The 56,090-nt window shown below is 70.9% G+C and carries 52 protein-coding genes, 1 pseudogene and 1 riboswitch (1 of these 54 running past the window's edge); of the genes and pseudogenes, 17 read left to right on the forward strand and 36 right to left on the reverse strand.

The window, feature by feature from the left end:
- Positions 1-105 precede the first annotated feature (105 nt).
- From gatB to ACH4RC_RS38000, 9 genes are all read right to left on the reverse strand, one after another.
- Positions 106-1,626: an Asp-tRNA(Asn)/Glu-tRNA(Gln) amidotransferase subunit GatB gene (gene gatB / locus ACH4RC_RS37960; protein ID WP_398208966.1), complete on the reverse strand. Its 1,521-nt coding sequence runs from the start codon at positions 1,624-1,626 to the stop codon at positions 106-108.
- Positions 1,627-1,644: 18 nt separating this feature from the next.
- Positions 1,645-1,884: a hypothetical protein gene (locus tag ACH4RC_RS37965; RefSeq protein ID WP_398208968.1), complete on the reverse strand. Its 240-nt coding sequence runs from the start codon at positions 1,882-1,884 to the stop codon at positions 1,645-1,647.
- A complete protein-coding gene (gene gatA / locus ACH4RC_RS37970) occupies positions 1,881-3,374 on the reverse strand; it encodes an Asp-tRNA(Asn)/Glu-tRNA(Gln) amidotransferase subunit GatA (RefSeq protein WP_398208970.1) in 1,494 nt (497 codons plus the stop codon). Before gatA ends, ACH4RC_RS37965 begins: the two co-directional genes overlap by 4 nt.
- A gap of 5 nt (positions 3,375-3,379) precedes the next feature.
- Positions 3,380-3,676, reverse strand: a complete 297-nt coding sequence (gene gatC / locus ACH4RC_RS37975) for an Asp-tRNA(Asn)/Glu-tRNA(Gln) amidotransferase subunit GatC (RefSeq protein WP_007505297.1) — start codon at positions 3,674-3,676, stop codon at positions 3,380-3,382.
- 166 nt (positions 3,677-3,842) lie between these two features.
- Complete coding sequence (locus ACH4RC_RS37980; protein WP_398208972.1) at positions 3,843-6,368, reverse strand: putative bifunctional diguanylate cyclase/phosphodiesterase; 2,526 nt, start codon at positions 6,366-6,368, stop codon at positions 3,843-3,845.
- A 233-nt stretch (positions 6,369-6,601) separates the two neighbouring features.
- Complete coding sequence (gene ligA, locus ACH4RC_RS37985) at positions 6,602-8,800, reverse strand: NAD-dependent DNA ligase LigA (RefSeq protein WP_398209069.1); 2,199 nt, start codon at positions 8,798-8,800, stop codon at positions 6,602-6,604.
- A gap of 95 nt (positions 8,801-8,895) precedes the next feature.
- Positions 8,896-9,915: a methionine synthase gene (locus tag ACH4RC_RS37990; RefSeq protein WP_398208974.1), complete on the reverse strand. Its 1,020-nt coding sequence runs from the start codon at positions 9,913-9,915 to the stop codon at positions 8,896-8,898.
- A gap of 43 nt (positions 9,916-9,958) precedes the next feature.
- On the reverse strand, positions 9,959-10,657 hold the full coding sequence (locus tag ACH4RC_RS37995) for an SDR family oxidoreductase (protein WP_398208976.1): 699 nt from the start codon (positions 10,655-10,657) through the stop codon (positions 9,959-9,961).
- A gap of 24 nt (positions 10,658-10,681) precedes the next feature.
- Positions 10,682-11,227, reverse strand: a complete 546-nt coding sequence (locus ACH4RC_RS38000) for a TIGR00730 family Rossman fold protein (RefSeq protein WP_398208977.1) — start codon at positions 11,225-11,227, stop codon at positions 10,682-10,684.
- Between the two features lie 63 nt (positions 11,228-11,290).
- Here ACH4RC_RS38000 and ACH4RC_RS38005 point away from each other — a divergent pair, with 63 nt between their 5' ends.
- The 5 genes from ACH4RC_RS38005 to ACH4RC_RS38025 all read left to right on the forward strand — a co-directional run bounded on the left by ACH4RC_RS38005 (position 11,291) and on the right by ACH4RC_RS38025 (position 13,980).
- Positions 11,291-11,626, forward strand: a complete 336-nt coding sequence (locus ACH4RC_RS38005) for a DUF427 domain-containing protein (protein ID WP_398208979.1) — start codon at positions 11,291-11,293, stop codon at positions 11,624-11,626.
- Positions 11,627-11,666: 40 nt separating this feature from the next.
- A complete protein-coding gene (locus ACH4RC_RS38010) occupies positions 11,667-12,032 on the forward strand; it encodes a hypothetical protein (protein WP_398208980.1) in 366 nt (121 codons plus the stop codon).
- A gap of 204 nt (positions 12,033-12,236) precedes the next feature.
- Positions 12,237-12,560, forward strand: coding sequence for a hypothetical protein (locus tag ACH4RC_RS38015; protein WP_398208982.1), 324 nt, complete (start codon positions 12,237-12,239; stop codon positions 12,558-12,560).
- Positions 12,557-13,675 (forward strand): hypothetical protein, encoded by a 1,119-nt coding sequence (locus ACH4RC_RS38020; RefSeq protein ID WP_398208983.1) that lies wholly within the window; start codon positions 12,557-12,559, stop codon positions 13,673-13,675. The genes ACH4RC_RS38015 and ACH4RC_RS38020 overlap by 4 nt, the downstream gene beginning before the upstream one ends.
- 26 nt (positions 13,676-13,701) lie before the next feature.
- Complete coding sequence (locus tag ACH4RC_RS38025) at positions 13,702-13,980, forward strand: hypothetical protein (protein ID WP_398208985.1); 279 nt, start codon at positions 13,702-13,704, stop codon at positions 13,978-13,980.
- Between the two features lie 90 nt (positions 13,981-14,070).
- Here the strand turns inward: ACH4RC_RS38025 and mnmA are convergent, their stop codons facing one another.
- Positions 14,071-15,222 (reverse strand): tRNA 2-thiouridine(34) synthase MnmA, encoded by a 1,152-nt coding sequence (gene mnmA, locus ACH4RC_RS38030; protein ID WP_398208987.1) that lies wholly within the window; start codon positions 15,220-15,222, stop codon positions 14,071-14,073.
- A gap of 101 nt (positions 15,223-15,323) precedes the next feature.
- Here mnmA and ACH4RC_RS38035 point away from each other — a divergent pair, with 101 nt between their 5' ends.
- Positions 15,324-15,998 (forward strand): N-acetylmuramoyl-L-alanine amidase, encoded by a 675-nt coding sequence (locus ACH4RC_RS38035; protein ID WP_398208989.1) that lies wholly within the window; start codon positions 15,324-15,326, stop codon positions 15,996-15,998.
- A 6-nt stretch (positions 15,999-16,004) separates the two neighbouring features.
- On the opposite strand, the gene ACH4RC_RS38040 is transcribed toward ACH4RC_RS38035, so the two are convergent.
- The 3 genes from ACH4RC_RS38040 to ACH4RC_RS38050 form a co-directional block, all read right to left on the reverse strand.
- Positions 16,005-17,174: a cysteine desulfurase family protein gene (locus ACH4RC_RS38040; protein ID WP_398208991.1), complete on the reverse strand. Its 1,170-nt coding sequence runs from the start codon at positions 17,172-17,174 to the stop codon at positions 16,005-16,007.
- A gap of 55 nt (positions 17,175-17,229) precedes the next feature.
- Positions 17,230-17,448, reverse strand: coding sequence for a DUF4190 domain-containing protein (locus ACH4RC_RS38045; protein WP_398209071.1), 219 nt, complete (start codon positions 17,446-17,448; stop codon positions 17,230-17,232).
- A 232-nt stretch (positions 17,449-17,680) separates the two neighbouring features.
- Positions 17,681-17,839 (reverse strand): hypothetical protein, encoded by a 159-nt coding sequence (locus ACH4RC_RS38050; RefSeq protein ID WP_398208993.1) that lies wholly within the window; start codon positions 17,837-17,839, stop codon positions 17,681-17,683.
- Positions 17,840-17,963: 124 nt separating this feature from the next.
- On the opposite strand from ACH4RC_RS38050, the gene ACH4RC_RS38055 reads away from it, so the two are divergent.
- Complete coding sequence (locus tag ACH4RC_RS38055; RefSeq protein WP_398208995.1) at positions 17,964-18,587, forward strand: TetR family transcriptional regulator; 624 nt, start codon at positions 17,964-17,966, stop codon at positions 18,585-18,587.
- Positions 18,588-18,686: 99 nt separating this feature from the next.
- Complete coding sequence (locus ACH4RC_RS38060; protein WP_398208997.1) at positions 18,687-19,538, forward strand: alpha/beta fold hydrolase; 852 nt, start codon at positions 18,687-18,689, stop codon at positions 19,536-19,538.
- Here the strand turns inward: ACH4RC_RS38060 and ACH4RC_RS38065 are convergent.
- The 12 genes from ACH4RC_RS38065 to ACH4RC_RS38120 all read right to left on the reverse strand — a co-directional run bounded on the left by ACH4RC_RS38065 (position 19,510) and on the right by ACH4RC_RS38120 (position 33,584).
- Positions 19,510-20,475, reverse strand: a complete 966-nt coding sequence (locus ACH4RC_RS38065; RefSeq protein WP_398208998.1) for a helix-turn-helix transcriptional regulator — start codon at positions 20,473-20,475, stop codon at positions 19,510-19,512. The two genes, ACH4RC_RS38060 and ACH4RC_RS38065, sit on opposite strands and share 29 nt — an antisense overlap.
- A gap of 138 nt (positions 20,476-20,613) precedes the next feature.
- Complete coding sequence (locus ACH4RC_RS38070) at positions 20,614-21,483, reverse strand: thioesterase family protein (protein ID WP_398208999.1); 870 nt, start codon at positions 21,481-21,483, stop codon at positions 20,614-20,616.
- Positions 21,484-21,542: 59 nt separating this feature from the next.
- Entirely contained in the window at positions 21,543-22,214 is a 672-nt protein-coding gene (locus ACH4RC_RS38075) for a trimeric intracellular cation channel family protein (protein WP_398209001.1), read from the reverse strand.
- Between the two features lie 59 nt (positions 22,215-22,273).
- Positions 22,274-23,668, reverse strand: a complete 1,395-nt coding sequence (locus ACH4RC_RS38080; RefSeq protein ID WP_398209002.1) for a M1 family metallopeptidase — start codon at positions 23,666-23,668, stop codon at positions 22,274-22,276.
- Positions 23,669-24,244: 576 nt separating this feature from the next.
- Entirely contained in the window at positions 24,245-25,759 is a 1,515-nt protein-coding gene (locus ACH4RC_RS38085) for a dipeptide ABC transporter ATP-binding protein (protein ID WP_398209003.1), read from the reverse strand.
- Positions 25,760-25,779: 20 nt separating this feature from the next.
- On the reverse strand, positions 25,780-26,883 hold the full coding sequence (locus tag ACH4RC_RS38090) for an ABC transporter ATP-binding protein (protein ID WP_398209004.1): 1,104 nt from the start codon (positions 26,881-26,883) through the stop codon (positions 25,780-25,782).
- Positions 26,880-27,881, reverse strand: a complete 1,002-nt coding sequence (locus ACH4RC_RS38095; protein WP_398209006.1) for an ABC transporter permease — start codon at positions 27,879-27,881, stop codon at positions 26,880-26,882. Before ACH4RC_RS38095 ends, ACH4RC_RS38090 begins: the two co-directional genes overlap by 4 nt.
- Before the next feature lie 148 nt (positions 27,882-28,029).
- Positions 28,030-29,799, reverse strand: coding sequence for an ABC transporter substrate-binding protein (locus ACH4RC_RS38100; protein WP_398209007.1), 1,770 nt, complete (start codon positions 29,797-29,799; stop codon positions 28,030-28,032).
- A gap of 113 nt (positions 29,800-29,912) precedes the next feature.
- Positions 29,913-30,917 (reverse strand): ABC transporter permease, encoded by a 1,005-nt coding sequence (locus tag ACH4RC_RS38105; RefSeq protein WP_398209009.1) that lies wholly within the window; start codon positions 30,915-30,917, stop codon positions 29,913-29,915.
- Positions 30,918-31,217: 300 nt separating this feature from the next.
- Positions 31,218-32,018 carry an enhanced serine sensitivity protein SseB C-terminal domain-containing protein gene (locus ACH4RC_RS38110; RefSeq protein WP_398209010.1) on the reverse strand — a complete coding sequence of 267 codons (801 nt, stop codon included), beginning with the start codon at positions 32,016-32,018 and terminating at the stop codon, positions 31,218-31,220.
- Positions 32,019-32,137: 119 nt separating this feature from the next.
- Positions 32,138-32,938, reverse strand: a complete 801-nt coding sequence (locus tag ACH4RC_RS38115) for an enhanced serine sensitivity protein SseB (RefSeq protein WP_398209012.1) — start codon at positions 32,936-32,938, stop codon at positions 32,138-32,140.
- A 49-nt stretch (positions 32,939-32,987) separates the two neighbouring features.
- A complete protein-coding gene (locus tag ACH4RC_RS38120; protein ID WP_398209013.1) occupies positions 32,988-33,584 on the reverse strand; it encodes an AAA family ATPase in 597 nt (198 codons plus the stop codon).
- A 140-nt stretch (positions 33,585-33,724) separates the two neighbouring features.
- Positions 33,725-33,832, forward strand: a riboswitch (glycine riboswitch).
- Between the two features lie 174 nt (positions 33,833-34,006).
- Between ACH4RC_RS38120 and gcvT the strand changes: the two genes are divergently transcribed.
- The 4 genes from gcvT to ACH4RC_RS38140 all read left to right on the forward strand — a co-directional run bounded on the left by gcvT (position 34,007) and on the right by ACH4RC_RS38140 (position 38,409).
- Positions 34,007-35,131, forward strand: coding sequence for a glycine cleavage system aminomethyltransferase GcvT (gene gcvT, locus ACH4RC_RS38125; protein ID WP_398209015.1), 1,125 nt, complete (start codon positions 34,007-34,009; stop codon positions 35,129-35,131).
- A 77-nt stretch (positions 35,132-35,208) separates the two neighbouring features.
- Positions 35,209-35,589, forward strand: coding sequence for a glycine cleavage system protein GcvH (gene gcvH, locus ACH4RC_RS38130; protein WP_398209016.1), 381 nt, complete (start codon positions 35,209-35,211; stop codon positions 35,587-35,589).
- Between the two features lie 6 nt (positions 35,590-35,595).
- The gene (glyA, locus tag ACH4RC_RS38135) at positions 35,596-36,879 is read left to right on the forward strand and encodes a serine hydroxymethyltransferase (protein WP_398209018.1); all 1,284 of its coding nucleotides are present in this window, start codon (positions 35,596-35,598) and stop codon (positions 36,877-36,879) included.
- Between the two features lie 147 nt (positions 36,880-37,026).
- Complete coding sequence (locus ACH4RC_RS38140) at positions 37,027-38,409, forward strand: L-serine ammonia-lyase (protein WP_398209020.1); 1,383 nt, start codon at positions 37,027-37,029, stop codon at positions 38,407-38,409.
- 24 nt (positions 38,410-38,433) lie between these two features.
- Here ACH4RC_RS38140 and ACH4RC_RS38145 read toward each other — a convergent pair whose 3' ends face one another.
- The gene (locus tag ACH4RC_RS38145; protein WP_398209022.1) at positions 38,434-39,435 is read right to left on the reverse strand and encodes an Ig-like domain-containing protein; all 1,002 of its coding nucleotides are present in this window, start codon (positions 39,433-39,435) and stop codon (positions 38,434-38,436) included.
- A 253-nt stretch (positions 39,436-39,688) separates the two neighbouring features.
- Between ACH4RC_RS38145 and ACH4RC_RS38150 the strand changes: the two genes are divergently transcribed.
- Positions 39,689-40,240 (forward strand): glycoside hydrolase family 25 protein, encoded by a 552-nt coding sequence (locus tag ACH4RC_RS38150; protein WP_398209024.1) that lies wholly within the window; start codon positions 39,689-39,691, stop codon positions 40,238-40,240.
- A 43-nt stretch (positions 40,241-40,283) separates the two neighbouring features.
- On the opposite strand, the gene ACH4RC_RS38155 is transcribed toward ACH4RC_RS38150, so the two are convergent.
- From ACH4RC_RS38155 to ACH4RC_RS38165, 3 genes are all read right to left on the reverse strand, one after another.
- Complete coding sequence (locus ACH4RC_RS38155; protein ID WP_398209025.1) at positions 40,284-40,970, reverse strand: NADPH-dependent F420 reductase; 687 nt, start codon at positions 40,968-40,970, stop codon at positions 40,284-40,286.
- A 166-nt stretch (positions 40,971-41,136) separates the two neighbouring features.
- Positions 41,137-41,352: an EF-hand domain-containing protein gene (locus ACH4RC_RS38160; RefSeq protein ID WP_398209027.1), complete on the reverse strand. Its 216-nt coding sequence runs from the start codon at positions 41,350-41,352 to the stop codon at positions 41,137-41,139.
- 59 nt (positions 41,353-41,411) lie between these two features.
- Positions 41,412-42,326 carry a MerR family transcriptional regulator gene (locus tag ACH4RC_RS38165; RefSeq protein WP_398209029.1) on the reverse strand — a complete coding sequence of 305 codons (915 nt, stop codon included), beginning with the start codon at positions 42,324-42,326 and terminating at the stop codon, positions 41,412-41,414.
- A 52-nt stretch (positions 42,327-42,378) separates the two neighbouring features.
- On the opposite strand from ACH4RC_RS38165, the gene ACH4RC_RS38170 reads away from it, so the two are divergent.
- On the forward strand, positions 42,379-43,017 hold the full coding sequence (locus ACH4RC_RS38170; RefSeq protein WP_398209031.1) for a GNAT family N-acetyltransferase: 639 nt from the start codon (positions 42,379-42,381) through the stop codon (positions 43,015-43,017).
- 9 nt (positions 43,018-43,026) lie between these two features.
- Here ACH4RC_RS38170 and ACH4RC_RS38175 read toward each other — a convergent pair whose 3' ends face one another.
- From ACH4RC_RS38175 to ACH4RC_RS38200, 6 genes are all read right to left on the reverse strand, one after another.
- Positions 43,027-44,256, reverse strand: a complete 1,230-nt coding sequence (locus ACH4RC_RS38175; RefSeq protein ID WP_398209032.1) for a hypothetical protein — start codon at positions 44,254-44,256, stop codon at positions 43,027-43,029.
- Complete coding sequence (locus tag ACH4RC_RS38180; RefSeq protein ID WP_398209034.1) at positions 44,253-45,029, reverse strand: polysaccharide deacetylase family protein; 777 nt, start codon at positions 45,027-45,029, stop codon at positions 44,253-44,255. Before ACH4RC_RS38180 ends, ACH4RC_RS38175 begins: the two co-directional genes overlap by 4 nt.
- 323 nt (positions 45,030-45,352) lie before the next feature.
- On the reverse strand, positions 45,353-45,856 hold the full coding sequence (locus ACH4RC_RS38185) for an ATP-binding protein (RefSeq protein WP_398209036.1): 504 nt from the start codon (positions 45,854-45,856) through the stop codon (positions 45,353-45,355).
- Between the two features lie 310 nt (positions 45,857-46,166).
- Complete coding sequence (locus ACH4RC_RS38190) at positions 46,167-46,934, reverse strand: enoyl-CoA hydratase/isomerase family protein (RefSeq protein ID WP_398209038.1); 768 nt, start codon at positions 46,932-46,934, stop codon at positions 46,167-46,169.
- A gap of 43 nt (positions 46,935-46,977) precedes the next feature.
- Entirely contained in the window at positions 46,978-48,168 is a 1,191-nt protein-coding gene (locus tag ACH4RC_RS38195; protein WP_398209039.1) for an Ig-like domain-containing protein, read from the reverse strand.
- Positions 48,169-48,333: 165 nt separating this feature from the next.
- Entirely contained in the window at positions 48,334-49,554 is a 1,221-nt protein-coding gene (locus ACH4RC_RS38200; protein WP_398209040.1) for an Ig-like domain-containing protein, read from the reverse strand.
- A 151-nt stretch (positions 49,555-49,705) separates the two neighbouring features.
- Here ACH4RC_RS38200 and glgX point away from each other — a divergent pair, with 151 nt between their 5' ends.
- A complete protein-coding gene (glgX, locus tag ACH4RC_RS38205; RefSeq protein ID WP_398209042.1) occupies positions 49,706-52,027 on the forward strand; it encodes a glycogen debranching protein GlgX in 2,322 nt (773 codons plus the stop codon).
- 134 nt (positions 52,028-52,161) lie between these two features.
- Here the strand turns inward: glgX and ACH4RC_RS38210 are convergent.
- A pseudogene (locus ACH4RC_RS38210) lies at positions 52,162-52,329 on the reverse strand (ATP-binding cassette domain-containing protein); the annotation flags it as partial.
- Positions 52,330-52,466: 137 nt separating this feature from the next.
- Here ACH4RC_RS38210 and ACH4RC_RS38215 point away from each other — a divergent pair.
- Both ACH4RC_RS38215 and ACH4RC_RS38220 read left to right on the forward strand, forming a co-directional pair.
- Complete coding sequence (locus ACH4RC_RS38215; RefSeq protein ID WP_398209044.1) at positions 52,467-54,329, forward strand: ABC transporter ATP-binding protein; 1,863 nt, start codon at positions 52,467-52,469, stop codon at positions 54,327-54,329.
- On the forward strand, positions 54,326-56,090 hold the 5' portion of the coding sequence (locus tag ACH4RC_RS38220; protein WP_398209046.1) for an ABC transporter ATP-binding protein. The gene runs 122 nt beyond the window's last position; only the first 1,765 of its 1,887 coding nucleotides appear in the window; it begins with the start codon at positions 54,326-54,328; the stop codon falls past the right edge of the window. The genes ACH4RC_RS38215 and ACH4RC_RS38220 overlap by 4 nt, the downstream gene beginning before the upstream one ends.

A 56,090-nucleotide genomic window follows, 5' to 3' on the forward strand; every position in this document is an offset into this window, starting at 1 on the left:
GCCTTGCGGACCCGAGCCTCCGGGGGCGGGGGGGCCCCCCCCTCCCAGCCAAACCCGGGGGGGGGGCCCCCCGGGGACCGGGGTCCGCGGCCGCCCAGATCTGGCTCAGCCGTCGGAGACGCCCAGCTTCTCCAGGATCAGCTCCTTGACGCGAGCCGCGTCCGCCTGACCCCGGGTCGCCTTCATCACGGCCCCCACCAGGGCACCGGCGGCGGCGACCTTGCCGGACTGGATCTTCGCGACGATCCCCGCGTTGGCGGCGATGGCCTCGTCCACGGCGGTGGAGAGCGCGCCCTCGTCGGAGACGACCTTCAGGCCGCGCTTGTCGACGACCTCGTCGGGCGTGCCCTCGCCCTTGAGGACACCGTCGATGACCTGACGGGCGAGCTTGTCGTTGAGGTCGCCCTTGGCGACGAGCTCGGAGACGCGCGCCACGTGCTCGGGCGTGATGGGCAGCTCACCCAGGTCGACGCCGCGCTCGTTGGCGTTGCGGGCCAGCTCGCCCATCCACCACTTACGGGCGGAGGCGGCGTCCGCACCGGCGTTGATCGTGGCGACGATCGGGCCGATGGCACCGGCGTTGCGGATCGACTGCATGTCGTGGGCGCTGACGCCCCACTCCTCGATCAGCCGGTTGCGCTGAGCGAGCGGCAGCTCGGGGAGTTCGGCGCGCAGCGCCTCGACCCACTCGCGGGACGGGGCGACGGGGACGAGGTCGGGCTCCGGGAAGTACCGGTAGTCCTCAGCGTTGTCCTTGATCCGGCCCGACGTGGTGGAGCCGTCCTCCTCGTGGAAGTGACGGGTCTCCTGCACGATGGTGCCGCCCGACGACAGAACGGCGGCGTGGCGCTGGATCTCGTAGCGCGCGGCACGCTCGACGGAACGCAGGGAGTTCACGTTCTTCGTCTCGGAGCGCGTGCCGAACTCCTCGCGGCCGTGCGGCCGCAGGGAGAGGTTGACGTCGCAGCGCATCTGGCCCTTGTCCATGCGGGCCTCGGAGACGTCGAGCGCCTTGATGACCTCGCGCAGCTCGGCGACGTACGCCTTCGCGACCTCGGGGGCCCGCTCGCCCGCGCCCTCGATCGGCTTGGTGACGATCTCGATGAGCGGGATGCCGGCGCGGTTGTAGTCGAGGAGCGAGTGCGAGGCGCCGTGGATGCGGCCGGTGGCACCGCCGACGTGCGTCGACTTGCCGGTGTCCTCCTCCATGTGGGCGCGCTCGATCTCCACGCGGAAGACCTCGCCGTCCTCCAGCTGCACGTCGAGGTAGCCGTTGAAGGCGATGGGCTCGTCGTACTGGGAGGTCTGGAAGTTCTTCGGCATGTCCGGATAGAAGTAGTTCTTCCGGGCGAAACGGCACCATTCGGCGATCTCGCAGTTCAGCGCGAGGCCGATCTTGATGGCGGACTCGACGCCGATCTCGTTGACCACCGGCAGCGCGCCGGGCAGGCCGAGACAGGTGGGGCACGTCTGGCTGTTGGCGTCCTGCTTCAGCTCGGTGGAGCAGCCGCAGAACATCTTCGTCTTGGTGCCGAGCTCGACATGGACCTCAAGGCCCATGACCGGGTCGTACGACGCGAGCGCGTCCTCGTACGAGAGCAGCTCGGGAGTGGTCGTGGCAGTCACGGTGTTGGTACTTCCCTCTCAGCCCAGCAGGACGTCGTCGTCGCCGATGCGCTTGAGCTCGCGCAGCAGCAGGGCGAGGCCGGTGGCGATGGCGGCGGCGGAGACGACGGCGTCGACGAGCCGGAGCGTGTCGTTCTCCGTACGCGCCTTCTTGGCCTGCTTCACGACGCTGAGCGCGCCGAAAGCGGTCGTCCCGATCGACAGGTACGTGCCGGACTTGGACTTCTTGAAGCCCTTGGCCTTACCGAATGCACTCACAGCGACGGAGCCTCCTCGAGCAGCGGGTGCCCCCACTTTTCCACGAAGGCGGCCTCGACGGCGGCACCCACCTTGTAAAGGCGGTCGTCCTTCATGGCGGGAGCGATGATCTGCAGGCCGACCGGCAGGCCGTCCTCGGGCGCCAGGCCGCAGGGCAGCGACATGGCGGCGTTGCCGGCCAGGTTGGTCGGGATGGTGCACAGGTCCGCGAGGTACATCGCCATCGGGTCGTCGGCGCGCTCGCCGATCGGGAAGGCGGTGGTCGGCGTCGTCGGCGACACGATGACGTCCACCGACTCGAAGGCGGCCTCGAACTCGCGGGTGATCAGGGTGCGGACCTTCTGGGCGCTGCCGTAGTACGCGTCGTAGTAGCCGGAGCTGAGCGCGTACGTGCCCAGGATGACGCGGCGCTTGACCTCGTCGCCGAACCCGGCCTCACGGGTGAGGGCGGTGACCTCCTCGGCGGAGTGCGTGCCGTCGTCGCCGACGCGCAGGCCGTAGCGCATGGCGTCGAACCGGGCGAGGTTCGAGGAGCACTCGGAGGGCGCGATCAGGTAGTACGCGGACAGCCCCAGGTCGAACGTCGGGCAGTCCAGCTCGACGATCTCGGCGCCGAGCGACTTCAGCAGCTCGACGGACTCGTCGAAGCGCTGCATGACACCGGCCTGGTAGTGCTCGCCGCGGAACTGCTTGACGACGCCGACGCGCATGCCCTGCACGCTGCCGTTGCGCGCGGCCTCGACGACCGGCGGGACCGGCGCGTCGATGGAGGTCGAGTCGAGCGGGTCGTGCCCGGCGATGACCTCGTGAAGGAGCGCCGCGTCCAGGACCGTACGGGCGCAGGGCCCGCCCTGGTCGAGCGAGCTGGAGAACGCGACCATGCCGTACCGCGACACCCCGCCGTACGTGGGCTTGACGCCGACGGTGCCGGTGACGGCGGCGGGCTGGCGGATCGATCCGCCGGTGTCTGTGCCGATGGCGAGCGGGGCCTCGTAGGCGGCGAGCGCGGCGGAGGAGCCGCCGCCGGAGCCGCCGGGGATGCGGGTGAGGTCCCAGGGGTTGCCGGTCGGGCCGTAGGCGCTGTTCTCGGTGGAGGACCCCATGGCGAACTCGTCCATGTTGGTCTTGCCGAGGATGACGACGCCGGCCGCCTTCAGCTTCTTGGTGACCGTCGCGTCGTACGGCGGGATCCAGCCTTCGAGGATCTTGGAGCCGACGGTGGTCGGCACGCCCTCGGTGGTGAAGATGTCCTTCAGCGCGAGCGGGACGCCGGCCAGCGGGCCGAGCTTCTCGCCCCTGGCGCGCTGCTCGTCGACGGCGCGGGCCTGCGCGAGCGCGCCCTCGCGGTCGACGTGCAGGAAGGCGTGCACCTTCTCGTCGACGGCCTCGATCCGGGCCAGGTGGGCCTCGGTGACCTCGACGGCCGTCAGCTCGCCGGAAGCGATCTTCGCGGCGGTCTCGGCGGCGGTGAGCTTGATGATGTCCGTCATGGTGATTAGTCCTCCCCCAGGATCTGCGGCACCTTGAAACGCCGCTGCTCCTGGGCCGGGGCGCCGGAGAGCGCCTGCTCGGGGGTGAGCGACGGACGGACCTCGTCCGCGCGCATGACGTTGGTCAGCGGCAGCGGGTGGGAGGTCGGCGGTACGTCTTGGTCGGCGACCTCGCTGACGCGGGCGACCGCGCCGATGATGTCGTCGAGCTGGCCGGCGAAGTGGTCGAGCTCTTCGGGCTTCAGCTCCAGACGCGCCAGCCGGGCGAGGTGGGCGACCTCCTCGCGCGTGATGCCAGGCATGCAGCGATCCTCAGGGTGGGAGTGTGTGGTTTGGCCCCAATCCTATGGGGCCCGGCCCCGTGCCCGTACCCGCCCTCGGCCGTGATGCTCTTCAGCGGCCCTCAGGAGCGCGCATCCTCACCCCGGAGGGGCCCACAGGAGCACGCTTCCTAGCCCTGGAGGGGCCTCAGGAGCGCGGATCGTCCCCCTGGACCGCCGGGAGCGCCGCCGGCGTCCGCTGCCAGCCGCGGGACCCTCGCGCGCGTAGCCAGGCCGTCGTCTCGTCCGGCGGCATGGCGGCGGCGACGAGCCAGCCCTGCACCGCGTCGCAGCCGAGGTCGCGCAAGCGCTCCCACGTCTCGTCGTCCTCGACGCCCTCCGCGACGACGAGCAGGCCGAGGGAGTGGGCCAGGTCCACGGTGCAGCGGACGATCTCCGCGTCCTCGTTGTCCACGGCGAGCCGGGCGACGAACGAGCGGTCGATCTTCAGCTCGCTCACCGGGAGTCTGCGCAGGTGGACGAGGGAGGAGTAGCCGGTGCCGAAGTCGTCCAGGGACATCTTCACGCCGTGCCCGGTGAGCCCGGCGAGGGTGTCGGCGGCGCGCTGCGGGTCCTCTAGGAGCACGTGCTCCGTTATCTCCAGCTGCAGCGATCCGGCCGGGACGCCGTGGCGCGCGAGCCGTGCGGCGACGGCGCCCGCGAACCCGGGGGTGTGCACGTCCCTGGGCGACACGTTCACCGCGACGGGCACGTGCAGGCCCTGCGCCCGCCAGCGGGCCACCTGGGCGAGCGCCGTGTCCAGGACGTACTCGGTCAGGTGCGGCATGAGCCCGGAGGACTCGGCGATGGCGATGAACTCGTCGGGCGGAACCTTCCCGCGCTCCGGATGCACCCACCGTACGAGCGCCTCGAGCCCGGCGACCTGCCCGTCGAACTGCACCTTGGGCTGGTAGTGCAGCTCCACGTCCCCGGCGTCGAGCGCGAGCCGCAGGTCGCCCAGGAGGCCGAGCCGGTCGGGGGTGTTGGAGTCCCGCTTCGACTCGTACACCTCCACGCCCGTACGGTCCCGCTTGGCCTGGTACATGGCGACGTCGGCGCGGCGCAGGAGCCCTTCGGCCTCGAGCGCGTGGTCGGGGAAGACGGCGAGCCCGGCGCTGGCCTCCAGGACGAGCGTCAGCCCGTCGAGGTCGAGGGGTGAGCCGAGCGCGGCGACGAGGTTGCGGGCGACGCGCGAGGCGGAGGTCGTGGAGTCGGCGACCGGGAGCAGTACGGCGAACTCGTCGCCGCCGATCCTCGCCGCCTCGGCGCCGCGCGGCAGTGCCGCTCTCAGCCGGTCGGCGATCTGCAACAGGAGGCGGTCACCGGCGAGATGGCCGAGCGTGTCGTTGACCGAGCGGAACCGGTCGAGGTCGATCAGCATGAGCGCACTGCGCGCCCCGATCCGCTCGGCGTCGGTCAGCGCCGACCACGTCCGCTCAAGCAGCCACTGCCGGTTGGGCAGTCCGGTGAGCGGGTCGCGGAGCTGCTCCTCGGCGCGGGCCCGCGCGATCCACAGCGTGGAGTCGAGCGCGACCAGCGGGATCGCGAACAGCGGGAGCAGCACCGGCATGGCGATCGCGACGACGCAGACGAGCGGCGCGATGCCGAGCAGCGCCACGCCGACGAGTCCCTGGCGCAGGAGAGCGGGCCGCGCCAGGGCGGGCAGCCCTGCCGGACGCGGCGCGTGGACGTACCAGAGCAACGCGCGCGTGACGAGCAGATACGCCCCCGCTACGAGGATGATCTCGGGCACCGCGGAGAAGCTCCACGTCTGCGGGTCCCACGGGGACTCGACGGACGGGACGCGGCCGAACGCGGCGAGGACGAGGGCGCCCGCGCCGATTCCCAGGATGTCGACGGCGCCGTGCAGCGCGCCCTGGCGCCAGCGGTGGCGGCGGGCGACGCCGACCAGGACGACGACGGTGAGGCTGACCATTCCGGCCGGTACCCAGCCGTACAGGAGCAGCACCGCGAGGGTGAGGGCGGCGCCGGAGCCGGTCCCGCCCCACCAGCGGTCGCGGCCGAGGGCGACGAGGTGGCCGACGATGATGCCGGTCAGGACGGCGAGGGACCAGCCGACGGTGCCGGACGGGAAGAGCGCGTGGTGGCCCGCGAAGGCACGGTAGAACCCGGCGCCGAGGATGACCGCGGCGAGCGTGACGATGGCGCCGGGCAGCAGCGGCGCCGCCGCGGCCCGGGAGCCGGTGTCGGCCTGTCCGGTGAACTGGTTGCCCGCCGGGGTCGCCGCGCCGACGGTGCCGGGGGCGGACGGTCCGGCGGCGCCCGTGCCGGTCGCGACCGGGGCCAGCGGCACTGGTGTGTCCATGGCCGAGAAGGCGCTGCCGACCGGTCCTGTGCCCGGCCGGCGGGTGCCGCTTGGGCCGCCCGGGTGACGCGCTCCGCTCCGCACGGCCCCGGCGGGCCCTGCTCCGGCCGCCGGGTCCGCGGTTCCGCGTGGCTCGCCGAACCGCGCGCCGGGGCGGCCGCCGCCCGCGCGCAGCAGACCGCGTCCCGCCTCACGCCACCATGTGCGCCAGTTCACCACATCACCGCGCTCGTTCTCCCCGCGACCGCTCTCGCTGCCGTCGCCCCCGCTGTCGTGTGCCGCCGCGCGCCGCGTACGGCGGCGCGGACGCAGGTGTGAGTCCGGGGCGGCGCTCTCGGTCGGTTCCATTCCCGTCCCTCTCACAGCCGGCGGTGCCCACATCCACTGCCCGCTCCCCCGGCCGTTCCGAGAACCGGGAGATGTGCCCCATCCGCAGCAGGACATGGCAGACGCACACACTCAACATTAGGCCGCGGAAGGCTTCCACGGGCACCAGACGGTCGTGCCCGATCGCTGTTGCCCGATTGCGGCCTGACCACCCGTATGCATCTGGTATGCGCCGATCGGGTGGTCTTCAACCGCTACTCCTGGGTCGGTTCTTCCGCGGGAAGTGCCACTTCGGCGGCGGCTTCGGGTCCTTGGCCGAGCAGAACGGCGAATCCGTCCTCGTCCAGAACCGGAACCTTCGCCTGCACGGCCTTGTCGTACTTGGACCCCGGGTTCTCACCGACGACCACGAACGACGTCTTCTTGGAAACGGAACCGGTCACTTTGGCGCCTCTGCTCTGCAGGGCCTCCTTGGCGCCGTCCCGTGTGTGGTTCTGCAGGGTGCCGGTGACGACGACGGTGAGTCCTTCGAGCGGCCGCGGACCCTCGTCCTCCCCCGCCCCCTCGTCCTCGAGCCGCACTCCGGCCTCGCGCCACTTGCGCAGGATCTCGCGGTGCCAGTCCTCGGCGAACCACTGCTTCACGGAGGCGGCGATGATCCCGCCGACGCCCTCGGTGGCGGCGAGCTCCTCCTCGGTGGCCTCGTCGATGCGGTCGATGGAGCGGAACTCCCGGGCCAGCGCCTGGGCGGCGACCGGGCCGACGTGCCGGATGGAGAGCCCGTTGAGGAACCGGGCCAGCGGGCGGTCCTTGGCCGCCGCGATGTTCTCCAGCATCGCGACCGCGTTCTTCTTCGGCTCGCCCTTCTGGTTGGCGAAGACCGTGGCGACCTTCTCCTCACCGGTCTTCGGGTCGCGCTTGGGCAGCCCGCTGTCCGGGTCGAGGACGTACGCCCTGATGGGCAGCAGCTGCTCCATGGAGAGCCCGAACAGGTCGCCCTCGTCGACGACGGGCGGCTCGGAAGGCTCGAGCGGGGCGGTGAGCGCGGCGGCGGCGACCTGCCCGAAGTTCTCGATGTCCAGGCACTCGCGGCCACCGAGATAGAACAGGCGTCCGCGCAACTGGGCCGGGCAGCCACGGGCGTTGGGGCACCGCAGGTCCTTGTCGCCCTCTTTCATGGCCCGCAGCGCCGTGCCGCACTCGGGGCACTCGGCGGGCATCACGAACTCCCGCTCGCTGCCGTCGCGCAGGTCGGCGACGGGCCCGAGGATCTCGGGGATCACGTCACCGGCCTTGCGGATGACGACGGTGTCCCCGATGAGCACGCCCTTCTTCTTCACGACCTCCTGGTTGTGAAGGGTGGCGAACTCGACCTCGGAGCCCGCCACGTGCACCGGCTCCACCTGCGCGTACGGCGTGGCCCGCCCCGTACGCCCCACGCTGACCAGGATGTCGACCAGCTTGGTGTTGACCTCTTCGGGCGGGAACTTCCAGGCGATGGCCCAGCGCGGGGCGCGCGCGGTGGAGCCGAGGCGGCCCTGGAGACGGATCTCGTCGAGCTTGACGACCGCGCCGTCGATCTCGTGCTCCACGGAGTGCCGGTTCTCGCCGTAGTGGGCGATGAACGCGCGGACGCCGTCGAGGTCGTCGACGACCTTGTTGTGCCTGGCGGTGGGCAGCCCCCACTCGTGCAGCAGCTCGTACGCCTCGGAGAGCCGCTCGATGTCGAAGCCCTCGCGGGCCCCGATGCCGTGCACGACCATGTGGAGGGGGCGGGAGGCGGTGACGCGGGGGTCCTTCTGGCGCAGCGAGCCGGCCGCCGCGTTCCGTGGATTGGCGAAGGGCTTGTCACCGGCCTCCACCAGCCGCGCGTTCAGCTCCTCGAACTTCTCCATCGGGAAGAAGACTTCGCCGCGGATCTCCACGAGGGCGGGGACGCGGTCGCCCTTGAGGCGGTCGGGGATCTCCGCGATCGTGCGCACATTGGGCGTGATGTCCTCGCCGACGCGGCCGTCACCACGCGTGGCCGCGCGTGTCAGCCGCCCGTTCTCGTACGTGAGGTTGACCGCGAGGCCGTCGACCTTCAGCTCGCACAGGAAGTGGTAGCCGGGGGCGCCGACGTCCCTGGCGACGCGCTCGGCCCACGCCGCCAGTTCGAGGTCGTCGAAGGCGTTGTCCAGGGAGAGCATGCGCTCGCGGTGCTCGACGGAGGTGAACTCGGTTGCGTACGCGCCCGCTACCTTCTGCGTCGGCGAGTCCGGGGTGCGCAGCTCCGGGTACTGCTCCTCCAGCGCCTCCAGGGAGCGCAGGAGCTTGTCGAACTCGGCGTCGGAGACGACCGGCGCGTCCTTCACGTAGTACCGGAAGCGGTGTTCCTCGATCTGGTCGGCCAGGCGGCCGTGCTCGTCCCGCGCCTCGGGAGGCACGGGGCTCTGCCGCGCGACTCGGTCGATCCTGGCCGGTCCGTGATCAGCCTTGCCGGTCTGTTCGCCCTTTGCGTCCTTTGCGGCAGCCACCTTCTCGTCCTCCCGTTGCCTTCGGTCCCCGGTCACTCAGGGTTGTCCGCGAGTGATCTTGCCGCCCGGGCGCAGTGGGCGAGCGCCGCCCGTGCGTACGCGGGCGAAGCGCCCGCGAGCCCGCACGACGGCGTAACCGTGACCGTGTCCGCGAGCGACCCCGGGTTCAGTCCCAGCCTGCGCCACAGCGTCCTGACACCCATGACGCTACCGGCAGGGTCTGACAACGGACCGTCGACGCCGGGCACGACACCGGCGAACAGCTGGGTGCCTCCCTCGACCGCTTCCCCGATCACCTCGTCGTCACGCTCCGTGAGCAGGGCGAAGTCGAACGAGATCGCGTCGGCCCCGGCGCGACGGAGCAGCGCGAAGGGCACGTCGGGCGCGCAGGAGTGCACGACGACGGGCCCGCCCCCGGCGGCGGCCATGACGTCCCGCAGCGTGGACTCGACGGCCTGGCGGTCGACGGCGCGGTGGGTGCGGTACTCGCTGGCGGTCTTGACCTGCCCGCGCAGGACGGCGATGAGGGAGGGCTCGTCGAGCTGGAGGACGAGCTGGGCGCCGGGGACGCGGCGCCGGACGTCGGCGAGGTGGGCGCGGAGCCCTTCGGCGAGCGAACCGGCGAGGTCACGGCAGGCGCCGGGGTCGGAGAGCGCGGCTTCCCCGTTCCTCAGCTCCAGCGCGGCGGCGAGGGTCCAGGGCCCGACGGCCTGCACCTTGAGCGGCCCTTCGTACCCCTGGGTGAACTCCTCGAACGCGTCGAGATCCTCGCCGAGCCAGGAGCGGGCGCGCTTGGTGTCGCGGCCGGGCCGGTCGCCGATGCGCCAGCCGCTGGGCTCCACGCGCGCGTAGAGGTCCACGAGGAGCCCGGCGGTACGGCCGATCATGTCGGCGCCGGGCCCGCGCGCGGGCAGCTCGGCGAGGAACGGCATCCCCGCCTCGGGCCCCTCGAAGGAGCCGGTGACGGTCTTGGCGGCCTCTCGGGCATCGCCGCCGGGCATCGAACCGACGCCTGTGGCCGGCCCCCACCTGAAGTCGCTCTTATCGCTCACTCAGGCAGGGTACGTAACGCCGGCGGCGGGGATCCTCGTCAGGTCACCGACCTGGGCGCACCGTCAGATCGTTGACCTCGGCGTCACGAGGCAGGTCGAGCGCCATGAGAATGGTCGTGGCGACGGACTCGGGGTCGATCCAGCGCGAGGGGTCGTACTCCTTGCCCTCCTGCTGGTGCACCTTCTCCTGCATGGCGCTGGCGGTGCGGCCGGGGTAGACGGAGGTGACCCGGACCCCGTTGTCGTGCTCCTCCTTGCGCAGCGAGTCGGCGAGGGCGCGCAGGCCGTGCTTGGAGGCGGCGTACGCGGACCACTCGGGCCCCGCGTGGATGCCGGACCCGGAGTTCACGAAGAGGACGTGGCCCTGGGTGAGACGCAGCTGGGGCAGGAAGTGCCGGGTCAGCTCGGCGGGGGCGATGAGGTTGACGTTGAGCTGGTGCCGCCAGGACTTGGGGCTGAGCTCCCCGACGGGCCCGAGATCGACGACCCCGGCGATGTGCAGCAACGAGTCGATCCGATCCGGCAACGACTGGTGCGAGAACGCCCAGGACAGCCTCTCGGGGTCGGCGAGGTCGCCGACGAGCGTCTTGGCGCCGGGGAACTCGGCGGCGAGCTCCTTGGCGCGGCCCGCGTCGCGCGCGTGGAGGAAGAGTTCGTCCCCGCGCGCGTGGAGGCGGCGGGCGACGGCGGCGCCGATGCCGGAACCGGCGCCGGTGATCACGTGGGTGGCTGTGCCTGTCATGGCCCCCATGCTCGCACCCGGCGCTCATTCGATGCCCTGGGACTCCTCCAGGTAGGCGAGGGCGCCCACGGGCTCCTCGGCGAAGAACACCAGATCGGTGAGGGGAATCGGCAGGAACCCCTCGTCCTCCATCCGCCGGAACTGCTCCTTGAGTCCGTCGTAGAACCCGGCGCTGTTCAGCAGCACGATCGGCATGGTGGTCTTCCCGTGCTTCTTGAGCTCAAGGATCTCGGTGGCTTCGTCGAGGGTTCCGGTCCCACCGACCAGGATGACGACGGCGTCGGCCTTGCCGAGCAGCAGCGCCTTGCGCTCGGCGAGGTCCTTGGCGATGACCATCTCGTCCGGGGCGCTGACGGCACGCGCCTTGGCGGCGAGGAACTCGACGGACACCCCCAGGAGCCGCCCCCCGGCCTCCTGCACCCCGTCGGCGACGACCTTCATCAGCCCGCTCTCCGAGCCGCCCCACACCAGGGTGTGCCCGGCCTTGCCGAGGAGCTCGGCGAATTCGCGGGCGGGACGGGTGTAGCGCTCGTCGAGGTCGGCGGCGGAGAGGAAGACGCAGATGTTCATGGGAACAACGGTACGGGGCCCCGCGCCGGGAAGAACGGCGGCCTCGGCGGCGCTGAACCCTCCATGACTCCTGGAATCCCCGGACACAAGATCACGGTCGAGCAGGGTGCGGAGCGGGTGCGGGTGGTGCGCGACGGGCAGGTGGTGGCGGACAGTACGCGCGCGCTGGTCCTGCGGGAGACGGGCTGCCCCGAGCGCTACTACATCCCGCCGGAGGACGTGTCGACGACCCTGCTCTCCCCCTCGGACACGACGACGTACTGCCCCTTCAAGGGAACGGCGTCCTATTGGTCGCTGCCGGACGCGACGGACGCGGTGTGGTCGTACCCCGAGCCGAAGGCGGAGGTGGCGGCGATCAAGGGGCACCTGTGCTTCTACGAGGTGGAAGTGGTGGGATAGGGGCTCAGGCCATCCGGGTACACGTAGGGGCGGGGCGGGCGTGACGCAGGGTTTCGACCATCAGGGCGGTCCGACGACGCACGGCTTCGGGCCGCCCCCGCCGATGTACGCGCCGCCGGCCCCGGCGACCGGCCCCGAGTTCGTGGCGGCGGACGAGCACAACGGCATGGTCGTGGACGCCGACGGGGTCCACTTCGAGATGGGCCCGCACGGCATCGAACTCCCGTGGCCGCGCGTGCACACGGTGCGCTTCCATCCGCTCGGCGACGGTCTGTCGGTGATGGCCGTGACGGTCGAGGGGCCGGTGTACGAGTGCCGGGTCCGGGCCCGGAAGAGGTCGCAGGTGCCGCGCTGGTGCACGGAGCTGTCGGGGGTGCTGCACCACTATCTGGGGGCGCGGGCCTGAGCTCTGCGCTCGCTCAATTGGCGTCTGAGGCTGGTCAACTGCCGCCTAACCCATTCGGATGAGACGAACGGAAAGCTTTCCTCCAAAGGGCCCGTTGAACGACGGGCCGTCACACGTGCTGCCCCTCCCCTGCTGACGCAGCTTTTCCTACAACTGGCGTCACTACTGTGCCACTCCCTGCGATACCGCACCGAGGGAGACGTAGTGACAGCCGACATGGATCTGACGGATGACCCCGTACAGCAGCGCCTGCTGCGCAAGGCGATGGAGGTGTTCCAGCGAGGAGACGCTGGTCCCGTCCTGAAGGAAATGGCCCAGGAAGTCCTGGCGGGCCGAGTGAGCCTGCGCGAGGTGACCCGCATTCCCGCGTACGCGGAGGCGGTGATCGAGCAGGGGCAGGACTTCCGCAGGCAGTGGGACGCGATGCCGGACCGGGAGCGGGACGCGCTCGCCCGCAGCGGTGAACAGCAACTGGCCTCCGAACGTGTCCTCATGCAGACGGAGTGCGCCGCACGGAGGCCGGTATGACACTGACCGTGAAGTCACATGACCTGGTCGGTTACGCGGGCCTGGTACGTCGGGCGGGCGAGGACTGCGGGACCGTCCGCGCCTACCTTGACCGCAGCACAACCATCGAGTCCTCGTTCATCGGGAAACTCTGGAACCAGGCTCTAGGCGATCACACAGGGAGGGTGCGTGAGGCCCGTGACCTCCTGTGCCACTTCGACACAATTCTGAGTGCCTCGGCGGGCGAACTGAAGAAGACCGCCGCTTGGTACGACGCCGTTGACCTCGAACAGGCGCGAAAGCTGGACGCGACCTACCCGGGCGTCCGGCCCTCCCCCGTCCCGCGGCCCCGTCCGAGCGTCGGTACGACGTTCCGGGACATCCACGATGTCACCGACCGCCTCAAAGCGCCCGGCGGTGCGGACGGCTGGCTGCGGGGGCACCTGTCGGAACTCGAGTTCGCTCCAGCCAACAAGATCGCCGGGACACTGCTCGACTTCGGCAGCGTATCTGCTCTGGCGAACGAAGGGATCAAGTTCGCTTTCGGCCAGGACATCATTGGGAACGTCACCAACTGGGTCGCGGGAGACTGGCAGAACTACGCCGCTTGCGCCGATGCCTGGAACTGTCTGGGCGAGGCCAGTGCCGCTCTGGCCGCGAACATTCGGCATGGCAACGCGGTGCTCGATCTCACGTGGAACGGCAATGCCGCTGACGCCGCCTGGAAACAATTCGAAAGCTTGGCCAAAAAACTCGAAGCAACCCATGACGCGTTCCACGATCTCAGGGACCGCTATTTGCACGTGGCCAAGCTTGTCTTCTCGTTCGCCGAAACGGTGAAAGGAGGTATCGCAGAGATTTGTGACTGGGCCATCCAGGTCGCAGTCGCCGCCGCCGCGTCCACCGCGGTCGCGTTCTCCGGTGTCGGGATTGCCGGCAGCTTCGTCGGTGCGGCCTACGCAGCGGAGCGCGTAACCGCCATGGTCGAGCGGTATCGGGAACTCAGTAAGCAATACGACCGGATCATGGGCGCTGTCAATCTGGCCTTCGCGAGCACCGGCGCAGTGTGCGCTCTCGTCGGTGACATGCGGAAGTTTCCCGTGGGCGGCAAGAGCTACAACAACGCTCTCGTCTGAATACCAGTCCCAGCAGAAGGAAGCACATGGACCTCCACCGGAGACTGGCCAAGGAGGCGCGGGAGAATGACGACCGCCGGTTCACCGCCTTCGCCTTGGCATTTTTCGCTGCACTGACGACATTCGGCACCGCAACCAGGGCGCTGGACGGCACATTCACATTGCCGGTGATCGGTCTCAACGCCATGATGCTCTACGGCACATACTTGGGATTTCAGGGTTGGCGTCAACGGGAAACCCGACTTTCCTGTGCCGCCATGTTAATGCTGCCCGGGCTCTACTTCGCGGCGCACATCCTGAAGTAGAGGACGCCGCGCGCCCGCGACGCTCATCTTGGCGGCGCGGGCAACTAGTTGCAGGCAGGGACCCCAGGTCAGCACAGTTTGCAGGCCGGGCTACGCCACCACCGCAGCGCGGGACGTCGTAGCGATCGTCGCTGAGCCCACCACCCGGGTGCCGTCGTAGAGGACGATCGCCTGGCCCGGGGCCACCCCCCGGGCCGGCTCCGCGAAGGAGACGCGGAGTTCGCCGTCCACGAGTTCCGCCGTGACCGGCGTCTCGCCGCCGTGGGCGCGGAGCTGGGCCGTGTAGGTGCCCGGTCCGGACGGGGCCGATCCGCACCAGCGGGGCTTGATCGCCGTCAGGGATGTGACGTCCAGGGCCTCCGCCGGGCCCACCGTCACCGTGTTGTTCACCGGGGAGATGTCCAGGACGTAGCGGGGCTTGCCGTCGGGGGCGGGGGTGCCGATGCGGAGGCCCTTGCGCTGGCCGATGGTGAAGCCGTAGGCGCCCTCGTGGGTGCCCAGGACGTCCCCGGACTCGTCGACGATGTCGCCCGCCGCCTTGCCCAGGCGGGAGGCCAGGAAGCCCTGCGTGTCGCCGTCCGCGATGAAGCAGATGTCGTGGGAGTCGGGCTTCTTGGCGACCGCCAGGCCCCGGCGCTCCGCCTCCGCGCGGATCTCTGCCTTCGTCGTCACCGTGTCGCCCAGCGGGAACATCGCGTGCGCCAGCTGGCGGTCGTCCAGGACGCCGAGAACGTAGGACTGGTCCTTCGCCATGTCGGAGGCCCGGTGCAGTTGACGGGAGCCGGAGGCGTCCACGATCACCTGCGCGTAGTGGCCCGTGCAGACCGCGTCGAAGCCGAGGGCGAGCGCCTTGTCCAGGAGTGCCGCGAACTTGATCTTCTCGTTGCAGCGCAGGCACGGGTTCGGGGTGCGGCCCGCCTCGTACTCCGCGATGAAGTCGTCCACCACGTCCTCGCGGAAGCGTTCCGCCAGGTCCCAGACGTAGAACGGGATGCCGATGACGTCCGCCGCGCGGCGAGCGTCCCGGGAGTCCTCGATCGTGCAACAGCCGCGCGCGCCCGTGCGGAACGATTGAGGGTTTGCCGAGAGAGCCAGGTGGACGCCTGTCACGTCATGCCCGGCTTCCGCGGCGCGGGCCGCCGCCACTGCTGAGTCCACGCCCCCCGACATGGCGGCGAGCACGCGGAGGGGACGGTCGGCGGGGAGCGACGACGAGGTCGGCATCGAGGTCTGCGAAGTCATAGCACTCATTAGGGTACGGGGCCGCGGGAACCGAATCTCCCGGATATGCGTTGTGGATCTCGTACGGGGAAGACGGAGGAGGACTGGGAGCGGGGGCGCGCATGGGGGAGTCGAGTGGCCGTGACGGCGGGCGGGCCATCAGTCGGCGGTCGCTGATCGTCGGTGGTGTGGCGTCGGCCGTCGGTGTCGGGCTGCTCGCGCGCAGCGACCTCGCGCACATGTGGTGGCAGGTGCCCGGTGTCGACAAACCGCGCGAGTCCGGTGCCGTCGACTTCAGGGGCGCGGAGTGGGTCGCCGCGGCCGCTGCCAACTGGCGGCGGGCGGACCGGCCCGCCGACTACACCATCGATCGTGTGATCGTGCACGTCACGCAAGGTAGTTATCAGGGGACCCTGAAGGTTTTCAAGGATCCTTGGCACGGTGCCGCCGCCCATTACGTCGTCCGTCAGGACGGGCACATAGCCCAGATGATCCGCGAGCTCGACGTCGCCTTCCACGCGGGCAACCGCGAGTTCAACGAGCGCAGTGTCGGCATCGAGCACGAGGGGTTCGTCGACCGGCCCGAGGACTTCACCGACGCCATGTACGCGGCCTCGGCCAAGCTGACCGCCGCGATATGCAGGCGGTACGGGTTTCCCGCCGACCGCGAGCACATCATCGGGCATGTCGAAGTGCCGGGGACCGATCACACCGACCCCGGGCCCCTCTGGGACTGGGACAAGTACATGCGGCTCGTCAAAGCCGCCCACGCGCGGGCCGGTACCGCGAAGGCATAGCCCCGCTCAGGACAGGCCCGCAGACCTCGCTCGTTCCACCGCCGGGCCGATCGCCGCCGCCACCGCCTCCACGTCCGCTTTCGTCGACGTATGGCCGAGGGAGAAGCGGAGCGTGCCGCGGGCCAGGTCCGGGGCCGTGCCGGTGGCGAGGAGGACGTGGCTGGGCTGGGCGATGCCCGCTGTGCAGGCGGAGCCGGTCGAGCACTCGATGCCCTGGGCGTCCAGGAGCAGCAGGAGGGAGTCGCCCTCGCAGCCGGGGAAAGTGAAGTGCGCGTTGGCGGGGAGCCGGCCGCCGGGGGCCGGGTCGCCGCCGAGGATCGCCTCGGGGACGGTCGCGCGGACCGCCTCGACGAGGTCGTCGCGCAGGGCGCCGATCTCGCGGGCGAACCATTCTCGCTGTTCCTCGGCGATCCGGCCCGCCGTCGCGAACGCGGCGACCGCCGGTACGTCGAGCGTGCCGGAGCGGACGTGGCGCTCCTGTCCCCCGCCGTGCAGGACGGGGACGGGCGTGTACTCGCGGCCCAGGAGGAGCGCGCCGATGCCGTACGGGCCGCCGATCTTGTGGCCCGACACCGTCATCGCGGCAAGGCCGGAGGCCGCGAAGTCGACCGGGATCTGGCCGTAGGCCTGCACCGCGTCCGCGTGCAGCGGGACGTCGAATTCGCGAGCCACGTCCGCCAGTTCGCGGATCGGCTGGATCGTGCCGATCTCGTTGTTGGCCCACATGACGGTGGCCAGGGCCACGTCGGCGGGGTGGCGGGAGATCGCCTCGCGCAGCGCCTCCGGGTGCACGCGGCCGTACGCGTCGACCGGCAGGTACTCGACCGTCGCGCCCTCGTGCTCGGCGAGCCAGTGCACGGCGTCGAGGACCGCGTGGTGCTCGACGGGGCTGGCGAGGACGCGGGTGCGGGCCGGGTCGGCGGCGCGCCGGGCCCAGTACAGGCCCTTCACCGCGAGGTTGTCGGCCTCGGTGCCGCCCGCGGTCAGGACGACCTCGCTGGGGCGGGCGCCGAGGGACGCGGCGAGGGTCTCGCGGGACTCCTCGACGGTGCGCCGGGCGCGGCGGCCCGCGGCGTGCAGGGACGAGGCGTTGCCGGTGACGCCGAGGTGGGCGGTCATCACCTCGACCGCCTCCGGAAGCATCGGAGTGGTCGCGGCGTGGTCGAGGTAGGCCATGGTGGGCACGATTCTACGAGCCCTGGCGGGCATCGCGGCCCGGGGCCCGCGCCCGTCAGCCCGTGATGCTCCAGGACAGCGTGTTGTCGGCGGCGACGAACGCGAAGAGGACGACGAGGTCGGCGACGCCGAGTCCCAGGCCGAGCAGGGCGCGGCCGCGGCGGGCGGTGCCGCGCCACAGGGAGATGCCCGCGAGGGTGATCGCGATCGGGCCGAGGAAGACGTTCAGGACCAGCAGGCCGATGAGGCCGAGGACGAACGAGGCGACGGCCATGCCGTCGGTGTCCCGTCGGCCGGTGGGACGGGCGGGTGCGTCGCCCGCCTCGACGTCGCCCGCCTCGACATCGTTCGCCTCGACGTCCTTCATCTCGGCTTCGTTCGCCTCGACGTCGTTCGCCTCAGCCGTCCCCACGGCTTCGTGCGTCTCCTGCGTCCGGTCCGGTGCGGTGAGCTGCATGGTGGTACCCCCTTCTGCGTCTGCCTGCGTCTGCCTGCTTCTGCGCGGTTCAGCTCTGGTGGCGGCGGCCGTGGTGCTCGCGGAACGCGAAGACGGCCAGCCATACGCCGATCACGGCGGCGGCGACCAGCGTGAAGGACAGCGGGGCGTGGGCCACGGTGCCGAGCGCGAAGCCCAGCAGCAACAGAGCCGCTACGAGGAACAGCACGGGAAACCTCTCAGACGTGAGCGTACAAGTGGTTCTGACGTTCTGGCTTACAACTGTTCACTGATCTCCAGAGTAACCCGCCGCCCGGTTCCCAATCACGGAGAACAGTTGTTAACTGGATGACATGAGTCACACCCTCGGCATCCGGCAGGCCCAGAAGCAGAAGACCCGGCAGGCCCTTCTCGACGCGGCGCTCGAACTTCTCGAGCAGCAGAGCCTCAGCAGCCTGGGCCTGCGGGAGGTCACGCGCGCCGTGGGGGTGGCGCCGACCGCGTTCTACCGGCACTTCGACAGCACCGCCGACCTCGGTGTCGCGCTGGTCGAGCAGGCGCTCGGCAGTCTCCACGCGGTCGTCTCCGAACTGCTGACGGCGACCTGGGACAGCGAGGAACGCATCGCCCGCACCGTCGAGCTGATCGCCGCGCACGTGCGCGCCCACCCGGCCCACGTACGGTTCATCGCGCGCGAGCGCCACGGTGGCGTGCAGCGGGTCAGCGACGCGATAGGGGCGCAGCTCGCACAGTTCGCCGAGGAGGTGTGCGCGGCGCTCGGTCTCGACCCGGAGTCGGCGGGGTGGAGCCGGGACGACCTGCTGATGCTCGCGGGGCTGTACGTCGACCACATGGTGGCGACCGCGTCCGCCTTCCTGACCGCGCCGGCCGAGGACTTCGCGCGGGTGGCGGGGGTCGCGGAGCGTCAGTTGCGGCTCGTGAACCTGGGGCGCAGGCACTGGCTGGAGGGGTCATGAGTCAGGCGCCGGCCCGGTGCGTCCCGGACGGGGCACTGGCCTGGGGCGTCCCGGACGGGGCACTGGCCAGGGGCGTCATGAGCCAATAGCCTTACGGTCATGACTGCAGCGGAGTCGAACACCGACTGGTACCTCGACCGCGGCTATGCCGGGCCCTCCGGAGAGATCCGCTGGAGCGTCCTCGGGCCGGAGGGGGCGCCGCCCGTCGTCCTCGTCCACGGCACGCCGTTCTCGTCGTTCGTGTGGCGCGGTCCGGCCCGCGCGCTCGCCGCCGAGCATCGCGTGTACGTGTGGGACCTCGCGGGCTACGGCGCCTCCGAGATGCGGCGCGGGCAGGACGTCACCCTGGACGCCCAGGCCCGTACTCTCGCCGCGCTGATCGACCACTGGGGGCTGACCGAGCCCGCTGTCGTCGCGCACGATTTCGGCGGCTGCGTCGCTCTGCGCGCCCATTTGCTGCACGGCGCCGCGTACTCCCGGCTCGCCCTGGTCGACCCGGTGGCCCTCGAACCCTGGGGCAGCGCCACGTACCGGCTGTTCTCCGAACACGCGGACGTGTTCCGGCAGTTGCCAGGCGATCTGCACGAGGCGCTCGTACACCGGTACATCAGCTCGGCGAGCCACCACGGCCTGCATCCGGACACGCACGCGCGGCTCGTCGCGCCGTGGCTGACGGCGGCGGGCCAGGACGCCTTCTACCGGCAGATCGAGCAGAACGATCAGCGGTTCACCGATGACGTCCAGGGGCGTTACGGAGAGGTGCGGGTGCCTGTGCTCGTGTGCTGGGGCGCCGAGGACACCTGGATCCCGGTCGCGCGCGGGCATGAGCTGGTCGGGGCGATTCCCGGTGCCGAACTGCGGGTCATCGAGGGCGCCGGGCATCTCGTCCAGGAGGACGCGCCCGCCGAACTCACGGCCGCGCTCAGTCGGTTCCTGCGTACAGAGCGGTGATCGCTGCGGCGCAGCGGGCCAGTTCGGCGCGGGCCTCCGGCGGTTCGAGCACCTCCACGTCCGCGGCGAACGGGGCCAGGGAGCGGACCGCGCCCAGGGCCTCGTAGCCGAGGCGGACCGTGATCCATTCGCTGGTTCCGTCGTCCTCGGGGTGTGCGGTCAGGGAGTTGCCGCACATCCGCAGGAACAGGTCGAAGCGGGGGCGGCGGACCCGGGCCGTGACCTCGACGGCGGCGGGGCGCACCTCGACCCGGCGTTTCAGGAGCTCCCACACGTCCGCCAGTTCGACGCCCGCACGTCTTCTGACCGGCGCTTGCGTCGGCGTCGCCGCGTGCACCCGGTCCGCGCGGAACAGGCGCGGCACGGACCTGCGGTCGGCGACCAGGTACCAGACGCCCGCCTTGCAGACGAGACCGTACGGGTCGACGGTGTACGTGCGGGGCGCGTCGGCGCCGCTGTGCCGGTAGCGGATGCGCAGGCGGCGGTCGGCGAAGACCGCGTCCCGCAGCGCGCCGATGTCCGCCTCGTGCGGTGGCGGGCCCATCCAGCGGGACGGTTCGACCAGGATGCGGCGTGCGGTCAGTTCCGCCGCCGGGCGGTGCGGTTCGGGGAGCGCGGCCATCACCTTGCGCAGGGCCGAGCCGATCGCCGCGTCCAGGCCCAGGGCCTCGTGGGTGCCGCGCGCTGCCGCGATGAACAGGGCGCGGGATTCGTCGGCGGTCAGTCCTGTGACGTCCGTGCGGTAGCCCTGGAGGAGGGTGATGCCGCCTGCTCGGCCGCGTTCCGCGTAGACCGGGACGCCTGCGGTGCTCAGCGCTTCTATGTCCCGGTAGATCGTGCGGGTCGAGACCTCCAGGCGGGCTGCCAGCTCGTGGGCCGGGACGCGGCCGCGGGTCTGGAGGAGCAGGAGGATGGAGAGGAGGCGGTCGGACTTCACCGGGTCAGTCTGGCGTGCGCCCGCGGGGAGCGTCTGCCTGGCGATCGGGGTTGCCGGGTGCGGGTCTCGTCGTGGCTGGTCGCGCGGTTCCCCGCGCCCCTGAGAAGCGCGGTTCGTGCGCTCCCAGGGGCCGGAACCTCAGCTCAGCCGCACCCTTGCCAACTGGCGGGACTGGGCCACCAGCCTGTCCTCGCTGTCCCAGACCTCTGCGTCCTCCTCCAGGAAGCCGCCCGCGAGGTTGCGGGTCGTGATCGAGACGCGGAGGGGGCCGGGGGCCGGGCGGGTGCGGATGTGGACTGTCAGTTCGACCGTCGGGACCCAGCCCTTGAGGCCGAGTTCGAAGGCGGTCGGGGGGAGGGCGTCCACCGCGAGGAGGAGGGAGAGCGGGTCCGCGTCGCGGCCGTCGGCCAGGGCGAACCAGGCGCGCATCTCGCCCTTGCCGGACGGGGCGCCGAGCGCCCAGCCGAGCGTGGCCGGGTCCAGCTTGAGGTCGAGGCGGTCGGTGATCGCGGAGCTGCCGGGGACCGGCGGGGCGCCCTCGGGGGCGTCGTTCGCGCCGAAGCACTGGTCGACGGGCGGGATCGCCGGTACCGCCGCGCTGGTGCGGACGTCGTCGGGGAGCGCGTCCAGGTCGCCGTAGGAGGCGAGTACGCGGATGCGTTCGACCTCGGTGCCGTCCTCGGCGTACTGGAAGAGGGAGGCCTGGCCGGTGGAGAGGGTGCGGCCGGTGCGGACGACGTCGGTGCGGATGACGGCGGGGCCCGGCGCCGACGCCGTCAGGTAGTGCGCCGAGATCGTGAACGGGTCGCTGTGCGGCAGGGCGTCGGCGAGAGCGCGGCCGAGGACGGCGAGCAGATAGCCCCCGTTGACGGCGTTGATGATCGTCCAGCCGGCGGAGAGGTCGATGTCGTAGACCCCTGGGGCGCGGCGGGTGACGGCGGTGTCGCGGTCGAACTCGCTGTCGCCGATGCGGGCCTTGGTGGGCGCCGAGGATGCTGCTTCTGCCATGCGATGAACGTACAACAATAGATTACTAAGCGGTAGCTTCGCGCTTCCCCGGATCGCGGCTACGGTGTCTCCTCCGTCACGTCCACCGCCGCCGACCTGCGGTTCCATGCCCTCGGCGCGCGCCAGTGGTAGCGCATCGCGAGCAGGCGCAGGACGAACGCGGTGAGGACCGCGAGGGAGCTGGTGTACGCGTTCAGGGCGTCGTAGTTGATGCAGACCACGACGATGACGGCGCCGACCATCGCCGGGACGGCGTAGAGGTCGCGGTCCCAGCGGACCAGGGACGGCACCTCGTTGGCGATGATGTCGCGCAGCACTCCCCCGCCGACCGCCGTCGCGACGCCGAGCGCGGCCGACGCGGTGAGGCCGAGCCCGAAGTCGTACGCCTTCGTCGTGCCCGTGACCGCGAACAGGCCGAGGCCCGCCGCGTCGAAGACGTTCACCGCGGTCTGCGTCCGCTCGACCTCCGGGTGCAGGAAGAAGACCAGCGCCGCGGCGACCAGCGGCGTCGAGAAGTAGCCGAGGTCGGTGAAGGCGGCCGGGGGCACGGCCCCGATGATCAGGTCGCGGAGCAGCCCTCCGCCCAGCGCGGTGACCTCGGCCAGGACGCCGATGCCGAAGACGTCCCAGTTCTTGCGTACGGCCATCAGCGCGCCGGAGATGGCGAACACGAAGATGCCGATGAGGTCGAGCCAGTGCTGGACGGAGGGGGTGAACAGGTTCTGGAGCACCCGATGATTCTGGCGGATCGTTACGGCGCGGACTTACGGCGCGGCCTCGCAGCGCGGGCTTACAGCACCGGCTTCCCGGGCTGGTACAGCCACGTGTCGAAGAGGGCGTCCAGGTTCCTGCCGCCGATCTTCTCTGCGAGCTTCTTGAAGTCGTCGGTCGTCGCGTTCCCGTACCGGTTCTGCTTGACCCAGGCCGGGAGCAGCTTGAAGAACGCCTTGTCGCCGATGTACTCGCGGAGCTGTTGCAGGGTCATCGCGCCGCGCTGGTAGACGGCCGAGGCGAACATCGTGTCGCGCTGCGGGTCCGCGACGACGACGTCCCAGAAGGCCGAGCCGGCGGGGCGTGAGTCGTAACCCGCCTGGAAGGAGTCGTGGGCCGAGCGGATGCCCTCGTGCTCCGACCAGAGCCACTGGGCGTACGTGGCGAAGCCCTCGTTCAGCCAGATGTGCTTCCAGCGCTCGACCGAGACCGAGTCGCCGAACCACTGGTGGGCCAGTTCGTGCACGATCGTCGACTCCGAGCGGACCGCGGAGTAGCTCGGTTTCGTCTGCGTCTCCAGGGAGAAACCGGCCTGCGGCATGTCGTCGACGACCGCGCCCGTCTCCTCGAAGGGGTACGGGCCGAAGACCTCGGCCCAGTAGTCGGTGGCCTCGGCGGTGACGGCGTAGACGTCGACCGTGTTGTCGTTGGCGAGGACCGGGTCGATGGCCACGTAGATGGGCGTGCCGGCCGGGGTGCGGCCCGTCCGCACATCGAACTTGCCGATGCTCGCGGTCGCCAGATAGGTCGCCATCGGCTTCGACTCGCGCCAGTGGTGGACGGTCTGGTCGTCCTTCGTGCTGTACGTGGCGACCAGACGGCCGTTCGAGACGCCGGTGAGGCCCTTGGGGGCCTTGATACGGATGTCGTACGTCGCCTTGTCCGCGGGGTGGTCGCTGGACGGGAACCAGGTGGAGGCGGCGTTCGGTTCGCAGGCGACGAAGACTCCGTCGGGGGTCTTCATCCAGCCGTAGTCGGAGCCGAAGACGATCGGGCCGGTGAGGGGTTCGGGGACGCCGCCGTAGGCGACCGTGACGTCGAAGGACTTGTTCTTGCGTATCGCTTCGCGCGGGGTGACCGCTATTTCGTCGCCGGTGCGGGTGAAGTCGGCGCGTCTGCCGTCCACCTCGACCTTGGTGACCGTGAGTTTCTGCAGATCCAGGTTGAAGGAGGAGAGGCTCTGGGTGGCGTGGGCGGTGAGGGTCGTGCGGCCGTCGAGGCGGTCCGTGTCCGGGTTGTAGGCGACGTCGAGGGTGTAGTGGCGGGCGTCGTAGCCGCCGTTTCCGAGGTACGGGAAGTACGTGTCGCCGATGCCGGGGGCGCCGGGGGTGGGGGCCGGGGCGGCGGCGATCAGGGTGAAGGAGGCTGCCGCGACGGTGAGGGCGGCCAGGCGTGCCGAACGGGAGAGGGCCATGGGCGTTCCCTTCGAACGTGTGCCGGTGTCTGTCGACACGGGCACACTGCCGTTCGGGGGCGGGCGTGTACATGACCCCGCTGGGTCATTTGGGGCAGATTCCGCTTGGGCCCGCTGCTGCGGTTGCCCGGGGCCGAGCGAGGCGTTGCTCAGGGCGGGGCGGGAGTTGAGCCGCGGCCCCAGCGGGGGTGTTCGCGGGCGCCTCTTTGCGCGGTTGCCCGGCGCGGGGGCTGCCTTGCCCACCCTGCCGCCCTGAATCTCCTTCGGACGGAGCCCGGCGGAAGCGGACCGCCCGAGACGGGGGCGGCCGGGACCCGACACGGATGGGCGGAGCCAGGGCCGAGACGGGGATACCCGGGGTGCGACGTGGCAGTGCGGACGGGCGGAGCCCAGGGCCGCGACCGGGGCACCCGGGATGGGCTGTGCGGCAGTGCGGGCGGGCGGAGCCCAGGGCCGCGACCGGGGCACCCGGGATGGGCTGTGCGGGAGTGCGGGCGGGCGGAGCCCAGGGCCGCGACCGGGGCGCCCGGGGTGGGCTGTGCGGGGGCGGGGCGTTCGCCCGCGCCCCCCAGCCCGTTACTTCTTCTCCGGCACCTCCGGGGTCTCTGGCGTACCCGCCTCCTCCGCAGCCGGGGTCTCCGGGGTCTCTGGCGTACCCGCCTCCTCCGAGGCCGGCGCCTCCGGGGCCGCCGGGTCATCCGCGACCGGTGCCTCCGGGGCATCCGGGGCGGCCGGGGCATCCGCGACCGGCGCCTCCGGCGTACCCGCCTCCTCCGAGACCGGCGCCTCCGGGGCCTCCGAGGCGGCCGAATCATCCGCGACCGGCGCCTCCGGGGCCTCCGGGGCATCCGGGGCATCCGCGACCGGCGCCTCCGGGGCCTCCGGGGCATTCGGGTCACCCGCGACCGGCTTCTCCGGCGCCTCCGGGGCATCCATGACCGGCGTCTCCGGAGCCCCCGCTTCGTCCTCCGCGGCCGCCGGCGCAGGCACCGTCACCACGTCGATCGCCTCCCGCGCCGCGGAAAGGAGCGTCGTGTCCTCCGGGGCCTGGTCGGGGGCGTTCTCCGGGTGGTGGCAGGCGACCTGGTGGCCCGTGCCGAGCTGAAGGAGCGGGGGCTCCTTCGTGGCGCAGACCTCCGTCGCCTTCCAGCAGCGCGTGTGGAAGCGGCACCCGGCGGGCGGGTCGATCGGTGAAGGGACGTCGCCGCGGAGCAGGATGCGCTCGCTCTTGGTGCCGCGCCGCTTCGGGTCCGGCACCGGCACCGCCGAGAGCAGCGCCTTGGTGTACGGGTGCATCGGGGTCGAGTAGAGGTCGTCGCGGTCGGCGAGTTCCACGATCTTGCCGAGGTACATCACCGCGATGCGGTCCGAGACGTGCCGGATGACCGAGAGGTCGTGGGCGATGATCACGTAGGTGAGGCCCAGCTCCTCCTGGAGGTCGTCCAGGAGGTTCACCACCTGGGCCTGGATCGAGACGTCGAGGGCCGAGACCGGTTCGTCGGCGACCACCAGCTTCGGCTTCAGGGCCAGCGCGCGGGCGATGCCGATGCGCTGGCGCTGGCCGCCGGAGAACTCGTGCGGGTAGCGGTTGTAGTGCTCCGGGTTGAGGCCGACGCGCTCCAGGAGGTCCTGGACCGCCTGGCGGACGCCGCCCTCCGGCTTCACGCCCTGGAGGCGGAACGGCGCCCCGACGATCGTGCCGATGTTGTGGCGCGGGTTCAGCGACGAGTACGGGTCCTGGAAGATCATCTGCACGTCGCGGCGGAGCGGCCGCATGCCGCGCACGCCGAGGTGGGTGATGTCCTCGCCCTCGAACTCCACGCGTCCGGCGGTGGGTTCGAGCAGCCGGGTGATGAGCCGGCCCATCGTCGACTTGCCGCAGCCGGACTCGCCGACGACGCCGAGGGTCTCCCCGGCGCGGACGTCGAAGGTCAGCCCGTCGACCGCCTGCACCGCGGCGACCTGCCGCTTGAGCAGGCCCTTCTTGATGGGGAAGTGCTTGACCAGGCCCTCGACCTTGAGCAGCGGCTCACCCTTGGCGGGGTCCGGCGAGGTGGCCGGCGCGTCCGTCGTCTGCTGAGGGATCGTCATGTCGGGTCCTTTGGCGTCCGTCACAGCTTCGGCGCAATCTCTTCGGTCCAGATCCGCTGGCGCTGCTCGGCCGACATGTGGCAGGCCGAGTAGTGACCGGAGTCGATCTGCTGGAGCTCGGGGCGCTCGCGACGGGTGATGTTGTCCTTGGGGATGTCCGCGTACGGGCAGCGCGGGTTGAAGGCGCAGCCGGTCGGCAGGTTGATGAGGCTGGGCGGGGAGCCCTTGACCGGGGTGAGCCGGTCGGTCTGCTCGCGGTCGATGCGCGGCATCGAGCCGAGCAGGCCCCAGGTGTACGGGTGCTGGGGCGTGGAGAAGACCTGTCCGGCCGAGCCCCGCTCGACGCACCGGCCGCCGTACATGACGAGGAGCTCGTCGGCCATCTCCGCGACGACACCGAGGTCGTGCGTGATCATGATGACGGCGGAGCCGAACTCCTTCTGCAGGTCCCGGATCAGGTCGAGGATCTGCGCCTGCACGGTCACGTCGAGGGCCGTGGTCGGCTCGTCGGCGATCAGCAGTTCGGGGTTGTTGACGAGCGCCATGGCGATCATCGCGCGCTGGCGCATACCGCCGGAGAACTCGTGCGGGTAGGCGTCCACGCGCTTGTCGGGCTGCGGGATGCCGACGCGGTCGAGCATCTCGATGGCGCGCTTGCGGGCCGTCTTCTTGTCGACGTTGTGGTGGACCCGGTACGCCTCCACGATCTGCTTGCCGATCGTGTAGTACGGGTGCAGCGCGGAGAGCGGGTCCTGGAAGATCATCGCCATGTCGCGGCCGCGCAGCTTGCGGACCTTGTCCGGGTCCGCGGTGAGCAGCTCGGTGCCGTCGAGCCAGATCTCGCCGCTGATCTGCGCCTTGCGGCGGCCGTACTGGCCGGCCGTGTGCAGGCCGAGGATGCCGAGCGAGGTGACGGACTTGCCGGAGCCCGACTCGCCGACGATGCCGAGCGTGCGGCCCTTCTCCAGGGTGAAGGAGAGCCCGTCGACGGACTTGACCAGGCCGTCGTCGGTCGGGAAGTGCACCTTGAGGTCGCGGACCTCGAGGAAGGCCTTGGGAGCGGCCGAGGCAGTGGAGTCGGTGGGTTCACCGACCGCTGCCCCGGTCTTGTTCAGGTCGGTCATCCCAGCCTCACTCGCGGGTCGATGACGGCGTACAGAAGGTCCACGACGAGGTTGGCGACGGCGATCGCGAGGGCCGCGAAGAGTGTCACGCCGAGGATCACGGGCAGGTCCTTGTTGCTGATGGCCTGGACCGCCGCGAGGCCGAGACCCGGCAGGTTGAACGTGGACTCGGTGAGGACCGCGCCGCCGAGCAGCACACCGAGGTCGAGGCCGAAGACGGTGAGGATCGGGGTCATCGCGGAGCGCAGGGCGTGCCGGGTGATGACGCTGGACTCGCCGAGGCCCTTGGAGCGGGCGGTGCGGATGTAGTCCTCGCCCAGGATCTCCAGCATGGTGGCTCTGGTGAGACGGGCGTACATCGCGGCGTTGAGGAAGGCGAGCACGATCCACGGCAGGATCAGCGTCTCCAGCCAGACCCCGATGGAGTCGTCGGTGGAGAGGCTGTCGGCGATGTGCACCCAGCCGAGGCTGTGGACGAAGATGCCCATCGCGACCATGCCGGTGAAGAAGACCGGGAGGGAGACGCCGCCGAGGGCGATCGTCATGGCGGAGCGGTCCCAGATGGTGCCGCGCTTGAGGGCGGAGAGCACACCGGTGGCGACACCGGCGACCAGCCACAGGACACAGGCACCGGCGGCGAGCGCCAGGGTGACGGGAAGCGCGTCCTTGAGGGTGTCCCAGACCGGCGCCTCCGTACGGAAGGAGTAGCCGAAGCAGGGCGCGGAGCAGTGGGTCACGTCGGCGCCGTTGACGTAGTCGCGGCCCAGCGGGATGCCCTTGACGAAGTCCCAGAACTGGACGAGCACGGGGTCGTCCAGGCCGAGCTTGATCCGGATACCGGCGAGCTGCTCGGCTCCGGTTGCCTTGCCGGCGAAGAGGACGGCCACGTCCTGACCCGCCCATTTGGGCAGCATGAAGAAGATGGTGAACGTCGCGAGCAGCACGACGAGCACCATGATGACAACGGCGAACAGGCGCCGGATGAGATAAGCAAGCACTGTGCGCGGCCCGGCACCTGCCGGGAACTCCTTGTGGGGGTTCCCGTTCGGCGCCCGGGGCCATCACCTGCCCTTCGGACTGGCGGGTTTCGGCGGCGGAGGTCCAGAGCCGGGCAGCGGAGGAGTGCTCCGCTGCCCGGAGGGGGTGTTACTTGACGACGCCGAGGGAGACGTAGTCGTAGCGGCCGTTGTAGGCGTCGGACATGTAGACGTTGGTCAGACGCGGGCCACGCCAGGTGATGTTCTTCTCGTAGATGAAGGGCATCCAGTCGGCCTGGTCGAGGATCCGGTGGTCGAGCTCCTCGTAGATCTTCCCGGCCTTCTCGGCGTCCGTCTCGGCGATCGCCTTGTCGAAGAGCGCGTCGATCTTCGGGTCCTTGATCTGGGACTCGTTGTAGTTACCCGTGTCCGAGAGGAACCGGCTGTCCCACAGCGGCTGGCCGAAGCCCTGGCCGGACGGGAAGTCCGGGCCCCAGCCGCTCATCGTCATGCCGTAGCCGCGCTCCTTGACGACCTTCGGCGAACCGGTGATCGCGGAGGTCTCGGCGCCGTCCAGGGCGTCCACCTCGAGCTTGATGCCGACCTTGGAGAGCTGCTCCTGGAGCGCCTCGGCGGTGTCGACCTCGCCCGGGTTGTTGTTACGGGCGGTGATCTTGGTGGAGAAGCCGGCGGGCTTGCCGCACTCCTTCAGCTCGGCCTTGGCCTTGGCCGCGTCCGGCTTGCCCTTGCGGGCGAGGACGCCGTACGGGTCGTACGTCGAGTGGCCCTTGATGGAGACCGGCAGGGTGGAGTTGGCGATCTCGCCACCGGCCAGCTCGCCGCCGCGGGTCTGCTGCAGGCCCGCGAAGTCGGTCGCGTAGAACACGGCCTTGCGGCAGTGGACGTTGTCGAACGGCTTGGCGGTGTGGATCAGGGCGACGTAGCGGACGAAGGAGGTCCGCATGTTGTCGACGCTGTCGCGGTGGTCCTGGACGGCGCTGACACGGCCCGACTGGGTCATGCCGGTGCCGTTCATGTCGACGTCGTAGTCGCCTTCCATCAGGCGCTTGTCGTTCTCCTCCAGGTTGGCGGAGATCGTCACGTCGACCTTGTCGGGAAGCGCGGCGCGGACCGGGTCCGAGGCCTTGTTCCACTTGTCGTTGCGGACAAGGACGATCTTCTTGTTGGCCTTGTACGACTCGAACTTGTACGGGCCGTTGGAGAACGGGCGCTGGGTGTACTTGGTCGCCGTGTCCTTCTCCTGCTTCACCGGCGAGCCGGAGGGCATGGCGAGGAACTGCTCGAAGTCACCGTTGGGCTTGGGAAGCTTGAAGACGACGGTCTTCGCGTCCGGCGTCTCGATGGCCTTCAGGCCCAGCTTGTCCTTGGACTTGTCCTTGTAGGGGCCCTTGTACTCGCCCTTGGGGTCCAGGGTCTGCTTCAGGTACTGCGGGCCACCGGTGATGGTGTCCGTCGCCCAGATGCGCTCGATGCCGTACTTGACGTCCTGCGCGGTGACGGGCGTGCCGTCCTCCCACGTCACGCCGTCACGCAGGGTGTACGTGTAGGTCTTGCCGCCGTCGGAGACCTTGGCGGTGGAGGTGGCGAGGTCGCCCACCAGCTCGGTGGAGGCGGCGCCCGCCTTCGGGGCGAACGTCACGAGCTGACGCGTGTAGAAGCGCATGAAGTCCCACGACATGCCGTAGTAGGCGCGCTGCGGGTCGGCGGAGTCCAGGTCCTGCTTGCCGACCATCTTCAGCGTGCCTCCCTTCTTCGTGGAGGCGTTGGCGACCTTGTTGTACGCGGCGTCGTACCCGGCGCCCTTCGACGAGTCCTTGGAGTCGCCGTCACCGCCACCGCACGCCGTGGTCGACACGAGTGCCGCGACGACGAGGGCGGCGCCGGCGGCGAGCCGTCGTTTCGAGGAACTTGTGGACATTTTCTCGTAACCTCCGAGATCGCGGTTCCGGGCCGGGGCCGGAGAACCAGGGAGTCGAGCCACCTGACGATGCGGCAGGGGCAGTTCGTGACAGGCCCGTCGGGCCTGTGGTCTTACCGGGTCCCCTTCGGGTCGAGCGCGTCACGCAGCCCGTCGCCGAAGAGGTTGAACGCGAGAACGGTGATGAAGATCGTGACGCCCGGGAAGACCATGAACATCGGGTCGTGCTCGTACGTCTCGAGCGCGTCGCGGAGCATGCCGCCCCAGGACGCGGTGGGCGGCCGGACACCGGCACCGAGGAAGCTGAGCGCCGCCTCCGTGAGGATGTTCGTCGGGATCATCAGGGTCATGTAGACGACGATCGGCGCGGCCAGGTTGGGCAGCAGTTCGCGGAAGAGGATGTGGCGCGAGCCGCCGCCGAGCGAGCGGGCCGCCTCCACGTACTCGCGCTCGCGCAGCGAGAGCGTCTGACCGCGCACGATGCGGCCGACGTAGGGCCAGCCGAAGAAGCCGATGACCATGACGAGGACGGCGATGCGCACGCCGCTGCCGGTCAGGCCGAGCAGGTCGTCCGGGAGCACCGAGACCAGGGAGATGATGAAGAGCAGCTGCGGGAAGGAGAGCAGCACGTCCATGACGCGGCTGATGACGGCGTCGACCCAGCCGCCGAAGTAGCCCGCGATGATGCCGAAGAGGGTGCCGAGCGCCACCGCGACGATCGCCGCGAGGAACGCGACGAGGAGCGAGATGCGGGCGCCGTAGACGATGCGGCTGAAGACGTCGCGGCCCTTGTTCGGCTCGACGCCGAAGAGGAAGTCGCTGCTGACGCCGCCGAGGGCGCCCTGCGGCAGGTTGGTCAGGGGGTCGAGCTCGTCCTGGTGGAACTGGTTCGGCGGGTGGCCGAGCAGGCTCACGATGAGCGGCGCGAAGACCGCCACCAGGATCAGGAAGACGACAACGATGCCACCGGCGAGGGCGACCTTGTCCCGCTTGAGGCGGTTCCAGGCGATCTGCTTCAGCGACCGGCCCTCGACCTTGCGGCCGGGGGCGCTCGCGGCAGCGTCGACCGGAGCGGTCGGCTCCGCTTCCGCGGTCGTGTCGTGCAATGGTGCCGTCATCGTGGCAAGGACCCCTTCTCAACCGGCGGTGACCGGCCCGCACTTGCCGCTGTAGCGGCGTGGTTCAGTCCGTCGTACGCAGGGGCTCGTACACAAGGCCGAAACCCCCTGCTGCGGGAGTCTTCAACCTGTGTGCGATCTGTTGCCAGACTTGACGGGGAAAGGATGCCTAACCGTGATGCGGTCAGGGGTGTTCCGTTATCCGGACGCCTGTGAACGACGTGCGAACAGCGGTCAGTTGGGGCTTAAGTGGCTTCAGTTCGGACATTGGGCCCACAACTGCCGATAGGCGGGCGGCAGTTAGTACGACGCCCCATAAGGGGGCGGATACCCGTAACCCGCCCCCGCCTGACCTGCCTGACCGGCGGGGGCGACATGGGCCTCACGGTCGTAGAACGGCCGCGCGTTCGCCCGCAGCCACATCGCGACCGGGTCGTACGCGTCGGACATCGCGACCGTGGAGACCGGCAGGCCGTCCGGGACCGCCGCGACGGACTGCTGCATCATCGCCCGCACCGCGTCCACCGACGCGGGCGACGTGTCGTACACGTCGAGACCGATCGCCAGGTAGGGGGCGCCGATCGCGGGCTGCACCCAGGCGCGGCGCAGCGCGCGGACCGCGGTGGTGCGGTGCGCGTTCTGCGCGAGCAGCACGTAGAACTGCGGAAGTTCGAGGGTGGGTTCGCTCAGCCGCAGCGGCCCGGCGGGCTGGCGGTCGAGGCCGCCCGCGATACGGCGCAGGTCGAGCCAGGGCACGCCGACGCCGCCGCCCGGGGCGTGCGGGTTGAGCCAGAGGCCGTAGTGGTCGGGGTAGAGCGTGCGGGCCGCGTCGACGCCGCTGACCACCTCGTAGGCGCGGGACCAGCCGGAGGCGGAGAGCTCCTGGGCGGAGGTGACGCAGGGCGCGTACGAGAATCCGTCCACGTCCATGTTCCCGTACTGGGCGTCGGGGGAGCCGGCCTGCCCGTGCCAGAGCAGCATCCAGACCTGGCCCGCGGCGAGCGCCGAGAGGAGCGCCTCGAACGCGTCGTAGCGCCCGGGGGTCACCTGGCGCAGCATGTGCTCGACCTGTCCGGCCGCGGCCGTGCCCGACGCACTCACCCGTAACCGCCCCTTCGTGAACGTCCGTGTCCCGCCCGTGACCGGAAGGCACAGCGCCGCCCGGTCAGGTCATGAAACCAGCTTAAGCGGCGTTGCTGTCATCGACTTGACGGACGGGGTCACGGGTGCCGTTCGTAGAACGGACGTACGCGTGTGCGCAGGAAGTCGGCGACCGGGTCCTGGGTGACGTCGAGGAAGACGAGGTTGACCGGCCAGGGCGCCGGGGCGCGGCCGAGCGCGCGGCCCAGGGCGTCGAGCGGCAGGTCGCGGGCGGCGCCCTCCCACTGGGTGAGCTGGACGCCGATGAACAGCGACGGCTCCGCGTCCTCGACGACGGCGAGGGCGCGGTGGGCGGTGAGGACGGTGCCGGTGGTGTCGAACTCCTCGCGCACGGCGGCCAGGAAGTCGACCGGGTCGTCCCGCCAGTGGGGCTCGGACAGTACGACGCGGCCGCCGGAGGACAGGCCGTCGAGCGGGGTGCGGCCGCTGCGGGCCAGTTCGGCGACGGCGGGCGGCGGCAGCGGGATGCCGACGGCGCCGTCCGGGTTCAGGGCGATGCCGACCTGGGCGGGAAGCCCGCGCGCGAACTCGACGGCCGGGGCGACGGTGCAGCTCATCCGGCCACCGGTGACCTGCATGAACTGCTCCTCGGAGCTGAAGACCGGCACGTACGCCTGGCCTCCCAGCTCCATGGTCGGCAGGTCGAGGTCGCGGCTCTCGGTGGAGCCGCCCTGCGGCAGGGGTATCCAGATGGGGCTGCGGCCGAGTACCTCGACGATGCGCGCGCCCGCCCCCTCGACACCGAGCGCGGCGGCGAGGACCTCCTCCAGCTCGTTGGCCGGCCAGCTGCGTGTGGGCTGGGGGTGGGGGTGCGCCTCCTCGTGGAAGCGCGCGTCCTCGTGAAATGCCGGGTGTTCCATAGCCGCCGACGATAACGCCTGCGCCGCGACGGGTCGCTCGGGGAACGTGCTACGGGCTGCCCCGGAACGTGATCCCGCCGAGGGCGTCCGTCGCGGCCCGGTCCAGGAGCACCGCCGACTCGATGCCCGTCGGCAGTTCGCCGCGCTCCGTCGAGGTCACCAGGGCGCCGACGGCCCGGCGGTGGCGGGCGAAGGCGTACCGGGAGACGCCGCGGCCGCGCGCCAGTTGCCCTTTCAGGGCCAGCGGCGGCGGGACGTCGAGCAGGACCAGGTGGACGGCGGCGCCGCGGCGCCTGGCCGTCCGGATCACCCAGCGCCGCACCCACGCCTGGGTGCCGCAGTCGTGCACGACGACGCTGGCACCGGAGCGCATCGCCCGCCGCAGGCCCAGATAGTGGGCGACGCGGACCAGCGGGCGGTAGAGCGCGTACGGCAGGAAGCGCGGCAGGCGGGCGGCCCAGCGCTCCCGGGTGTCCTGGGAGTCGATGCGCACGACCCGGACGGCCCGGCGCATCAGCGTGGACTTGCCGCTGCCCGGCAGGCCGGAGAGCACGACGAGGTCACCCGCCGCGAAACGGATGCGCCGCGGTGTCCTGCCGCTCCGCCCGCGTAAGTCCCGGACCGTGCGCTGTCGCGGGATCCGCACCGTGATCGTCCTCCCCGTTCCGGTCACGCCGTACTTGCCCGGCAAGTGTAAAGAGAAGGCAATGCCTGCCGTCGCATTTCCCCGTTGCACAGTCGTGCGATGATGTGCGCGCCACACCACACAACCGCATACCGGCCGCTTGAATCCGCGCGGGAGAGTTCCGGGATCCACCAGCACGACAGGTACCCGGACGCCGAAGGAGCAAGTCCCTCCCTTGAATCTCTCAGGCCCCGTACCGCGCGGGCGAGGCACATCTGAAAAGCGGGCCGCCCCAGACGTACGGCGGTCCCACCCAAGGTGCAAGCCATGACCGCCAGTACGCGGGGTCGGGGCGAACCTCTCAGGTTCCGATGACAGATGGGGAGGACCCTCCGCCACGGGGGACCCCTCGCCACCGCCGTTCACGCCCGGGAGCACCCGCCATGACTGATACCCCGCAGACGCCCCGTACGACCGCGCTCGACGCCCTGCACCGCTCGCTGGGCGCCACCATGACCGACTTCGCGGGCTGGGACATGCCGCTGCGCTACGCCAGCGAGCGCGACGAGCACAACGCCGTGCGGACGAGGGCCGGGCTCTTCGACCTGTCCCACATGGGCGAGATCACGGTGACCGGGCCGCAGGCGGCCGAGCTGCTCGCCTACGCCCTCGTCGGCAACATCGCCACGATCGGTGCCGGCCGTGCCCGCTACACCATGATCTGCCGCGCCGACGGCGGCATCCTCGACGACCTGATCGTCTACCGGCTCGCCGAGACCGAGTACATGGTCGTCGCCAACGCGGGCAACGCGCAGACCGTGCTCGACGCCCTGACCGAGCGTGCGGAAGGGTTCGACGCCGAGGTCCGCGACGACCGCGACGCCTACGCGCTGCTCGCCGTGCAGGGCCCGAACTCCCCCGCCATCGTGAAGTCCGTCACGGACGCCGACCTCGACGGGCTCAAGTACTACGCGGGCCTGCCCGGCACCGTCGCCGGTGTCGAGGCGCTCATCGCGCGCACCGGCTACACCGGCGAGGACGGCTTCGAACTGTTCGTCTCCCCCGCCGACGCGGAGAAGCTGTGGCAGGCGCTGACCGAGGCGGGCGCCGGGCTCGGCCTCATCCCGTGCGGCCTGTCCTGCCGCGACACGCTGCGCCTGGAGGCGGGCATGCCGCTGTACGGGCATGAGCTGACCACCGAGCTGACGCCGTTCGACGCGGGCCTCGGCCGGGTCGTGAAGTTCGAGAAGGAGGGCGACTTCGTGGGCCGCGAGGCGCTGACCGCCGCCGCCGGGCGCGCCGAGACCGCCCCGCCCCGCAAGCTCGTCGGCCTGGTCGCCGAGGGCCGCCGCGTCCCGCGCGCGGGCATGCCGGTCGTGCACGACGGCCAGGTGATCGGCGAGGTCACCTCCGGCGCCCCGTCCCCGACCCTGGGCAAGCCGATCGCCATGGCGTACGTGGACGCCGCGCACGCCGAGCCGGGAGCGCCGGGCGTGGGCGTGGACATCCGTGGTACGCACGAGCCGTACGAGGTCGTCGCGCTGCCGTTCTACAAGCGCCAGAAGTAGGAGCCTGCGGCCGTAGCCCGGCTCACCGCTCGCCCCACCGTCACCCGCACCCTCCCGCGTACAGGAGAATTCGTCTCATGAGCAACAACCCCCAGCAGCTGCGTTACAGCAAGGAGCACGAGTGGCTGTCGGCCGTCGAGGACGGCGTCGCCACGGTCGGCATCACGGAGCACGCGGCCAACGCGCTCGGTGACATCGTCTTCGTCCAGCTTCCCGAGGTCGGCGACACCATCACCGCGGGCGAGACCTGCGGCGAGCTGGAGTCCACCAAGTCGGTCTCCGACCTGTACTCCCCCGTGTCGGGCGAGGTCACCGAGGCCAACCCGGACGTCGTCGACGACCCGTCCCTGGTGAACTCGGCCCCCTTCGAGGGCGGCTGGCTGTTCAAGGTCCGCGTCTCGGACGAGCCGAAGGACCTGCTCACCGCCGACGAGTACACCGAGTTCTCCGGGAGCTGACCCCTTATGACCGACAAGACTGCCAAGACCGACAAGACCGTACTGAACGAGTCCCTGCACACGCTCGACCCCGAGGTCGCCCAGGCCCTCGACGCCGAGCTGCACCGCCAGCAGTCGACGCTCGAGATGATCGCGTCGGAGAACTTCGCCCCGGTCGCCGTCATGGAGGCGCAGGGCTCGGTCCTCACCAACAAGTACGCGGAGGGCTACCCCGGCCGCCGCTACTACGGCGGCTGCGAGCACGTCGACGTCACCGAGCAGATCGCGATCGACCGGGTCAAGGAGCTGTTCGGCGCCGAGTACGCCAACGTGCAGCCGCACTCGGGCGCCTCCGCGAACCAGGCGGCCCTCTTCGCGCTCGCCAAGCCCGGCGACACGATCCTCGGCCTTGACCTGGCGCACGGCGGCCACCTCACGCACGGCATGCGCCTGAACTTCTCCGGCAAGCAGTTCGACGTGGTCCCGTACCACGTGGACGACAACGGCCTGGTCGACATGGCCGAGGTGGAGCGGCTCGCCAAGGAGCACCGCCCGAAGGTGATCATCGCGGGCTGGTCGGCGTACCCGCGCCAGCTGGACTTCGCCGAGTTCCGCCGGATCGCCGACGAGGTCGAGGCGTACCTCTGGGTCGACATGGCGCACTTCGCGGGCCTCGTCGCGGCCGGGCTGCACCCCAACCCGGTCCCGCACGCCGACGTGGTCACCTCCACGACGCACAAGACGCTCGGCGGCCCGCGCGGCGGCATCATCCTCGCCAAGAAGGACTTCGCGAAGAAGCTGAACTCGTCCGTCTTCCCGGGCTTCCAGGGCGGCCCCCTGGAGCACGTGATCGCGGCGAAGGCGGTCTCCTTCAAGGTCGCGGCCTCGGAGGAGTTCAAGGAGCGCCAGGCCCGCACGGTCGAGGGTGCCCGTATCCTCGCCGAGCGGCTGACCTCAAAGGACGCCCGCGCCCACGGCGTGAACGTGCTCTCCGGCGGCACGGACGTGCACCTGGTCCTGGTCGACCTGCGTGACTCCGAGCTGGACGGGCAGCAGGCCGAGGACCGCCTCCACGAGGTCGGCATCACGGTCAACCGCAACGCCGTCCCGAACGACCCGCGCCCGCCCATGGTCACCTCGGGCCTGCGCATCGGCACGCCCGCGCTCGCCACCCGCGGCTTCACCGCCGAGGACTTCCGCGAGGTCGCCGACGTGATCGCCGAGGCGCTCAAGCCGTCGTACGACGCGGCCGCGCTCAAGGCCCGCGTGACCGCTCTGGCCGATAAGCACCCGCTCTACCCCGGCCTGTAACGGTTCCGCTGGAGTTACGTACCCTTTAGTACATACGTCCTTACGGGGCATCGCGCACACTGAACCCACCAGGTTCAGTGGGCACGGTGCCCCGCCCCGTGCCCCCGGCAGACAACGGCGTCTACCAACCACCTTTGGAGTTCCCCCGTGGCCATCTCGGTCTTCGACCTGTTCTCGATCGGCATCGGCCCGTCCAGCTCCCACACGGTCGGCCCCATGCGCGCGGCGCGAATGTTCGCCCGGCGCCTCAAGAACGAGGGCCTGCTGGCCCACACCGCCTCGATACGCGCGGAGCTGTACGGCTCCCTCGGCGCCACCGGTCACGGGCACGGCACCCCGAAGGCGGTGCTGCTCGGCCTGGAGGGCGAGTCGCCCCGTACGGTCGACGTCGAGCACGCCGACGAGCGCGTGGAGGAGATCAGGACCTCCGGCCGTATCAACCTGCTCGGCGTGCACGACATCGCCTTCTCCTTCGACGACGACCTGGTCCTGCACCGCCGCGAGACCCTGCCGTACCACGCCAACGGCATGCGGCTGTGGGCTCACGACGCGGACGGCGCCGAGCTGCTCACCAAGACGTACTACTCGGTCGGCGGCGGCTTCGTCGTGGACGAGGACGCGGTGGCCGGCGAGAACCCGGTGGTCCCCGACGACACCGTCCTGAAGTACCCCTTCCGCACCGGCGACGAGCTGCTCCGCCTCACCCGCGAGACCGGCCTGTCCATCCCGGCGCTGATGCTGGAGAACGAGAAGGCCTGGCGCACCGAGGACGAGATCCGGGCCGGGCTGCTCGAACTGTGGCGGGTGATGCAGGCGTGCGTGGCGCGCGGCATGTCCCGCGAGGGCATCCTGCCGGGCGGCCTGAAGGTCCGGCGCCGGGCGGCGGGCTCGGCCCGCAAGCTGCGCGCCGAGGGTGAGCCGCTGGCCCACTCCATGGAGTGGATCACCCTGTACGCGATGGCGGTGAACGAGGAGAACGCGGCGGGCGGCCGGGTCGTCACGGCCCCGACGAACGGCGCGGCGGGCATCATCCCGGCCGTCCTGCACTACTACGTGAACTTCGTGCCGAGCGGCTCCGCCGAGGAGAAGGAGGAGGGCGTGGTCCGCTTCCTGCTCTCGGCCGGAGCGATCGGCATGCTCTTCAAGGAGAACGCCTCGATCTCCGGCGCCGAGGTCGGCTGCCAGGGCGAGGTCGGCTCGGCCTGCTCGATGGCGGCGGGCGCGCTCGCCGAGGTCCTCGGCGGCTCCCCGGAGCAGGTGGAGAACGCGGCGGAGATCGGCATGGAGCACAATCTGGGCCTGACCTGCGACCCGGTCGGCGGCCTCGTCCAGATCCCCTGCATCGAGCGCAACGGCATGGCCGCCGTCAAGGCCGTCACCGCCGCCAAGATGGCGATGCGCGGCGACGGCTCCCACAAGGTCTCCCTCGACAAGGTCATCAAGACCATGAAGGAGACCGGCGCCGACATGTCCGTCAAGTACAAGGAGACGGCGCGGGGCGGGCTCGCGGTGAACATCATCGAGTGCTGACCCGCCGCGCCGCTGCCGGGGTTCTTACAGGTCCGCGGTGGTTCCCGCGCCTGAACCGCTGCCCGCGAGCCACTGGTCCCAGCTGAGGTTGAACGACGCGTAGCCGTTGTCGGCCGGGGCCTTGGCGCGCGGGGAGCCCGTGATGGTGATCGGGTCGCCCTGCTTGACCTGGCCGTAGAACCACTTGGCGTCGGACATCGACAGGTGGACGCAGCCGTGCGAGCCGCGGGCGCTGCCGCTGCCCGGGTTCGGGTCGCCGGTCGAGTAGTGCACGTAGGTGCCGGACTGGGTGAGGTGGACGTCCCAGGGCAGCGTCAGGTCGTAGTAGTCGGCGTCGCCCTTGTTGCAGCTGATGCCGACGGAGCAGGAGGTCATGTGGACCTTCTCCTGCTTGTCGATGACGGCCATCGTGCCGTTCCAGGTCGGGTACTCGGCACTGCCCGCGTTGATCGACAGGGTGCGTACGGCCGAACCGTTCTTGGTGACCTTCAGGGTGTGGCCGGGGACGGAGACGTCGGCGCGGACGTCGTCGCCGACCTTGAAGGTGTGGGTGTAGGTGCGGACGCCGTAGCGCCCGTTGCCGTTGCCGACGTCCTTCATGTCGGCCTCGACCTTCACGGTCGTACCCGAGGGCCAGTACTCCTTGGGCCGCCAGTCGGCGCGCTTGTCGCCGAACCAGTGCCAGGCGCCCTCGACCGGCTGCGAGGCGCTGACCTTCATGTGCTTCTCGACGGTGGCGCGCGCCTTCTCGGCCACCGGGTCCGTGAACACCACCGAGACCGGCATGGCCACGCCGACCGTGTTGCCGCTCTGCGGCGTGATCGTCTCCAGGAGCATCGGCGGGCCCTTGGGCTTCGTCGGCGAGGGCTTCGCGCTCGCGCTCGGCTTGTCCGACGCCTTCGCGTCTCCCCCGCCCGCCTCGTCGTCGCTGTTGCCGCCACACGCGCTCACGCCCGCGAGCGCCACCACCGTCATGAGCGCGATGCCTATTCCGCCGCCCTTGCGCCGTCCCACGAACTGCCCCATTTCCTCGGTCGCCCGGTCTCCCCTGCTGAGGGTCCGGCCCCCTGTCCTCCGCCTCCCTGTCAGACAGCGGAGGCTGCCCTGTCAGTTGCACATCTCCGTGTAAAGCGTGTTCCAAGACTGGGGGCGGACAAACGACCCTGTACGAGACAGGCGGCGGCGCTGCGGTGCCGGACCGGGACCGGTGGGTATGTCAACCATGCCGCCCCCGCACCGCGCCGCCCCGACCAGCGCCCCACCGAGCAGGAGGCTCGCCATGATCCGTGGCATCGACGTCAGCTCGTACCAGTCCTCGTTCAGCACGGAAGGCGTCTCGTTCGTCTTCATCAAGGCGACGGAAGGCCGCAGCTACGTCAATCCGCGGCTCGCGGCGCAGACGAAGCGGGCCCGGGACGCGGGCTGTGTCGTCGGCTTCTACCACTTCCTGTGGCCGGGGAACCTGACGGCGCAGGCCGAGTACTTCGTCAGCAAGGCGCCGGAGAAGGCGGGCGACGTCCTGGCCGTGGACTGGGAGACCACCGGCAACGGCACGCACGCGAGCAACGGGGAGAAGGACAAGTTCATCCGCGAGGTGAAGCGGCTGCGCCCGCACCACCGGGTCGTCCTCTACTGCAACCGGAATTTCTGGCTGAACATCGACACGACGTCCTACGCGGGCGACGGCCTCTGGATAGCCGACTACGTGACGGCGGGGAAGCCGCGCATCCAGGCGAAGTGGCGCTTCCACCAGTACACCGACAACCCCCTCGACAAGAACGTGGCCGATTTCGCGAGCAAGGCGGCGCTGCGCGAATGGGCCACGCCCTGAGCGAGCCCGTCCTCGACGAGGAGGGTGACGGCCGCGCGGCGGCTCAGGCGCGCCACTCCGCGGTGCGCTCCGGGGAGGCCGCGTCCAGCGCCTTGCGGACGGCGATCGCGTCGGCGGCGAGGCCGTAGACCGGGGTGCCGGGCTGCTGACGCCACGACTCGTCCTGGCCGCCGGCGTCGACGGTGTCGAAGCCGATCTCGTCGAGCAGCGCGGTGACGACCTGCTTGGCCACCTTGTCGTCACCCGAGACCGGCAGGGCGACGCGCTGCGGGTCGCCGGAGGGGCGCGGCTTGTCGAGGATGTCCTGGGCGTAGGTGCCGTTGAACACCTTGACCACCTGGTGGCCGATCTGCCGCTCCGTCCACCGGCTCTCGGTCAGCCCCTCCTCGATCTCGGCGATCTTCCCGTCGCGCTGCCGCGGGTAGTAGTTGCCGGTGTCGATGACGGTGACGCCGTCGGCGGCCTCCTTCAGGAAGCCGTCGGGCAGGTCCGGTACGGCCTTGAGCGGCACCGTGACGACCACGATCTCCGCCCCGCGCACCGCGTCCTCGATGGTGGCGGGTGTCGCCCCGGTCTCCTCGGCGAGCGCGGTCAGGGTGTGCGGGCCGCGCGAGTTGGCCACGCGGACGTCGTGGCCGACGGAGGTGAGGCGCCGGGTGAGGTTTCCGCCGATGTTGCCCGCGCCGATGATGCCGATCTTCATGTCAGGCCCTTCGAGAGTTCCATGCATGTGCATACAGGCGGTGCCAACTTCACCGGGCCCGGGGCTATTCCTGCGATGCGCCACTCGGACGGCGCGCCCGCTCCGTGTCCCGCGCGCCGGGGGCTGAGAAAACGCGTCCGCCGGAGCGGGAACCAGGGGTTCCGCTCCGGCGGACGTCTGCGCGCGGGCGCGGTCAGACCTTGCTCAGGTTGGCCCAGAACTCGTCGAAGGAGAGGAGCTTGTCGCCGTTGGCGTCCTGCCGGGCGATGAGGACCTCGGCCACCGCCTCGGTGACGTTGAAGTCGCCCATCTGCGCCATGGCGCTCTTGTACTCGGCCGCCGTGATGAAGCCGTCGCCGTCCGCGTCGAACCGATCGAACGCCTTGCGTGCTTCCTCGATGTCCGCCACCGGGACCACCCCTCGTTTACGTACCGCTGTTGCGTACTGCCGTATTGACGGGGGTCAGATTATCCGGCGGGGTGAGCGCGGAGTGCGGCGACCACCCAGGCGAACTCCTGGTCGGGCCTGCGCGTCGGTTCGAGGCCGCGCACCAGGGAGACCAGGTCACGGAAGCGCGCCACGTCGTGGTTGGCGGCGGCTTCGAGCCGCTGAAGGGCCTCGGCCCGGTCGGCGTCGCCGAGCAGGCCCCGCAGCACCTGGTCCGCCTCGTCGGAGGCGGGCGCGACCCCGCGCTCCAGGGCCTCCCCCGCGAGCCCCACCAGACGGCTCATGAACCACAGCGAGCTGCCCGGTGCCACGTCCGGGCCGCGGTCCGCGCTGTTGAACTCGATCATCCGGCGCATGTGGGCGCGGAAAGCGGCGTCCTGCATCAGCTCGGCCAGCTCCACCCAGGCGTCGACCTGGGCGCTGGTCGGGTCGTCGGGCAGGTCGGGGACCATGACCCGGATGCGGTCGCGGATGTCGGGGTCGGCGGCGTCCAGGCCGCCGAACGTCTCCTCCATGAAGGCGTCGATGATCTGCTTGCGTTCGGCGGCGGAGAGCCGCGCCAGCCTGTTCATGAGAGCCGTCTCCTCGGTGGTCGAGTTGCGCTTCGCGACGGTCGACAGGACGGCCCGGTTCACCCGCAGCACCCGGATCTGCGCGTCGAGCGCCGCCACGTGCGCGGCGGCGACGGCGGCGATGTCCTTCTCGCCGGACACCACCTGGCGCACGTCGTCGAGACCGAGCCCCAGCTCGCGCAGGGTGCGGATCAATTCCAGGCGGGCCACGGACTCCGCGTCGTACAGTCGGTAGCCGCCGTCGCTGCGGGTCGCTGGGTGCAGGACACCCTCGTCGGACCAGAAGCGGATGGTGCGCACCGTGAGTCCGGTGCGGCGGGCCAGCTGTCCGATGGTGAGCAGCGCAGGGCCGTCGTCGTTCATGTCGGGGAGTCTGGGCCTTCCAGTGGGTGGAGACTCAAGCGGGAGGACGGGAATGAAGCTGCGGGACATTCTGGACGCGGCGGCGAAGGGGGTCTTCCCCGCGCCGGACGGCTCCGTCACGGTCGTACCGCAGATGTGCGCGCGGGACGCGGGGGTGCTCGCGTTCACCGCGCACACCGTCGTCTTCACGGACGAGCCCGGCGCATGGGTGCGCGAGGCGCTCGCGGCGACGGGCTGCGATCCGCTGGCGGCGTCGATGAACGCCCGGTTCCTCGCCGCGTTCATGGACCGCACGGGCCGCGCCCACGACACCATCGACCTGCTGACGGCGGCGTCGGCGCTGGCGGGCCCGCCGCCGTACGAGATGCGCGAGATCCGCGACCGGGAGCACCCACGGGTGGTGCGCGCCCTCACGCACCGCGACGAGGTGCGGGTGTGGGAGACGGCGGACGGCGCCGGGGTCCTGGTGCTCGGACGTGGCATCGGCGGTCGCACGGAGGCCGCGATCGAGGTGGCCGAGGACGTGCGCCATCGCGGCCTCGGACGGCAACTGGCGGTCGCCGCCCGGCACTTGACAACCGACGAGTTCGTCTGGTCGCAGCAGTCGCCGGGCAACGCGCGCAGTGTGCGGGTGTTCCAGGCGGCGGGTTACCGCCCGGTGGGGTCCGAGGCGCTCATGCTCGCCCCGTAGAACAGTGGTTCAGCGGAAGATGCCGGTGTGGCCGAGCGAGTAGCGGCCCGGCTGCGGATATACGGCGAGGCCGTGCGGGCCCCGGCCGACCGGGACGCGGGCGACCTGCGCGCCGGTGCGCGTGTCGATCGCGTAGACCTCGGAGTCGTAGCGGCCGGACAGCCACAGCGTGGTGCCGTCGGCCGAGACACCGCCCATGTCGGGGCTGCCGCCCTGCGGGAGCTTCCACTTCTTGCTCACCCGGTCCCGGGCGAAGTCGAAGACGGAGATGGTGCCCTCGCCGCGGTTGGAGACGTACATCTCCCGGGAGTCGCGGCTCACGTAGAGGCCGTGCGTGCCCTTGCCGGTCTTCAGCAGTTTCGGCTTGGAGAAGGTGTTCCCGTCCAGGATCCACATGCCGTCGGCCATCATGTCGGCGACGTAGAACTTCTTCCCGTCGGGCGAGATCTTGACGTCCTGCGGCATCGCGCCCTTGAACGGCAGCTTCTGCTGGGCGACGACCTTCATCCTGGCCGTGTCGACCTTCAGCAGTTCGCCGCTGAACTCGCAGCTGACGATGAAGTAGCGGCCGTCGGGCGAGAAGTCGGCGTGGTTGACGCCGTAGCAGCTGACCGGTTCGGTGTGCTTGACCCGCATGGTGTGCGGGTCGCGGAAGACGAGCTGACGGTCGAGCGAGGCCATCACGACGGCGTACTTGCCGTCGGGGGTGAAGTACAGGTTGTACGGGTCGTGCACGTCGACCGGCTTGCCCGCCTTGCCGGTCTTCGGGTCGATCGGGGTGAGCGTGTGCCCCCGGTTGTTGTTGACCCACAGCGTCTTCAGGTCCCAGGACGGGACGACGTGCTGCGGCTGATGCCCGACCGGAACGGTCCGGAGGACCTTGTACGTCTTCGGGTCGATCACGGTGACCGTGTCGGACTCGGTGTTGGGCACGTAGACGCGCGACGGGAAGTCCTTCACCACCGGCGACAGGTTGCCGGCCCGGTCCGCCGCGTACACGTCCTCGGGGTCGAGGAGGGGCGGCATCCCGGGCAGCCCGCGATCGGCCTGCCGCGTGGGCGCCGCCGGCTTCACCGGGCGGGCCGGCGGTTCGGCGGGCTTCACCGCGCCCTGGGCGGCGCGGTCCGCCGTGTCCTGGCTGCCGCACCCGGCGAGTGCGGCGAGGGCGACGGTCGCGGCGGCGAGCAGCGCGCCGGTGCGCCGCCCGCTCTTCGGTGTGGTGGTCGGGGTGAGGTTCACGTGAGCAGCTCCGTGCAGGTCACCGCGGTCAGGCCGCGACGGTCGAGGTGGTCCAGGAGGGGCGGCAGGGCGGCGACGGTGTCCTGGTAGCCGAAGTGCAGGCTGACGACCGATCCGGCGCGCGCGGCCGAGGAGACGTTGGAGACGACGGCGGCGGCGCCCGGCGAGGTGTGGTCGAGGGAGTCGACGTCGTACGACAGGACGTGCGGGTAGCCCGCGCGCCGTGCGAGGCGGGCGACGAGCGGGGTCGCCCGCTGGGCGCGCGACGGCCGGAACCAGGTGCCGACGGACCCGGTGAGGCGGCGCAGACGCTCGGCGCACCCGGTGATCTCGGCGTAGGCGTCGGCCTCGGACATCTCGTTGACGGTGCGGTGGTGCAGGGTGTGGTTGCCGAGGTCGTGGCCACCGTCGAGGACGCGCCGGGCGACGTCGGGGTGTTCGTCGAGCCAGGTGCCGACGGCGAGGACGGTGACGCGGGCGTGGGCCCGCTCGGCCTCCGCCAGGACGGCGCGGGCGACGGCCGGGTCGCCCTGGCCGTGGAAGGTGAGGGCGACGCGGTCGCCGGTGCGCGGGCCGTGGTCGATCTGGGCGGGCTGCCCCGGCAGCCGGCGCGGGGCGGGCGCGGGGGCGGCGCGCGCGGGCCGTGGGGTCGCGGTGTGCGGGGCCGGGGCGGGGGCGGGCGGCTGCCGGTCGGCGGCGCAGCCGGTGGCGAGGGCGGCGGCGAGCCCGGCGCCGACGCGCAGGGCCGAGCGGCGTGCGTACGGCCGCGCCATCGGTTCTCCGTGGGTCACCCCGCCCATTTAACGGGGATAACGGACAAAATCCGCTTACCGACCCGGCAGCCTTAACGATTACTGGATACTGGCTGTACTTATACTTCATTTGCGAGGCCAGTGGCTCACATCACCATCGATTCATTTGGCTCTTGGTGACCGGTCTGCCATGATCGGTGACACGACCCCCATTGACCCGGGCCAGGTCGTCGTCAGACGCCGCGGACTACACCCCCCACCGTTCGCGGCGCACCACACGAAAGCCCCCGCGGCGCCGTACAACGGCGAGAACGGGGGCTTTCGTGCATACGGGAGCCGGTGGTTCAGCGGTCGGCGACCCGCATCTCGAACCAGGTGGTCTTGCCGCGCGGCAGCAGGTCGACGCCCCAGCGGTCGGAGAGCTTGTCGACGAGGAAGAGGCCGCGCCCGGAGACGTCGAGCGGCTGCACCGGCATCAGGCACGGCAGGCCGCGGGACGGGTCGCGCACCTCCACGCGGATCCAGCCGCGGCGGCGCAGCATGCGCAGGCCGAAGACGCGGGCGCCCGTGTGCCGCACGGCGTTGCCCACGAGTTCGGAGACGAGCAGGACCGCGTCCTCGGTCATCTTCAGGGACAGGCCCCACTGGCGCAGGATGACGACCTGGGCCAGACGGCGGGCGGTCGCCGCCGATTCGGGGCGCGACGGCAGGGGCACCTCCGCCTCAGTCGGATTCCCGAACAGCTCGAACGCGCGCAGCGCGTATTCGTCCTCGACCGCGGGAGACCAGCGCGCCGCGGTCGCACCCCCGTGCCTTCGCGGATGTTCGACACCCTCAAGCCCCGCCATGCCCTCCATGATGGCCGCAGATCCGGAGCCTTGGGGCCGTTCCGGCTGAATAAGCCCCCCGGAATGCCTCATTCCGGGGGGTCATTCTGGCATATGCCAAAGTCACTTAAATGACTACGAAACGCCGTCCGACCTGCGGTGACTCACCGTGTGCGATCGGCTCTTGATCGTCATGAACGAGGTGCGCTTAAGGTTTTCTTAAGGTGCGGATAATGCGCTCCAACGAGGGACGGGACGCAGTCGACCCACCCGCGCCGAAGTTGACACCCGTCCGCCGCCGGAGCCGACACCAAGCCGCACGGGAGCCGTCTCAGGCGAACTTCGCCTTCCCGGGGCCTTCCTCCACGAAGCTGCGCATACCGGTCGCCCGGTCCTCGGTGGCGAACAGCCCCGCGAACCAGGTCCGTTCGATGGCGAGCCCGGTCTCCAGGTCCGTCTCCAGACCCGCATCGATGGACTCCTTCGCCGCGCGCAGCGCGATCGCCGGGCCCTTGGCGAGCGCCGCCGCCCACTCGTGCGCGGCGGAGAAGACCTCGTCGGCCGGAACGACACGGTCCACCAGACCGAGGGTGAGCGCCTCGTCGGCCCTCACCTGCCGGCCCGTGAAGATCAGGTCCTTGGCCTTGGACGGACCGATCAGGCGCGCCAGGCGCTGGGTGCCGCCCGCGCCCGGGATCAGGCCGAGCAGGATCTCCGGCTGGCCGAGCTTGGCGTTGTCGGCGGCGATCCGGAAGTCGGCGCACAGCGCCAGTTCGCAGCCACCGCCGAGCGCGTACCCCGTGACGGCGGCGACGACGGGCTTCGGGATGCGGGCCACCGCGCTGAACGCGTCCTGCAGCCCCCGCGCCCGGCCGACCATGGCCGCGTGGTCCATGGCCTGCATCTCCTTGATGTCCGCACCGGCCGCGAAGACCTTCTCGCTGCCGCGGACGACGACGGCCCGCACCTCGGTGCGGGCCGTGGCCTCTGCTGCCAGTTCCCTGATGCGGTCCTGGACGGCGACGTCCAGGGCGTTCATCGGCGGTCGGTCGAGGCGGATCGTGCCCACCCCGTCGGCGATTTCCAGGTGTACGGTCATGGCCGCAGGTTAGCGGCCGTTCACAACCGGGGTGCCGCGGCCCCTACTTCTTCCACTCGGCCCAGCTCATGTTCCAGCCGTTGAGCCCGTTGTCCGGGGCGACGGTCTTGTCGCCGGTGTTCTTGACCACGACCACGTCACCGATCATCGACTGGTCGAAGAACCACGCCGCCGAGACCTTGCTGTCGTAGCCGCCGCGCACATCGCGCAGGCCGACGCAGCCGTGGCTGGCGTTGTAGTTGCCGAAGGCGTCTCCGCCCCAGTAGTTGCCGTGGATGAAGGTGCCCGAGGTGGTCAGGCGGATGGCGTGCGGGACGTCCTTGATGTCGTACTCGCCGCCGTAGCCGACGGTCTCGCCGTTCATCCGGGTGACCGCGAGCTTCTCGGTCATGACCATCTGGCCGTTCCAGGTCTCGTAGCCCGCCTTGCCGGTCGTGACCGGGACCTTCTTGATGGTCTTGCCGTCGCGCTCGACCGTCATCATGTGCGTCTTCGCGTCGACCGTGGAGACCTGGCTGCGGCCGATGGTGAAGTTCACCGTACGGACCTGCTTGCCGTAGACGCCGGGGCGGCCCTCGACGCCGTCGAGGTTGAGCTTGACGGTGACCTTGGTGCCGGCGGCCCAGTACTTCTCGGGCCGGAAGTCGATGCGGTCGTTGCCGAACCAGTGCGGCTCGACCGGGACGGCGGGCTCCGTCTTGACGGTGATGGCCTTCTCGACGTCCTCGGGATGGGTGATGCCGCGGGTGAAGCGGATCGAGAACGGCATCCCGACGCCGACCTTCGAACCGTCCTCCGGGGTGAACATGCCGACGAAGGTGTTCTTCGGGGTGAGCGTGGTGAAGGTGGTGTCCTTGGCCGACTCCCGGCCGTCCTTGTCCTTCGCGACCGCGTGCACCTGGTACTCGGTGGACGCGGCGAGGTGGTGCGCGGGGGTCCAGCTGGTGCCGCCGGATATGGACCCGGCTATCGCGTTCCCCTTGGAGTCGGCGACCTTCACCTCGGTCAGCCTGCCCTTGTCGGCGGATATCTTCAGCGCCCCGCTGGTGGCGACGTCACCGGCGCCGTCCTTCGGCGCGACGGTCACCACGGCCTGCGACGCCTTGTTCGCCTCAGCGGCCTTGTCGGACTTCCCCTTGTCCTCGTTCCCCGAATTCCCCCCGCCACCGCACGCGGTGACAAGCAGCAGTGCCGCCCCCAGCAGAGCCGCCGATATCGGTCGTCGCCCGTTCAAGATGTTCTTCTCCCCTCGCACGGCCTCGGTCCAAGGCCCGCACTCCTGCGCGTCTGCGCGCGCACTGCGCAAGATTAACCGCCCGACCTGGGAAAACGGATCCCCGCTAATGTCACCGTTTAGTCCCAACACCCGGGCGGCCGACCCCCTTTCGCGCTTCCGCGGCTACGGAACGGCCGCGGCCCCGTCCTTCCACTCCTGCCATTCCATGTTCCAGCCCCCGAGCCCGTTGTCAGCAGCCACTTTCTTGTCAGCGCTGTGCACCACCTCGACGACGTCGCCGATGAGGGTGCGGTCGAAGAACCAGCCCGCCGGGGTCAGCGCGCCGCCGCCCTTCACATCGCGCAGACCGACACAGCCGTGGCTCACGTTGCTGGACCCGAAGACCCCGCCTGACCAGTAGTTTCCGTGCAAGAACGTGCCGGAGTCGGTGAGCCGGACCGCATGCGGCACATCCGGGATGTCGTACTCCCCGCCGAAGCCGACGGTGCGGCTGTTCATCCGGGTCACGTCGAGCATCTCGGTGACCACCATCTTCCCGTTGTACGTCGTCGACTTCGGCGCCCCCGCGGTGATCGGCAGGGTGTCGAGGAGGCGGCCGTCCCTGCGGACCTCCATCGTGTGCTTCGCCGCGTCGACCAGGCTGACCTGGCCACGGCCGACGGTGAACGAGAACGACTTGCGCTGCAGGCCGTAGGCGCCGGGCGCCGCCTCCACGTCCCGCAGGTCCAGGGCGACGGTCACCTTCGTGCCGGGGCGCCAGTACCGCTCGGGCCGGAAGTCGAGGCGCGTCCGGCCGAACCAGTGCGGGGCGATCTCCACCGGGGGCACGGAGGTGACCTTCACCGCGCGCTCGACGGCGGCGCGGTTCTCGATCCGCCGGTTGAACTCCAGCTTCACGATCATGCCGGTGCCGACCGTGGCACGGTTCTCCGGCGTCACGTAGCCGATGAAGCGCTCGCCCGGGACGGCGGTGGTGAACGTGGTGCGGCGGGCCACGCGGCGGCCGTCGCCGTCGACCGCGACCGCGTCGACCGTGTACTTCGCGGCGAGCGCGAGCCGGTCCGCGTCGGGCCCCGTGGGGCGCCAGAGCACACCGTTGCCCTCGATGCGCCCCGGCACCGGCTCCTCCTGCGCGTCCTGCACCTTGACGACCTTGACCGACTCAAGCCTGCCCGTGGGGACCTCGACCAGCAGCCCCGTGTCCGTCCTCACCTCTTTGCCCCGGTCCTCCGGGGTGACCCTGATCAGCTCCTCGGACGAGCGCGGCTTGCCGAACACCGCGCCCGCCTTGCATCCGGCGAGCCCGCCGGCCAGTGCCGCCCATGTCAGTACGGCGGCCAGTGTCGCCCCTGCGCGCCGCGCGCGCCTCACAGCTGTTCTCACGCCGGGCCAACGACGCGCACCCCGCCGGGGAAACGTGAGTGCGACCCGTGCTCTGGGCAGAACAGACAGGAGGGGATCAGGGGCGATGCGCGGCAGGGACGCCGGGCGCGCCCCGCCGCCCATCCTTCGTGGAGCCGCGGGAGGCTGTCAGGTGTCGAGCGCACCCGAGCAGGAGGCAGTGCAGACCGGCGTGCCGGCCGGTGTGCCGAAGGGCCGGAACGGCAATGGCGGACCGCCCGTTCATGCCTCCGCTCATACATCCGAGTACCACCGGGACCGGGAGCGCGGGCGCACTCCCCCCGTCGAGCCCGTCTGGCCCGGCGCGCCCGTACCCCTCGGCGCCCGCTACCGGGTCGGACCCGACGGCGTCGCCGGCACCAACTTCGCCCTGTGGGCGGGCGGCGCCGAATCGGTCGAGCTGTGCCTCTTCGACGCCGACGGACGCGAACAGCGCTCCCCGCTCGCCGAGGCCACCGACGAGATCTGGCACGGCTTCGTCCCCGGCGTGCGCCCCGGACAGCGGTACGGGTTCCGGGTCCACGGCCGCTGGGACCCGTGGACCGGCGCCCGCTGGAACCCGGCGAAACTCCTCCTCGACCCCTACGCGCGGGCCGTCGACGGCGCCAAGGGGAATGACTACACCAAGCTGCCGCCAGAGGTGTACGGGCACGTCCGCGACTGGCCCCAGCAGCACGTGGCCGACACCGTGCGCGACGACCGGGACTCGGCCCCGTACGTCCCGAAGGCCGTCGTCGTCCACGACGACGCGCCCGACGACGAATGGCAGGACGACCGCCGCCCGAAGACACCCTGGGCGGACTCGGTCATCTACGAGCTGCACGTACGCGGCTTCACACGGGAGCACCCCGGGATCCCGGAGGAGTTGCGGGGCACGTACGCGGGCCTGGCGCACCCGGCGGCGATCGAGCACCTGACGCGGCTCGGGGTGACGGCGGTGGAGCTGCTTCCGGTGCACCAGTTCGCGCACGAGGACCACCTGCTGCGGCGGGGCATGAAGAACTACTGGGGTTACAACTCGATCGGCTACTTCGCCCCGCACGCGGCGTACGCGGCGACCGGCACGGCCGGGCAGCAGGTCGGCGAGTTCCGGCGGATGGTGCGGGCGCTGCACGACGCCGGGATCGAGGTCATCCTCGACGTGGTCTACAACCACACGGCGGAGGCGGGCGAGCTGGGCCCGATGCTCTCCCTGAAAGGCATCGACAACCGCGGCTACTACCGCCTCCAGGACGACGCCCGCCGCTACGCCGACTACACCGGCTGCGGCAACACCCTCCACGTCGTGCAGCCGCAGGTCCTCCGCCTCATCACCGACTCCCTGCGCTACTGGGTGACCGAGATGGGCGTCGACGGCTTCCGCTTCGACCTCGCGGCGGCGCTCGCCCGCTCCATGCACGACGTCGACATGCTCTCCCCGTTCCTCGCGGTCATCGCGCAGGACCCGGTGCTCCGCCGGGTCAAGCTGATCGCGGAGCCGTGGGACGTGGGCAACGGCGGCTACCAGGTCGGCGCGTTCCCCCCGCTCTGGGCCGAGTGGAACGACCGCTACCGCAACGCCGTACGGGACTTCTGGCGCGGCGCGCTGCCCGACGTACGGGACCTCGGGTACCGCCTCTCCGGGTCGAGTGACCTGTACGCGTGGGGCGGGCGCCGCCCCTACGCGTCGGTCAACTTCATCACCGCGCACGACGGCTTCACGCTGCGCGACCTCGTCAGCTACGACCGCAAGCACAACGAGGCGAACGGCGAGGGCAACCGGGACGGGACGAACGACAACCGGTCCTGGAACTGCGGGGCCGAGGGCGAGAGCGAGGACGAGTCCGTGCTGGCGCTGCGGCGGCGGCAGCTGCGGAACATGCTGACGACGCTGCTGCTGTCGACCGGGGTGCCGATGCTGGTCGCCGGTGACGAGTTCGGGCGCACCCAGCGCGGCAACAACAACGCCTACTGCCAGGACAGTGAGGTCAGCTGGGTCGACTGGCGGCTCCTCGACGACCCGGGCTGGCGGGCCCTGTTCGATCTGACCTCCCGGCTGATCGCCCTGCGCCACGCCCATCCGGTGCTCCGCCGTCGCGCCTTCTTCTCGGGCCGACCGCGGTCGGCGGACGGGTTGCGGGACCTGGCCTGGTTCACCTCACGCGGTACGGAGATGACGGAGGGCGACTGGTTCGCTCCGGCCGCGACGCTCGGGATGTACCTGTCGGGGCGGGACATTCCCGGGCGGGACGCGCGGGGTGAGCGGGTGGTCGATGACAGCTTCCTGGTCGTCCTGCACGCGGGGGCCGAGCCCGGGGAGTTCCTGCTGCCCGGGGGGCCATGGGCCCGGGGGTACGAGGTGGTGGTCGACACCGGGCTGGAGGAGCAGGGTTCTGTGCCGGGGGTGTCGTACGGGGCGGGGGCGACGGTGGCCGTGGGGGCGCGGACGGTGTTGTTGCTGCGGGTGGTGGAGTAGGCGGGGCGCCGGCGAGGTCGCGGTTTCGACGCCGGGCACGCGCGCGTGGGCGGCAGAAAGAGCAGGGGTGGTCATGACCGGCCGGCTCCCGTCAGGTCGAGGAACGCGTCGTCGAGCGTGGCGTCGACGACCCGGATCCGGGTGACCTCGGCGTGGTCCCGTACGGGGTCGGGCCCGGCCACGCGCACCCGCCCGGCGTCGGGCACGCGCAGGCCCTCGACGCGCTCCACGGTGGTGGTCTCACCGGCCCCGTCGGGCCCGAGGACGCCGAGGATCTCGCCCTCCTGGACGGTGAACGGCATCCCGGGGCGCCCGCCACATCGGCCATCGCGCTCGAAGGCGCATCAGCCGATCGGTTGACCGCGACTACGACCCCGGGGCACCGCCGCGTCCAAAACCCACTGGGCGATGTCAGTGCCGAAAAGTAGTCTCACCCCTGATGGCGACTAAGGATGCAGCTACCACGGATACCAGGGGCCAGGACCCGCGCCGGATCGACGACGACAGCGGCCGGCCGGCCGAACCAGCCGTGCCCGTACGGCAGTCGGCGGTGCGCACACTGCTGCGCCTGTGGCCGTACGTACGGCCGGTGCGGGCGCGCTGGGCGAGCGCGGCGGCCATAGCGGTGGTGGCGTCCTGTCTGGGGCTCGTGTTCCCGCTGGTACTGAAGTGGATCGTGGACGGGCCCGTCACCGACCACGACCCGGGCGGCGTGTGGCTCGGCGCCGGGGTGCTGCTCGCGCTCGGTGTCGCGGAGGCGCTCCTGTTCGGGCTGCGACGCTGGCTGGTGGCGCGGCCGCTCGCAAGCGTCGAGGCGGCGCTGCGCGCCGACCTGTACCGGCACCTTCAGCGGCTGCCCGTCTCCTTCCACGACCGGTGGGCCTCGGGCCAGTTGCTGTCGCGCGCCACCACGGACCTCATGGTCGTGCGGATGTTCCTCGCCTTCCCGCTGACGTTCCTGATCGTGAACGGGGTGACGATCGCCGCCGGACTCGCCCTGCTCGTGGCGCAGGACTGGGGCCTCGGTCTCGTCCTGCTCGCGCCCGCCGTGCCGCTGATCGCGGTCTGCTACCGGTTCGAGCACGGGTACGCGGAGGCGTCACGCCGCGCCCAGGACCAGGTCGGCGACCTGACCACGGTCGTCGAGGAGTCGGTGCTCGGCATCCGGATCATCAAGGGGTTCGGCCGCCACCGCAGCCAGGCCCGCGCCTTCAAGGACCTCTCGCGCACGCTGCGCGGCACCGAGCTGGTCAAGGCGCGGCTCCTCGCGGGCATCCTCGCGGTGATCACGCTCCTGCCCGAGGTGGCGCTCGGCGCGGCCCTCGTCCTCGGCACGGTGCAGGTCGCGGACGGCGACCTGTCCGCGGGCACGCTCGTCGCGTTCCTGTCGACGGCGCTCGCCCTGCGCTGGCCCATCGAGTCCATCGGCTTCCTGCTCGCGATGAGCCAGGAGGCGGCGACGGCGACCCGGCGCTACTTCGAGGTCATGGACGAGCCGGAGGAGGACCCGCGCGTGCGCGGCGCGGAGGATGCCCGGGGCGGGGACGGACTGCGGTTCGAGGGCGTCGCCTTCCGCTACCCGGACGCCGCCGAGGACTCCGAGCCGACGCTTGGCCACATAGACCTGCACGTCCGCTCCGGCGAGACCATGGCCCTGGTCGGCGCGACCGGCAGCGGCAAGACGACGCTGACCGCGCTCGTGCCGCGCCTGTACGACGTCACGGCGGGCCGCATCACGCTCGACGGCCGCGACATCACCGCGATACCCCGCGAGGAGCTGCGCACCCTGGTGTCGATGGCGTTCGAGGAACCGACCCTGTTCTCCGCCACGGTCGCGGAGAACGTGCTGATGGGCGCGGTCGACGCGACGCCGGACCAGGTGGACCGGGCGCTCGGCGTCGCCCAGGCCGGCTTCGTACGACACCTGCCCGACGGGGCGGACACCGAGGTCGGCGAGCAGGGTCTGAGCCTGTCCGGCGGCCAGCGGCAGCGGCTCGCGCTCGCCCGCTCCGTCGTCGGCGAACCCCGCTTCCTGATCCTCGACGACCCGCTGTCCGCGCTCGACGTGCACACCGAGGCCGCCGTCGAGGCGGCGCTGCGGCAGGTCCTCGCGGACAGCACCGCCCTCGTCGTCGCGCACCGCCCCTCCACGGTGCTGCTCGCCGACCGGGTCGCCCTGCTCTGCGAAGGCCGCGTCACCGCGGTCGGCACCCATCACGAACTGCTGCGCACCAGCGCGGAGTACCGGCATCTGATGTCGGGCGAGACCGCGGGCGACAGGGAAGAGGCGGCGCGCGCATGACGACGATCACGAACACCAAGGCGGCCCGGAACCCCGAGGACCCGGACCAGCCGGGCGAGCCGGCCGAGGCGGTGCGGACCCCCTCCCCCACCGACCCGTTCGACCAGGACGACCTGCCCACCTCGAAAGGTGCGACGGGCCGCCTCCTGCGCTCCCTGCTCGCGCCGCACCGCCGCGCCGTCTGGCTCACCGTCCTCGCCCTGCTGCTCCAGCAGGCGGCCGTGCAGTCCGGGCCGCTGATCGTCGCGTACGCCATCGACCGCGCGGTGCCCGCCTTCCGGGACCACGACTACGGGCCGCTGATCGCGGTCGGCGCGGGCTTCCTGCTGACCGCGTGCTGCTCGGCCGCGTTCCAGTACGCGTACATCCAGTTCTCCGCCCGTGTCAGCCAGAACGTGCTGCTCGACCTGCGCGACCGCATCTTCCGCCACGCGCAGGCGCTCAGCGTCGACTTCCACGACCGCTACACCTCGGGCCGTGTCATCTCCCGCGCCACGACGGATGTGGAGTCGCTGCGCGAACTGCTCTCCGAGGGCCTGCAAGAACTGGTCAACGTCGTTCTCGCCGCGCTCTACATCACGGCGACGCTGCTCTGGCTCGACCTCGGCATCGGCGCGGTCGCCGCGCTCTCCTTCATCCCGCTGTCCGTGCTGATCCGCAGCTACCGGCGGCGGGCCGCGCGCGCGTACGGGGAGCGGTCCTCGGCGATCGCGGCGGTCATCGTCAAGTTCGTCGAGACGATGAACGGCATCCGCCCGGTCCGCGCGTTCCGCCGCGAGCAGGCCAACGACGACCACTTCGCGGTCCTCAACCACCGCCACGAACGCTCCAACGGCACGGCCCTCCTCGAAATGGCGCGCTACGTCATCGGCTCCCGCCTCCTGGCCAACACGGCAGTCGCGGGCATGGTCCTGTGGGGCGCCTACCGGGTCGCGGGCGGGACCCTCGCGCTCGGCGTCCTGGCGGCGGCGGTGCTCTACATCCGCCGCCTCTACGACCCCATCGACCGCCTGGCGATGTTCCTCAACTCCTACGAATCGGCGGCGGCGTCCCTCAAGAAGATCGCGGGCCTGCTCGAACAGACCCCGTCGGTGCCCGAGCCGGAGTCCCCGGGTTCGCTGCCCGCCCCGCGCGAGGGGCGTCCGGGCCGCGAAGTGCGTTTCGACGACGTCTCGTTCGGCTACCGCACGGGCGGCGAGGTGCTCCCCCGCTTCGATCTCCTGCTGCCCGCCGGCCAGACGGTGGCCGTGGTCGGCTCCACGGGCGCGGGCAAGTCCACCCTGGCCAAGCTGCTCGCCCGGTTCTACGACCCCTCGCACGGGCAGGTCCTCCTCGACGGTGTCGACCTGCGCGACCTCTCCCACGCCGAACTGCGGCGCGGGGTCGTCATGGTGACCCAGGAGGCGTTCCTGTTCTCCGGTACGGTCGCCGAGAACATCGCGATCGGCCGCCCCGAAGCGAGCCGCGCCGAAATCGAACAGGCCGCGAAGGCGATCGGCGCCCACGACTTCATCACGGCGCTCCCCGACGGCTACGACACGGATGTGCGCAAGCGCGGCGGCCGCATCTCCGCGGGCCAGCGCCAGTTGGTCGCCTTCGCCCGGGCGCTCCTCGCGGACCCGGCGGTACTGATCCTCGACGAGGCGACCAGCTCCCTCGACATCCCGGGCGAACGGGCGGTCCAACGCGCCATGCACACCGTCCTGCACGGCCGCACAGCGGTCGTCATCGCCCACCGCCTCTCCACGGTGGAGATCGCGG

Origin of the sequence: Streptomyces sp. NPDC016845 (assembly GCF_044332585.1) — a bacterium.
Taxonomy (GTDB): domain Bacteria; phylum Actinomycetota; class Actinomycetes; order Streptomycetales; family Streptomycetaceae; genus Streptomyces.

Excerpts from the sequence above, each read along its gene's own strand:
- gatA (WP_398208970.1), bottom strand. The coding sequence starts at position 3,374 with ATGACGGACATCATCAAGCTCACCGCCGCCGAGACCGCCGCGAAGATC.
- gatC (WP_007505297.1), bottom strand. The coding sequence starts at position 3,676 with ATGCCTGGCATCACGCGCGAGGAGGTCGCCCACCTCGCCCGGCTGGCG.
- ACH4RC_RS37980 (WP_398208972.1), bottom strand. The coding sequence starts at position 6,368 with ATGGAACCGACCGAGAGCGCCGCCCCGGACTCACACCTGCGTCCGCGC.
- ACH4RC_RS37995 (WP_398208976.1), bottom strand. The coding sequence starts at position 10,657 with ATGACAGGCACAGCCACCCACGTGATCACCGGCGCCGGTTCCGGCATC.
- ACH4RC_RS38000 (WP_398208977.1), bottom strand. The coding sequence starts at position 11,227 with ATGAACATCTGCGTCTTCCTCTCCGCCGCCGACCTCGACGAGCGCTAC.
- ACH4RC_RS38005 (WP_398208979.1), top strand. The coding sequence starts at position 11,291 with ATGACTCCTGGAATCCCCGGACACAAGATCACGGTCGAGCAGGGTGCG.
- ACH4RC_RS38020 (WP_398208983.1), top strand. The coding sequence starts at position 12,557 with ATGACACTGACCGTGAAGTCACATGACCTGGTCGGTTACGCGGGCCTG.
- ACH4RC_RS38025 (WP_398208985.1), top strand. The coding sequence starts at position 13,702 with ATGGACCTCCACCGGAGACTGGCCAAGGAGGCGCGGGAGAATGACGAC.
- mnmA (WP_398208987.1), bottom strand. The coding sequence starts at position 15,222 with ATGACTTCGCAGACCTCGATGCCGACCTCGTCGTCGCTCCCCGCCGAC.
- ACH4RC_RS38035 (WP_398208989.1), top strand. The coding sequence starts at position 15,324 with ATGGGGGAGTCGAGTGGCCGTGACGGCGGGCGGGCCATCAGTCGGCGG.
- ACH4RC_RS38040 (WP_398208991.1), bottom strand. The coding sequence starts at position 17,174 with ATGGCCTACCTCGACCACGCCGCGACCACTCCGATGCTTCCGGAGGCG.
- ACH4RC_RS38045 (WP_398209071.1), bottom strand. The coding sequence starts at position 17,448 with ATGGCCGTCGCCTCGTTCGTCCTCGGCCTCATCGGCCTGCTGGTCCTG.
- ACH4RC_RS38055 (WP_398208995.1), top strand. The coding sequence starts at position 17,964 with ATGAGTCACACCCTCGGCATCCGGCAGGCCCAGAAGCAGAAGACCCGG.
- ACH4RC_RS38060 (WP_398208997.1), top strand. The coding sequence starts at position 18,687 with ATGACTGCAGCGGAGTCGAACACCGACTGGTACCTCGACCGCGGCTAT.
- ACH4RC_RS38070 (WP_398208999.1), bottom strand. The coding sequence starts at position 21,483 with ATGGCAGAAGCAGCATCCTCGGCGCCCACCAAGGCCCGCATCGGCGAC.
- ACH4RC_RS38080 (WP_398209002.1), bottom strand. The coding sequence starts at position 23,668 with ATGGCCCTCTCCCGTTCGGCACGCCTGGCCGCCCTCACCGTCGCGGCA.
- ACH4RC_RS38085 (WP_398209003.1), bottom strand. The coding sequence starts at position 25,759 with ATGACGATCCCTCAGCAGACGACGGACGCGCCGGCCACCTCGCCGGAC.
- ACH4RC_RS38090 (WP_398209004.1), bottom strand. The coding sequence starts at position 26,883 with ATGACCGACCTGAACAAGACCGGGGCAGCGGTCGGTGAACCCACCGAC.
- ACH4RC_RS38100 (WP_398209007.1), bottom strand. The coding sequence starts at position 29,799 with ATGTCCACAAGTTCCTCGAAACGACGGCTCGCCGCCGGCGCCGCCCTC.
- ACH4RC_RS38105 (WP_398209009.1), bottom strand. The coding sequence starts at position 30,917 with ATGACGGCACCATTGCACGACACGACCGCGGAAGCGGAGCCGACCGCT.
- ACH4RC_RS38115 (WP_398209012.1), bottom strand. The coding sequence starts at position 32,938 with ATGGAACACCCGGCATTTCACGAGGACGCGCGCTTCCACGAGGAGGCG.
- gcvT (WP_398209015.1), top strand. The coding sequence starts at position 34,007 with ATGACTGATACCCCGCAGACGCCCCGTACGACCGCGCTCGACGCCCTG.
- gcvH (WP_398209016.1), top strand. The coding sequence starts at position 35,209 with ATGAGCAACAACCCCCAGCAGCTGCGTTACAGCAAGGAGCACGAGTGG.
- glyA (WP_398209018.1), top strand. The coding sequence starts at position 35,596 with ATGACCGACAAGACTGCCAAGACCGACAAGACCGTACTGAACGAGTCC.
- ACH4RC_RS38145 (WP_398209022.1), bottom strand. The coding sequence starts at position 39,435 with ATGGGGCAGTTCGTGGGACGGCGCAAGGGCGGCGGAATAGGCATCGCG.
- ACH4RC_RS38150 (WP_398209024.1), top strand. The coding sequence starts at position 39,689 with ATGATCCGTGGCATCGACGTCAGCTCGTACCAGTCCTCGTTCAGCACG.
- ACH4RC_RS38155 (WP_398209025.1), bottom strand. The coding sequence starts at position 40,970 with ATGCATGGAACTCTCGAAGGGCCTGACATGAAGATCGGCATCATCGGC.
- ACH4RC_RS38165 (WP_398209029.1), bottom strand. The coding sequence starts at position 42,326 with ATGAACGACGACGGCCCTGCGCTGCTCACCATCGGACAGCTGGCCCGC.
- ACH4RC_RS38170 (WP_398209031.1), top strand. The coding sequence starts at position 42,379 with ATGAAGCTGCGGGACATTCTGGACGCGGCGGCGAAGGGGGTCTTCCCC.
- ACH4RC_RS38180 (WP_398209034.1), bottom strand. The coding sequence starts at position 45,029 with ATGGCGCGGCCGTACGCACGCCGCTCGGCCCTGCGCGTCGGCGCCGGG.
- ACH4RC_RS38185 (WP_398209036.1), bottom strand. The coding sequence starts at position 45,856 with ATGGCGGGGCTTGAGGGTGTCGAACATCCGCGAAGGCACGGGGGTGCG.
- ACH4RC_RS38190 (WP_398209038.1), bottom strand. The coding sequence starts at position 46,934 with ATGACCGTACACCTGGAAATCGCCGACGGGGTGGGCACGATCCGCCTC.
- ACH4RC_RS38215 (WP_398209044.1), top strand. The coding sequence starts at position 52,467 with ATGGCGACTAAGGATGCAGCTACCACGGATACCAGGGGCCAGGACCCG.